The organism is Saprospiraceae bacterium (assembly GCA_026129545.1).
Lineage (GTDB): Bacteria > Bacteroidota > Bacteroidia > Chitinophagales > Saprospiraceae > M3007.
This window is the reverse complement of record JAHCHX010000002.1, coordinates 288,357-346,027: the sequence shown is the minus strand read 5'-3', so window position 1 is coordinate 346,027 and position 57,671 is coordinate 288,357. Positions and strand designations below refer to the sequence as shown.

Annotated in this window: 46 protein-coding genes (2 of these 46 cut by a window edge); 23 read left to right on the top strand and 23 right to left on the bottom strand. The window is 53.7% G+C overall.

Annotation, left to right across the window (positions count from 1 at the left end; genetic code table 11):
• The 3 genes from KIS77_15680 to mqnE all read right to left on the bottom strand — a co-directional run.
• On the bottom strand, window positions 1–553 hold the 5' portion of the coding sequence (locus KIS77_15680) for a menaquinone biosynthesis protein (protein ID MCW5923786.1). 230 nt of this gene lie to the left of the window's left edge; the window shows 553 of its 783 coding nt (coding positions 1–553); its start codon is at window positions 551–553; the stop codon falls past the left edge of the window.
• Window positions 554–854: 301 nt separating this feature from the next.
• A complete protein-coding gene (locus KIS77_15675) occupies window positions 855–1,469 on the bottom strand; it encodes a histidine phosphatase family protein (protein ID MCW5923785.1) in 615 nt (204 codons plus the stop codon).
• Window positions 1,470–1,941: 472 nt separating this feature from the next.
• Window positions 1,942–3,150 (bottom strand): aminofutalosine synthase MqnE, encoded by a 1,209-nt coding sequence (gene mqnE / locus KIS77_15670; GenBank protein ID MCW5923784.1) that lies wholly within the window; start codon window positions 3,148–3,150, stop codon window positions 1,942–1,944.
• 476 nt (window positions 3,151–3,626) lie between these two features.
• On the opposite strand from mqnE, the gene KIS77_15665 reads away from it, so the two are divergent.
• From KIS77_15665 to KIS77_15655, 3 genes are all read left to right on the top strand, one after another.
• Window positions 3,627–3,878, top strand: a complete 252-nt coding sequence (locus KIS77_15665; protein ID MCW5923783.1) for a hypothetical protein — start codon at window positions 3,627–3,629, stop codon at window positions 3,876–3,878.
• Window positions 3,875–4,249 (top strand): hypothetical protein, encoded by a 375-nt coding sequence (locus tag KIS77_15660; protein MCW5923782.1) that lies wholly within the window; start codon window positions 3,875–3,877, stop codon window positions 4,247–4,249. Before KIS77_15665 ends, KIS77_15660 begins: the two co-directional genes overlap by 4 nt.
• A 119-nt stretch (window positions 4,250–4,368) precedes the next feature.
• A complete protein-coding gene (locus tag KIS77_15655; protein ID MCW5923781.1) occupies window positions 4,369–4,968 on the top strand; it encodes a hypothetical protein in 600 nt (199 codons plus the stop codon).
• Between the two features lie 11 nt (window positions 4,969–4,979).
• Here the strand turns inward: KIS77_15655 and KIS77_15650 are convergent, their stop codons facing one another.
• Both KIS77_15650 and KIS77_15645 read right to left on the bottom strand, forming a co-directional pair.
• Window positions 4,980–5,432: an FKBP-type peptidyl-prolyl cis-trans isomerase gene (locus tag KIS77_15650; protein MCW5923780.1), complete on the bottom strand. Its 453-nt coding sequence runs from the start codon at window positions 5,430–5,432 to the stop codon at window positions 4,980–4,982.
• Window positions 5,433–5,728: 296 nt separating this feature from the next.
• Entirely contained in the window at window positions 5,729–8,506 is a 2,778-nt protein-coding gene (locus KIS77_15645; protein ID MCW5923779.1) for an insulinase family protein, read from the bottom strand.
• 461 nt (window positions 8,507–8,967) lie between these two features.
• On the opposite strand from KIS77_15645, the gene KIS77_15640 reads away from it, so the two are divergent.
• From KIS77_15640 to KIS77_15630, 3 genes are all read left to right on the top strand, one after another.
• The gene (locus KIS77_15640; protein ID MCW5923778.1) at window positions 8,968–11,331 is read left to right on the top strand and encodes a TonB-dependent receptor; all 2,364 of its coding nucleotides are present in this window, start codon (window positions 8,968–8,970) and stop codon (window positions 11,329–11,331) included.
• Between the two features lie 5 nt (window positions 11,332–11,336).
• On the top strand, window positions 11,337–12,191 hold the full coding sequence (locus tag KIS77_15635; GenBank protein MCW5923777.1) for a DUF4249 domain-containing protein: 855 nt from the start codon (window positions 11,337–11,339) through the stop codon (window positions 12,189–12,191).
• 248 nt (window positions 12,192–12,439) lie between these two features.
• Window positions 12,440–12,871 carry a nuclear transport factor 2 family protein gene (locus KIS77_15630; GenBank protein MCW5923776.1) on the top strand — a complete coding sequence of 144 codons (432 nt, stop codon included), beginning with the start codon at window positions 12,440–12,442 and terminating at the stop codon, window positions 12,869–12,871.
• Window positions 12,872–12,877: 6 nt separating this feature from the next.
• Here the strand turns inward: KIS77_15630 and KIS77_15625 are convergent, their stop codons facing one another.
• The 3 genes from KIS77_15625 to KIS77_15615 form a co-directional block, all read right to left on the bottom strand.
• On the bottom strand, window positions 12,878–15,064 hold the full coding sequence (locus tag KIS77_15625) for a hypothetical protein (GenBank protein MCW5923775.1): 2,187 nt from the start codon (window positions 15,062–15,064) through the stop codon (window positions 12,878–12,880).
• A 517-nt stretch (window positions 15,065–15,581) separates the two neighbouring features.
• Window positions 15,582–16,691, bottom strand: a complete 1,110-nt coding sequence (locus tag KIS77_15620; GenBank protein MCW5923774.1) for an acyloxyacyl hydrolase — start codon at window positions 16,689–16,691, stop codon at window positions 15,582–15,584.
• A 183-nt stretch (window positions 16,692–16,874) separates the two neighbouring features.
• Window positions 16,875–18,182, bottom strand: coding sequence for an aspartate kinase (locus KIS77_15615; protein MCW5923773.1), 1,308 nt, complete (start codon window positions 18,180–18,182; stop codon window positions 16,875–16,877).
• A gap of 563 nt (window positions 18,183–18,745) precedes the next feature.
• On the opposite strand from KIS77_15615, the gene KIS77_15610 reads away from it, so the two are divergent.
• Together KIS77_15610 and KIS77_15605 are read left to right on the top strand one after the other, a co-directional pair.
• The gene (locus KIS77_15610; GenBank protein MCW5923772.1) at window positions 18,746–20,896 is read left to right on the top strand and encodes a T9SS type A sorting domain-containing protein; all 2,151 of its coding nucleotides are present in this window, start codon (window positions 18,746–18,748) and stop codon (window positions 20,894–20,896) included.
• Complete coding sequence (locus KIS77_15605) at window positions 20,862–21,671, top strand: methyltransferase (GenBank protein MCW5923771.1); 810 nt, start codon at window positions 20,862–20,864, stop codon at window positions 21,669–21,671. The genes KIS77_15610 and KIS77_15605 overlap by 35 nt, the downstream gene beginning before the upstream one ends.
• Window positions 21,672–21,814: 143 nt before the next feature.
• Here the strand turns inward: KIS77_15605 and KIS77_15600 are convergent, their stop codons facing one another.
• On the bottom strand, window positions 21,815–22,081 hold the full coding sequence (locus KIS77_15600) for a DNA-binding protein (protein ID MCW5923770.1): 267 nt from the start codon (window positions 22,079–22,081) through the stop codon (window positions 21,815–21,817).
• 322 nt (window positions 22,082–22,403) lie between these two features.
• Here KIS77_15600 and KIS77_15595 point away from each other — a divergent pair, with 322 nt between their 5' ends.
• The 3 genes from KIS77_15595 to KIS77_15585 all read left to right on the top strand — a co-directional run bounded on the left by KIS77_15595 (window position 22,404) and on the right by KIS77_15585 (window position 26,301).
• Window positions 22,404–23,375, top strand: a complete 972-nt coding sequence (locus KIS77_15595) for a sugar phosphate isomerase/epimerase (protein ID MCW5923769.1) — start codon at window positions 22,404–22,406, stop codon at window positions 23,373–23,375.
• A 709-nt stretch (window positions 23,376–24,084) separates the two neighbouring features.
• Window positions 24,085–25,251: a glycosyltransferase gene (locus KIS77_15590; protein ID MCW5923768.1), complete on the top strand. Its 1,167-nt coding sequence runs from the start codon at window positions 24,085–24,087 to the stop codon at window positions 25,249–25,251.
• A 714-nt stretch (window positions 25,252–25,965) separates the two neighbouring features.
• Window positions 25,966–26,301, top strand: a complete 336-nt coding sequence (locus KIS77_15585) for a hypothetical protein (protein ID MCW5923767.1) — start codon at window positions 25,966–25,968, stop codon at window positions 26,299–26,301.
• Window positions 26,302–26,397: 96 nt separating this feature from the next.
• Here the strand turns inward: KIS77_15585 and recN are convergent, their stop codons facing one another.
• The 5 genes from recN to KIS77_15560 all read right to left on the bottom strand — a co-directional run bounded on the left by recN (window position 26,398) and on the right by KIS77_15560 (window position 31,130).
• Window positions 26,398–28,053, bottom strand: a complete 1,656-nt coding sequence (gene recN, locus KIS77_15580; GenBank protein ID MCW5923766.1) for a DNA repair protein RecN — start codon at window positions 28,051–28,053, stop codon at window positions 26,398–26,400.
• Between the two features lie 385 nt (window positions 28,054–28,438).
• Window positions 28,439–28,978 carry a hypothetical protein gene (locus tag KIS77_15575; GenBank protein MCW5923765.1) on the bottom strand — a complete coding sequence of 180 codons (540 nt, stop codon included), beginning with the start codon at window positions 28,976–28,978 and terminating at the stop codon, window positions 28,439–28,441.
• 185 nt (window positions 28,979–29,163) lie between these two features.
• Complete coding sequence (locus KIS77_15570; protein MCW5923764.1) at window positions 29,164–30,072, bottom strand: tyrosine-type recombinase/integrase; 909 nt, start codon at window positions 30,070–30,072, stop codon at window positions 29,164–29,166.
• Window positions 30,073–30,163: 91 nt separating this feature from the next.
• A complete protein-coding gene (gene rpsU / locus KIS77_15565) occupies window positions 30,164–30,358 on the bottom strand; it encodes a 30S ribosomal protein S21 (GenBank protein ID MCW5923763.1) in 195 nt (64 codons plus the stop codon).
• Between the two features lie 241 nt (window positions 30,359–30,599).
• A complete protein-coding gene (locus KIS77_15560) occupies window positions 30,600–31,130 on the bottom strand; it encodes a DinB family protein (protein MCW5923762.1) in 531 nt (176 codons plus the stop codon).
• A 170-nt stretch (window positions 31,131–31,300) separates the two neighbouring features.
• Between KIS77_15560 and KIS77_15555 the strand changes: the two genes are divergently transcribed.
• The 3 genes from KIS77_15555 (at window position 31,301) to KIS77_15545 (ending at window position 34,966) form a co-directional block, all read left to right on the top strand.
• Window positions 31,301–32,560, top strand: a complete 1,260-nt coding sequence (locus KIS77_15555) for an N-acetylmuramoyl-L-alanine amidase (GenBank protein MCW5923761.1) — start codon at window positions 31,301–31,303, stop codon at window positions 32,558–32,560.
• Window positions 32,561–32,585: 25 nt separating this feature from the next.
• Window positions 32,586–33,362: a DUF2520 domain-containing protein gene (locus tag KIS77_15550; protein ID MCW5923760.1), complete on the top strand. Its 777-nt coding sequence runs from the start codon at window positions 32,586–32,588 to the stop codon at window positions 33,360–33,362.
• 635 nt (window positions 33,363–33,997) lie between these two features.
• Window positions 33,998–34,966 (top strand): ketoacyl-ACP synthase III, encoded by a 969-nt coding sequence (locus tag KIS77_15545; GenBank protein MCW5923759.1) that lies wholly within the window; start codon window positions 33,998–34,000, stop codon window positions 34,964–34,966.
• A gap of 137 nt (window positions 34,967–35,103) precedes the next feature.
• On the opposite strand, the gene KIS77_15540 is transcribed toward KIS77_15545, so the two are convergent.
• The 3 genes from KIS77_15540 to KIS77_15530 all read right to left on the bottom strand — a co-directional run bounded on the left by KIS77_15540 (window position 35,104) and on the right by KIS77_15530 (window position 37,716).
• On the bottom strand, window positions 35,104–36,237 hold the full coding sequence (locus KIS77_15540; GenBank protein MCW5923758.1) for a glycosyltransferase: 1,134 nt from the start codon (window positions 36,235–36,237) through the stop codon (window positions 35,104–35,106).
• A gap of 158 nt (window positions 36,238–36,395) precedes the next feature.
• Window positions 36,396–36,932 carry a 16S rRNA processing protein RimM gene (gene rimM / locus KIS77_15535; protein ID MCW5923757.1) on the bottom strand — a complete coding sequence of 179 codons (537 nt, stop codon included), beginning with the start codon at window positions 36,930–36,932 and terminating at the stop codon, window positions 36,396–36,398.
• Window positions 36,933–36,945: 13 nt separating this feature from the next.
• The gene (locus KIS77_15530; GenBank protein MCW5923756.1) at window positions 36,946–37,716 is read right to left on the bottom strand and encodes a hypothetical protein; all 771 of its coding nucleotides are present in this window, start codon (window positions 37,714–37,716) and stop codon (window positions 36,946–36,948) included.
• Between the two features lie 509 nt (window positions 37,717–38,225).
• Here KIS77_15530 and msrA point away from each other — a divergent pair.
• The 3 genes from msrA to lpdA all read left to right on the top strand — a co-directional run bounded on the left by msrA (window position 38,226) and on the right by lpdA (window position 40,686).
• Complete coding sequence (gene msrA, locus KIS77_15525) at window positions 38,226–38,804, top strand: peptide-methionine (S)-S-oxide reductase MsrA (GenBank protein ID MCW5923755.1); 579 nt, start codon at window positions 38,226–38,228, stop codon at window positions 38,802–38,804.
• A 71-nt stretch (window positions 38,805–38,875) separates the two neighbouring features.
• Entirely contained in the window at window positions 38,876–39,121 is a 246-nt protein-coding gene (locus tag KIS77_15520) for a NifU family protein (GenBank protein MCW5923754.1), read from the top strand.
• A gap of 167 nt (window positions 39,122–39,288) precedes the next feature.
• Entirely contained in the window at window positions 39,289–40,686 is a 1,398-nt protein-coding gene (gene lpdA, locus KIS77_15515) for a dihydrolipoyl dehydrogenase (GenBank protein MCW5923753.1), read from the top strand.
• Window positions 40,687–41,175: 489 nt separating this feature from the next.
• On the opposite strand, the gene KIS77_15510 is transcribed toward lpdA, so the two are convergent.
• Entirely contained in the window at window positions 41,176–42,276 is a 1,101-nt protein-coding gene (locus KIS77_15510; GenBank protein MCW5923752.1) for an alkaline phosphatase, read from the bottom strand.
• A 64-nt stretch (window positions 42,277–42,340) separates the two neighbouring features.
• A complete protein-coding gene (locus KIS77_15505; GenBank protein MCW5923751.1) occupies window positions 42,341–42,994 on the bottom strand; it encodes an ABC transporter ATP-binding protein in 654 nt (217 codons plus the stop codon).
• Between the two features lie 105 nt (window positions 42,995–43,099).
• Between KIS77_15505 and KIS77_15500 the strand changes: the two genes are divergently transcribed.
• The 5 genes from KIS77_15500 (at window position 43,100) to KIS77_15480 (ending at window position 49,397) form a co-directional block, all read left to right on the top strand.
• The gene (locus KIS77_15500) at window positions 43,100–44,320 is read left to right on the top strand and encodes a glycosyltransferase (protein ID MCW5923750.1); all 1,221 of its coding nucleotides are present in this window, start codon (window positions 43,100–43,102) and stop codon (window positions 44,318–44,320) included.
• 60 nt (window positions 44,321–44,380) lie between these two features.
• On the top strand, window positions 44,381–46,186 hold the full coding sequence (locus KIS77_15495; protein MCW5923749.1) for a gliding motility-associated C-terminal domain-containing protein: 1,806 nt from the start codon (window positions 44,381–44,383) through the stop codon (window positions 46,184–46,186).
• 262 nt (window positions 46,187–46,448) lie between these two features.
• A complete protein-coding gene (locus tag KIS77_15490) occupies window positions 46,449–46,604 on the top strand; it encodes a hypothetical protein (protein MCW5923748.1) in 156 nt (51 codons plus the stop codon).
• Between the two features lie 289 nt (window positions 46,605–46,893).
• Window positions 46,894–47,715, top strand: a complete 822-nt coding sequence (locus KIS77_15485; GenBank protein ID MCW5923747.1) for a universal stress protein — start codon at window positions 46,894–46,896, stop codon at window positions 47,713–47,715.
• Window positions 47,712–49,397, top strand: a complete 1,686-nt coding sequence (locus KIS77_15480; GenBank protein MCW5923746.1) for a cation:proton antiporter — start codon at window positions 47,712–47,714, stop codon at window positions 49,395–49,397. The genes KIS77_15485 and KIS77_15480 overlap by 4 nt, the downstream gene beginning before the upstream one ends.
• Before the next feature lie 106 nt (window positions 49,398–49,503).
• Here KIS77_15480 and mgrA read toward each other — a convergent pair whose 3' ends face one another.
• The 4 genes from mgrA to rpsP form a co-directional block, all read right to left on the bottom strand.
• Window positions 49,504–50,496, bottom strand: a complete 993-nt coding sequence (gene mgrA / locus KIS77_15475; GenBank protein ID MCW5923745.1) for an L-glyceraldehyde 3-phosphate reductase — start codon at window positions 50,494–50,496, stop codon at window positions 49,504–49,506.
• Between the two features lie 44 nt (window positions 50,497–50,540).
• Window positions 50,541–52,118, bottom strand: coding sequence for a signal peptidase I (lepB, locus tag KIS77_15470; protein ID MCW5923744.1), 1,578 nt, complete (start codon window positions 52,116–52,118; stop codon window positions 50,541–50,543).
• Between the two features lie 293 nt (window positions 52,119–52,411).
• A complete protein-coding gene (locus KIS77_15465; protein ID MCW5923743.1) occupies window positions 52,412–53,803 on the bottom strand; it encodes a hypothetical protein in 1,392 nt (463 codons plus the stop codon).
• 203 nt (window positions 53,804–54,006) lie between these two features.
• The gene (gene rpsP / locus KIS77_15460) at window positions 54,007–54,633 is read right to left on the bottom strand and encodes a 30S ribosomal protein S16 (GenBank protein ID MCW5923742.1); all 627 of its coding nucleotides are present in this window, start codon (window positions 54,631–54,633) and stop codon (window positions 54,007–54,009) included.
• A gap of 187 nt (window positions 54,634–54,820) precedes the next feature.
• On the opposite strand from rpsP, the gene KIS77_15455 reads away from it, so the two are divergent.
• Window positions 54,821–57,671, top strand: partial view of a PKD domain-containing protein gene (locus KIS77_15455; protein ID MCW5923741.1) — the 5' portion only. It continues 224 nt past the right edge of the window; only the first 2,851 of its 3,075 coding nucleotides appear in the window; the start codon lies at window positions 54,821–54,823; its stop codon lies beyond the right edge, outside the window.

The following is a 57,671-nucleotide window of genomic DNA, read 5'->3' as shown; positions in this document are numbered from 1 at the left end:
GCAGGTCGGGATGCAAGGGTCTCACGCTCACCCAAGCCGCAAAGACGAAGGGCAACCCCGTCCAGTCCGTCCATGCTTCGCCGAGGTCATACACGAATGGGAAGCGTTCGTGCTGCCCGATGGCACGGTCGCCGATGATGAGGCCTGCCGTGTCGCCGCCGATTTTTTCCTCATAACCCGCTGTCGCTGCGAGAAATTCGGGTTGGATGTTCCAATATTTTTCACACAAAATCCGCGTCAAAGCCACCGACGTGCGCGAGTGAAAATCGAGATAAATCCGCTTGATTTCGGAAAGTGGTTTTTCGGAAAAAACACACACCGTCTTCACCGTGCCGACCGAGCCGATGCAGTAGTCGGACACGAGATGCGCTTCGGGCAATTCGGGAATAATGGCGACCGGCGTGAGCACTACGTCCGCTTCGCCCGTGAGCAGTTTTTGCGCACACACGGAGGGAATATCGAGGCTCAAATCAATTTCGCCCGCCAAATCGCTGCGGAAAAGGCCGTAGATGAAGGGTTTGGTGTTGAGGTATGAGACGGCTGAAAGGCGCATTATTCGTTGTTGGTTGCTGGTTGTTTGTTGTTCGTTCTCACGCAGATTTTTGTCATCCGCCGCAAGGCGGATCTGTCCGCGTCACGGTGCAATTTACGGTTGGTTTGCGCGCTATTTTTCCGTCGTAGAGTGCGGATTTTTATACCTTGATTCGCTAGGATTTGTTAGATGAACATGATTGATATTCTTGATTTTTAGCAGATTGCGATTGCAGCCATGCCCAAAACCTAACGGCGCGAAGTGTACAAAATGACAAACCAAGCAAGACGCAGATTCGACAATCCCGATTTTTTCGGGATTGTCAAATCTCTACTTCCGCTAAATGCCTCGTATCATTTTCCACTTCAAACACATACTCATCGTTCCGGCAATGAATTACATACAGCCCCGTGTTTGCGTGCGACACACCCTCCATGGCGGCAGGGCCAAGGCCTTTGAGCATGGCAACAAAGCAGCGCATGGTGCGGCCGTGCGTGGCAATGAGGATACGTTTTTCCGAGCGGGTTTTGAGCCATTCGAGGAAGCGCTCTACCCTTTGCATAAGTTGGCGGGCGGACTCGCCATTGGGCAATGAGGCATCCAAATTGCCCTGTTTCCAATGTTCGAGGGTTGCTCGGAAATCGGCAATGCGCTCCGGGGTGCTGGGTTTGCCCTCGTGGTCGCCCCAACTGATTTCGTTGAGGTCGGAGGTTTGAATCCACGGGATTTCTTTTTCCAAAAAATGGCGTACGGTCTGATGGGTGCGCCGCAGTTTGGAGGTGACGATGAGTTGAAAATCAACTTCCTGATACGTCTCAAAAAAAGTGCGGGCTTGTTCTCGACCCGTCTCGTTCAGGTCGGTGTCCACACCGCTGCCTTGCACGATGCCGAGGCGGTTGAAGTCGGTTTCGCCGTGGCGAAGGATGTAAAGAGTCATTAATAAAGTCATTAAAGGTTATTCGAGGGTCATTTGGAGAGTCATTAAAAGTCATTAAGGGTCATTTGGAGAGTCATTAAAAGTCATTAAGGGTTATTAGGGGGCATTGGGGGTTATTAAGAGTCATTAGGGGTCATTAGGGGTCATTAGGGGTTATTAGGGGTCATTAGGGTCATTAGGGGTCATTAGGGGTCATTAGGGGTTATTAGGGGTCATTAAGGGTCATTGAAAAAGTCATTCGGAGGGTTATTCGAGGGTCATTGAAAAAGTCATTCGGAGGGTTATTCGAGGGTCATTGAAAAAGTCATTCGGAGGGTTATTCGAGGGTCATTGAAAAAGTCATTCGGAGGGTTATTCGAGGGTCATTGAAAAAGTTATTCGGAGGGTTATTGAAAAATAGGGAAAATGACCCCTAATGACCCCTAATGACCCCTAATGACTCTTAATAACCCCCAATGACCCCTAATGACCCCTAATTACTCCCAATTACCGGCAACTCGATATACCCCCGATAAGCTTTGTCTTCCTCAAATTCCACGTCGGTGAAATCTTGGAGCACATTATACAAGGTGTCGCGCTCGATGGGGCGGCGGCCCACGCGGCGAATCATGTCCACGAGTTGCTGGGTGGAGAGGGCGGGGTGTTGTTCTTCGGAGCCGGCCATGGAGTAAATTTTCGTCGTGTCGTCAATGGTGCCGTCGAGGTCGTCCACGCCGAAAGCGAGGGCGAGTTGCGCGGTGGTGCGGCCAATCATGGGCCAATAGGTTTTGATGTGGTCGAAATTGTCGAGGTAGATGCGGCTGATGGCGTAGTTGCGCAGGTCTTCCACCGTCGTGCTTTCGGCGATGTGGCTCATTTGGTTGTCCTGATTGCGGAATTTGAGGGGGATGAAGGTCTGGAAACCGCCCGTTTTGTCTTGCAATTGGCGCAGCCGTTCGAGGTGGTCAACGCGGTGGTGCCACTGCTCGATGTGGCCGTAGAGCATGGTCGCGTTGGAGCGCATGCCGAGTTGGTGCCAGATTTCGTGGATGCGGAGCCATTGGTCGGCATCGCATTTGTCGGCGGCGATTTGCTCGCGGATTTCAGGGTGAAAAATCTCCGCGCCACCGCCGGGCATACTGTCCACGCCCGCGTCTTTGATGAGCTTCATGCCTTCTTCGTAACTGATTTTCGCCTTTTTGAAAATGTAGTGGTACTCCACCGGCGTGAGTGCTTTGACGTGGAGTTCGGGGCGGTGTTGTTTTATTTTTTGAAAAAATTCGAGGTAAAACGGCAAATCATATTGCGGCAAAACGCCCCCGACGATGTGCACTTCCGTCACGGGTTGGCCGTCGTAATTGCGGACGATGTCGAGCATTTCGTCCATCGAAAAAGCCCAGGCGTTCGGGTCGTTGCGCTGCTTGATGAGGCGCGAGTAGGAGCAGAACTTGCAGTCATAGACGCACAAATTTGTCGGCTCGATGTGGAAGTTGCGGTTGAAGAAAGTATTGTCGCCGTTTTTCTTTTCCCGAATAAAATTGGCGAGCGCGCCGACGTAGGGGAGGTCGCCATGCTCGAACAAAAAAACACCTTCGTCAAAGTCAATGCGTTGATTATCGGCGACTTTTTGGGCGATGTGGCGATGAGCGGCGCTGAGGTTTGAGTCGTTCAGAAGGAGGTCTAATTGTTCGATTCCGCGCATTTGCTTGTTTATTTTTCGACAAAAACCCCCGCAAGCGGGGCATTGTTCAGTATTTTCATTTTTTTTTGAAAGCATACCTTGATTCGCTAGGATTTGTTAGATGCACATGACTGATGTTCTTGATTTTTAGCAGATTGCGATTGCAGCCATGCCCAAAACCTAACGGCGCGAAGTGTAGCAATCAAATACTATACTTGTTGCGGTGGAGGGCTTTGAGTGAAGGGCAAGCCCTTAAAGCAGGTTCTGACAAGGTGGTTTTGAACGAACGGTGTTCGCAATCCTTTGAAAATCATACAAATCAATCAAGGGCATCTCTGCCTTGCCAACGGGCAGATTCAAATCCTCTTTAATCTGGGTATATCTCACAGGCACAAAGTAAGTCAAAATATCCAACCGTTCTGAAAAAAAGCTCCGCCATCACTTGCCCCTTCCGCCACACGAGCTACCTTGCAGCCACAAACCAACCCCCGCTGCTCATGGCACACCCTATCCGCCACAGCGTGCGGAACACCGAGGCTGCCATGCTGGACGAGATGGGCGCTCCTGCCAACCGGGGGCGCGTCGGGGATGCCCTGCAAAGCGCCCGCTCCCGCCTTTTTTCCACGGCACGGCGCTCCGTAGAGACAGAGCGGGCGGCTCCGCCTGCCGGGCTTGATTTTCACAACCTGAATCGCCACAACCTAAAACCACCACACACACACCTGCAACAACGACAAAAACAGATATGAAAAGCAAACTGCTGAACGCGACATTGGTGCTCACTTCTTTGTTCGGTTATTTGGAATGGGGAAAAGACAATAGCACCTTTCTGTTCCAGGGCGAGTATGAGATTTTGACCAAACTTTTCAACGACCCGCAATCCGTTATTCATCCCTTTATCCTGCTCCCACTTTTCGGGCAATTGCTGCTTTTGACAACACTGTTTCAAAAGAAACCCAACAAGACACTCACTTATGTGGGCATGGGCTGCATTGGCCTGCTGTTGGGGTTTATGTTCGTTATCGGGATATTGGGACGGAATTACAAGATATTGATTTCCACCTTGCCGTTCATAGCGACGGCCATTGTCGTCATTCGCAATTTCCGCAATGGCACATAATCGAATGGGTTGATTGAAAAGAGAGGCAGTTTTTACTCGTTTTTTATCATGGGTTTGTTGGCACTTAGCTGCCTCACGTTCAATTTTGCCTTATTCTTTCATTCAACTCATATTCCCTCATGCCAGCTCCAATCGTACCTGCCGCCCCGCCTCGCCTGACCGCAGCCGAGCTGTTTCAAAGACTTCAAGCCCGAGGGCTACACATCGAAAGGGAGCGTTTCCCGTTTTTCGTGGTGGGCATAAGAGGCTACTACAAAAGAACGATGGGCGACCCCGCTCAAAATGACAGGGGTATCTACGACGATGCTATTTTTCTCGTCTCTCCGACCGATTTCATCTCTTACAATGCCAACACTGACCCCAAAACCGTGCGCAAGGGCAGGGGGAAGGGCAGTGAAAAAGGCATGGCCCGCCTGAAGGCAGGGATTTATTTTGTGCATAAATTCGACAGGCACAATGGAAGATACGAGGCGCTTTGCCAGCGGCTCGGGCCCGTCACCGTCATCCGTGATGGCATTGAAGGTGACTACGAACATACAGGGAATTTTGGCATCAACATCCACCGGGGGGCATTGACGGAGACGGGCAGCGTGGGCTGTCAGACCATATACCCCACCCAATGGGATAGTTTTATCCGAACCGCAAAGATGCTCGCGCAGCGGTATTATCCCGACACTTGGCAAGAAGGCCCGATTCCGTATATCTTGATGGAGGAGTGATGATTTGCCCGCTAAAAGTCAATGAGTTCGATGTCGAAGATGAGCACTGTGTTGGGTGGGATGGGTCCTAGTCCACTGGGCCCATAAGCGAGATAGGAGGGCAACAAAAAGGTGCCTTTCCCGCCTTTTTGCAGGAGTGGGATAGCCTCTTGCCAGCCAGTGATGAGATTGGACAGAGGGAAAGTGGAGGTGTTCTCGTCGAACACGCCGCCATTCGTGAAATAGCCCTTGTACTTGACTTTCACGTTCGATTGAAGGGTGGGGTGCCCACCCGTGCCTGCTTCGGTGATGATGTGGTGAAGCCCGGAGGGGGTGGCCGTTGCGGTCAGGTTTTTGTCGGCCAGGTACTGCTGTATGATTCTTATGTCCTCCTGCAATTGTTCTTCTGGGGTGAGGGTTTTGTCCTTGTTGCAGGAGAAAAAGATGAATCCAACAAGAGCTAGCAAAAAAGTGAAGTAGCGCATTTGTGTAATTTTTTTGGGCAAATATATACTTGGTTCGCTAGGGTTTGTTAGATGAACATGATTGATGTTCTTGATTTTTAGCAGATTGCGATTGCAGCCATGCCCAAAACCTAACGGCGCGAAGTATAACAAGTTCGGTGAAGCACTGGCCAAAACGTGTTGGGGTGTGGCTGCCGTCCAAACCAATTTTTTCGGGCTTTTACGCAAAAGACTTCGGGCGCTTCGCCAAACAGCCGAGCGCCCGAAAAATGTCGCAATGACCCTTAATGACCTTAATGACCCTTAATGCCAGATAACTACGGCTTTGCCTTTTTGCTCACCACTTTTCCATCGGCATCAATCTGGATGACTTCGAGGCCGAGTTGTTGGAGGCCGGGCATCGTTTTTTCTGCGTCGGCGGCCATGAACCAGCCGAGGTTGTTGGGCTGCACGATGGCCTTCGCCACGGCTTGCACATCTTTCAAGGTCAGAGCCTGCACTTTGCTGCTGTATTTTTGCCAGTAGTCGTCGGCAAGGCCGTATTTCACCAAGTTGCGGGCGCTGGCATTGACGGCGTTGTTGGTCTCCCACATTCCCGCCATGCCGAGCACGGTGTTTTGCTTGGTCTTGTCGAATTCAGCCTGCGTCATCTGTTTGTCGCCGACAAAGGCATTGACCTCTTTGATGATTTCCTGCACACTTTCTTTGGTCTTGTCGGTCTGAACGGGTGCGAACACGAGGTATGGGCGTTGGCCGCGTGTGTTTTGCACGAAAGCGCCCGCGCCATAAGCCCAATGCTTGTCTTCGCGGAGGTTCATGTTGATGCGGCTTGTGAAGTCGCCTCCGAGCACATTGTTCATCTGCTCGATGGCTGCTTCATCCATCTGCCCGTAAGGCTTGGTGAGGTAGCCCGCCACTATCATGCTCTGCTGGCTTTCGGGGCGGTCAATCAAGTAGATTTTGTTGGCGCTGGCGGCAGGTTTCACTTCCGGGATGACCTTTTTGGGGGCATCGCCTTTTTGCCAAACACCAAAACGTTTTTCCAATTTTTCCACCAGTTCGGGCATGGTGATGTCGCCCGTGACGACGATGGTGGCGTTGTTGGGTTTGAGCCAGCGTTGATAGAAGCCCCGCACCTCGTCGAGCGTGAGCGATTTCACCGCATCTTCTTGGCCGGTGCCGGTCATGGGCATTCCGTAGGGGTGGTCTTTGCCGTAGAGCAGTTCGGGCATGACGCGCATGACCATGCCTTGCGGGCTTTTTTTCTCGTTGGCAATCTGGCTCAACTGTTGGTCGCGCAGGCGGGTGAAGTCGGCCTCCGGGAAGGAGGGGTTCAGCACTACGTCGGCCATGAGGTCGAGGCTGGGGTCGAGGCTTTGTTTGAGCGCGTTGAGGTTGACGTAGGAATGGTCGAGGTCGCTAAACGTGTTGATGCTTGCGCCAAGGAGTTGAAGCCGCTCGTTGATTTGCAGGGAGGTGAGCGACTTGGTGCCTTCGTCGAGCATATTCATGGCGAGTGCGGCGAGGCCGGGTTTGCCGCCAAATTTGTCGCTGCAATAGCCTGCGTCGAACATCATGCTGGCCACCACGGTGGGGCTTTCGGTGCGGCGCGTGAGCACCACTTTCATGCCGTTTTTGAGGGTGGCACGCTGGATGTCGGGGAAACGCGCGTTGACCTCTTTGCTGACCTCGGGTATCTTCGAGCGGTCAACGTCGGTACCGGTGACGCTGTATTCGGGGAAGGGGCTGCATATCAGGGTGAAGCGGCCTTCGCTCAGCCATTTTTTGGCGGCGGCGTGCACTTCTTTGGTAGTGGCTTCGTGATACCAGCGGAGCAGTTTTTTGTAATAATCGGGGCTGCCGCCATACACCTCGTGTTGGGCGAGGATGTCGCTTTTGCCGCCGAATCCGCCGATGCGCTCCAGCCCTTTAAGGTAGTTGGCGAAATAGGCGGCTTTCACGCGCTTGAGTTCCTCTTCCGTGGGGCCGTTTTTCAAAAACTCGTCAAGGATTTCGCTGATGGTGGCTTCCACCTCTTCCACCGACTTGCCTTTTTTCACGTTGGCTTGCAGATAGACGTTGCCCGCGATTTCGCCGGGGCCGGCAAATGCCCACGCGGAGGTGGCGATTTGTTTTTCGTAAATCAATTTTTTGAACAAACGGCTGTTTTTGCCGCTGGAAAGCACTTGCGCGGCAAGGTCGAGCAACACGGATTCGCGGTTGCCCCATTCGGGGGTGTTCCATACCATCGTGACTTGTTGCTCTGGCACGCGGTCTTGGTATTCGGCGCGGGTGTTGTCGGTGCGGCGCGCATAGTTGATGCCGGGGCGCGACACGGTGGGGCCTGCGGGGATATTGCCGAAGTACCTCAGCACCTTTTCGTAAGCGGCGTCGGGCGTGATATCGCCTGCGATGACGATGACGGCATTGGCAGCGCCGTAGTAAGCCTTGAACCACTCGTGCACATCGTCAAGGCTGGCGGCATCGAGGTCGGCCATTTCGCCGATGACGGTGTGGCCGTAGGGGTGGTGCGGGGGGTACATTTCTTTTTGGATGATGTCCCAGCCTTTGGCGTAGGGCTGATTTTCGCCTTGGCGCTTTTCGTTTTGCACCACGCCGCGTTGCTCGTCGAGTTTGGCTTGGTCAATGGCGCCGAGCAGATGACCCATGCGGTCGCTTTCGAGCCAGAGCACTTGGTCGAGCGCGCCGACAGGGACGTTTTGGAAATAGTTGGTGCGGTCTTCGTTGGTGGTGCCGTTGAGGTCGGTGGCACCGATGGCTTCGAGGGCTTGGAAATAGTCGGTGTTGAAGTTTTCGGAACCGTTGAACATGAGGTGCTCGAAGAGGTGGGCGAAGCCTGATTTGCCGGGTTTTTCATTTTTGGAGCCGACGTGGTACCACACGTTGACGGCCACGATGGGTGCTTTGTGGTCTTCGTGCACGATGAGGCGCAAGCCATTGGGCAGCGTGAATTTTTTGTAGGGAATATCAATCGAACTGGGGTCGTAGGTGGGGTAGTCTTGGGCGAGCAGGGAGAGCGGGGAGAGCGCAAGCCCCCCGAGCAATAGTAGGGCTACAAGAAGGAATCGTTTCATAATATCCTGTGTCAGTTTGGTAAAACAATGTTTGAGACAATCGTTGCGCCGAAAAGCGCGTGCGAAATTGCGAACCGTCGGCGGCAGCGATTAAAACTTTGGATGAACGATAGCATTGGAGGGGCGAATGGGGGAAATGAGGCCGTTCCTCTCCGAGAAAAGGGGAATTTTCTCGGTGGGCTTTCTCAGATTCGGTTTTTTTGGGCAGTCTCAGAGGGCAGTTGATAATTTGGTTTGAGGGCTTTTGGATATGGTTTTTCAAAATAAAAATCAAGTTTGTTAAAGAAATCAAGCTTGTGTTTTTCAAGAAAAAATCGAGGCAGGCAACCCTTTCGTCGAATCATGTTTCATCAAACGAGTATTTGAGGGAGGTTTGCGGAACAAAATTTTTTCGCGTCTGTTAACCCCGCGCCGCGCCCATCGTCTTTTGAAAAAACAATGCTTTCGCAAAACAAATAAACATGAAACACTTCCTTTTACCCGCCGTGGCGCGCCCCCTCCGTCATTTGACTCGGCTGGCTGGCTCCTTCATCCTATTATTGTCGCCCTTTTATCTTTTTTCCCAAAACACTGCCACGGTGAACGGCACGCTCCGCGACGCGCAGAACGGCGAGACGCTCATCGGAGCGACGGTGGAGGCCATTGGGCTTGGCAAGGGCAATGTGAGCAACGAGTATGGTTTTTTCTCCTTTTCGTTGCCTGAAGGGCAGGATTCGGTCACGCTGCGATTCAGCTATATCGGCTACGAGTCGGCGTTTCGAAGAATAAAGCCCGTCGGCACCATCCGACTCAACGTGTCGCTACGCCCCGAATCGGCTGTCATCGAGGAGGTGGTCATCAAGGCCAATGCGTTGGAGGAAAAGATGAAGAGCACTGAAATGTCGGTGACGACCATCGGCACCCGCGAGGCCAAGGCGCTGCCGGCGCTGCTCGGCGAGGTGGACCTCATCAAAATACTGCAACTCAAACCCGGCATCACGGCGGGGTCGGAGGGCACGACGGGCATCTTCGTGCGCGGCGGCGGCGCCGACCAGAACCTCATCGTGCTCGATGAGGCCATCGTGTACAACCCCAACCACCTGTTCGGATTTTTCAGCACGTTCAACTCGGACGCGGTGAAGGACTTGAAGGCTTATAAGGGCGGGTTCCCGGCGCAATACGGGGGCCGACTGTCGTCGGTCATTGACGTGCGGATGAAAGAGGGGAACAACCAAAAATTCAGCGGCGCGGGGGGCTTGGGATTGATTTCGAGCCGCCTGACGCTGGAGGGGCCGATTCAGCGAGACAAATCATCGTTCATCGTGAGCGGGCGGCGGACTTACGCGGACATCATCACCCGCGCCATCAACAAGGCCAACGAGGACAACCCGGATTACAACCAAATCCCTGACTACTATTTCTACGATTTGAACACAAAGGTCAATTTCACGCTCTCGGAAAAAGACCGCCTTTATTTGAGCGGCTATTTCGGGCGCGATGTGTTCAAGTTTAAAGACGCGAGCTTCAATTTCCTTTTTGACTGGGGCAACACCACTGGCACGGCGCGTTGGAACCACGTTTTCGGCCCGCGCTTGTTTTCCAACACCACGTTCACCTTCTCTGACTACCGCTACCGCATTCGCAACATCTTGCAGGGGTTTTCATTTCGACTTGGCTCCAATGTGAAGGATGCCAACACGAAAGTTGACTTTTACTACCAACCCAACAACCAGCACACGGTGCGCTTCGGCGCGAACGTCACTTACCACGATTTTATCGTGGCGCGCCTCAAAGCAGGTAGCGACGATGGTCAGGTGAATTTTGAGAGCGGACAGAATTTCGACGGCTTGGAATACGGCCTCTATGCCAACGACGAATGGGCTGTGACCGACCGACTAAAACTTAGCTACGGGTTGCGAGTGTCCGCTTGGCAAAACAACCCTGCGTTCTATGCGAACTTGGAGCCGCGTTTGGCTGCCAATTTCGCCGTGACGGACCGTTGGGCAGTGAAAGGCTCTTACTCTCGCATGAGCCAATACGTCCACCTGCTTGCCAGCAGTGGCCTTTCCTTGCCGACCGACATCTGGTATCCGAGCACGCGGGGCATCAAGCCGGAGCTAAGCGACCAAATAGCCATTGGCACCTCGTACCTATTCAATGACAATTTGCTCATCACTTGGGAGGCATGGTACAAATGGTTGCGCAACCAAGTGGATTTCATTGACGGCGCCGAATTGTTTGGCAACAACGACCTCGAAAACGAGCTCACCGTGGGGCGTGGGTTCGCATACAGCCCACTCGAACTCGAAATCGAGAAAAAAGAGGGGCGGCTCACTGGCTGGATTGGCTACACACTGGCATGGGTGCGTCGCGGCAGATTCCCGGACATCAACAATGGCAACTTTTTCCCGCCGCGCTTCGACACGCGCCACAACCTGAGCATCGTGGGGCTGTGGGCCATCAACAAACGCTGGCAAATCACCGCCACATGGGTCTATACCTCCGGCTACACGGCTTGGCTCCCGTCGGGACGGTTCACTTTCCAAGACATACCCGGCGCACCCTTGCAACCTTTGGTGCCCGTCTATGGCGACCGCAACACTTATCGCTACCCAGCCTATATGCGTGCCGACCTCGGCGTGGTGTGGAAATGGTGGACCCGCCGCATGGAAAACGACCTGACCTTAAGCGTGTACAACGCCACCGACCGCCGCAACCCTTATTTCATTTTTATTGACTTCGAATCGGTGGCAACGCCCATCGGCGACGCGCCCACGCGGATTTTTGCCAATCAAGTGTCGCTGTTCCCGATTTTGCCTTCTCTAACTTGGAACTTCAAATTTTAAGAACGATGAAAATCAGAATTTTGAAAAACATATTCCCCTTCGCGGTGCTGCTCCTCGTCGCCGCTTGCAACCTTTCAAAAGAGGTGGACATCGAATTGCCCGACTACGAAAGCCAACCAGTGGTGGAGTGCTACCTCGAACCCGGCAAACCCTTCCGCCTGCTGCTGACGCGGAGCTTTGGCTTTTTCGACCCTTTCGGCCTCGACTCCAATTTTTTTCAAAATGTGCTGATTCAAGGGGCTGTGGTCACGATTAGCTACAACAACCAAACCGACACGCTCTACAACACATTTTCTCTTGACCCCAGCCCACTCAAACTTTTCAACTACACGGGGCAGAACATCGTGCCTGCCACTGTCGGCGTGGAATACACGCTGAACATCGTGCTGCCAGACAACGGCGGAACCATCACGGGGCGCACCCCCATGTTGTCTCTGGTGCCGATTGACAGCAACGTGGTGGAGTTCCTGCCCCCCGCCGACACGATTGCCCGCATCCTGACATATGTGACGGACGACCCCAACACCGAAAACTATTACCGCCGCATCATCAACTATTACTCGCTCGATAGTGTGCCGGAGCAGGACTTTATCGCTTCCGACCGCTTCCTGACCACCCCTGTGCTGGCCTTCGGCACGGGATATACGCTCGGCGAGGGCGACACGGTGTACAACACGGTGTGCCACATCACACGGGACTACTACAATTTTATCGAAAGCGTGCAACTGGCGATTTTTGGCAACATCAATCCGTTCGCGCAACCTTCGCCCATCAAAAGCAACGTGACTGGCACCGCCAACCCCTTGGGCATATTTACTTGCCTCGTCTATGATAGGGACACGACCGTGATAGTGAAGTGAAAATGGTGTGCTAATTTGATACTCCCGATATTTCGGGATAGGTCGCGCTAATTGTCAATGAGATGCCAGCCATTCTCGGTTTGTAAAGAGGTGTCATCTTTTGAGGAACGAAAAAGGTGACATCTCGGCCTGTTTTTGAGATGTCACCCCTCCATTCTTCCGGGATGACACCTCAGAACCCGCCAAAGCGAGAATGGCTGATGAGATGCCACCCAACTTCTGAGACGGCCTCCAAGTACTTAAAAAATATGCGCCTTAATCTCGTCTGCCTATTGTTGCTATCGTTTCATGCGACACTCCTTGCTCAACCGAAAAAGGGTGAGCAATACATTCTCGACACCGAGCTGCGCCGCTTCGAGGCGATGACGCGCAAGGACACCGCGCTGCTTCGCCCCATGCTGGCCGACGAACTTATTTATATGCACTCCAACGCGCTGACCGAGCGCAAATCGGAGCATTTGGAAGCCATTGCGAGTGGGCGAATTGTGTATGAAAAAATGACGCGCGAACAGGCGCGAGTGCGACGCTACGGTAAGACGGCCATCGTCAACGGGGTGGCACAAGTGAGAGGAATGCTCAACCAGAACTCTTTTGAGCTGCGGCTGGGCTACACGGCGGTTTATCGCAAAAAACGCGGCGCGTGGCGTTTGGTGAACTGGCAAAGCACGCGCATACCCTGACATCCTTCAATGCCGCAGCACTACTTCCCCGGTCTCTGCATCCAGCAGCCATGTCGCTGCGCCCGACAAATCCATCTTTATCGTGCTACCATTGCGGAGCCTAACGGTGCGCTCGCCACCCGAAGCCGTGTGCAGCAGCAAGAGACTCCCATTAGCGTAGGTGAAATCGTTGTGCTCGCTGTACACATGGCACCCCGCCGCCCTCAATACTTCGCGCCAGACGTCAGTGCCATGCAAAGGCAAGGCTGCCAGCACGGAAGTGTGCGTCGGGAATCGCTTGCGGGCGATGATGGTGTGGCCCAAGCCGTCGAGCTTGCCGAGCATTTCCGCGTCGGAATCTTCGATAGCGACGAGCGGCTGCACGGCGGATTCGAACGTCCAAGTCGTGTCGGGTTTTGAAAAAAGTACTTTGGGCGCGGCGGGCGAGTCAAAGGCTCGAAGAACGAACCCCGATAGTTGTTCCACAAATTGCAGGTTGTTCTCGCGCCCGTCGGTGTAGCCGGGCAGGTAGTTCCAAATGAGGGTGCGGCCATTTTGAGCCACTTTTTCTTTGATAAACTTCCGCTCGTCGGCGCTCATCTTGTAGGCATTGACAAACACGATTGCTTTGTAACGAGCCAAGTCAACTTTCGGCAAATCAAACAAATAAACGTGCTCGCTAGCTGTGCCAGAGCGGAGCGCCTCTTCCACCATGAGGTCGGGCACATCCTCGCAAAGGGGCTGGCGTTGGTTTTTGAGATAGTAGAAATGCTCTTGGTCATACACATAAAGCACGTCGGCAACGGGACGGTGTGGCAAATGCAGCTGGCTATCGAACAGTGACTTGAGCTGGCGGATGCGAGCGAGGTAGAGCGGGTTGTCCCACCAGCCGCTGTTGAGGTGGCGGCCAAAATCGTAGTACCAAAATCCCGCGCCCCGGAGCAGGGGCAGCGCGACGCTGCGGCTGAGGACGGCGGCATACACCGTGTCGCCAATGGGGCGCGAATGCACAAAATCCATGTCGCGCCAGGTTTGCAGGTAGCCATTGTCAATCTCGTCGAGCCAGAGTTTTCCGTGCAGCAGGGCCGACTCCACGATGCCGCGCGAGTTGCCCGAACCGCCTGCTTTTCGCGTGATTTCCCAATAAGTCTGCGGCCCGCTGAGGTAGTCCACGTCGGGGCAATCCATGATACGTTCGATGAAAATATGGCCTCCGGCGGCTTGCCGGCAAAAGGTCATGTGGAAATAGCCGTAAAAAACGCCGACGATGAGCGGGCGCGGCCAAGCCTGCTTCACGATGCGGCAGAAATACTCGATGTCTTCGGCCACCACTTCTTGTTGGGCGATGAAGTAATCAATGACGCGCTGTTCACGGGCGGGTTCGCGGAATATGCCGTCGAGGCAGCGATTGCGTTCTGTGGTGTCGGGCACGGTGGCGTTGGCGAGGGTGAATTGGGGCGTTTGCCAAGCCTGTTGCAAGGCCGCGTCGGTGCCGTATTTTTTGCGCAGCCATTCGCGGAAATAGCGCGTCATGGCGGGGCCAGTGTCAGGCTCATGCTCGATGAAGCCCCAATAGTGCCATTCGCCGTACACGCCGCCCGCCACATGGATGCCCGCCATGCGTTGACCTTCGGGAGTGGCGGCCATGCGCTGGCAAAACTCACGCACCCGCTCTCCGGCTTCTTGCCGCCACCGCAGCGAGGCGAGGCTGGCGCGGAGGGGGCGGTCGGGGTCGCCATCCTCAAGGTTGCGTGGCGGCCCGTAGGTCTCTTGGTCAATGGGGCCGTCGGCGTATTCGGTACATTCCTCACGGTGAAGTTCGTTCCACCAGTAAGGCGCGTTGGTGTGCAGCCGCACGAATATCGCCGCGTCGGGGCAGGCATTCAGCACGCCGCGCACTTGTCGCAAGGCTTTTTCCAAATCAAGTTTTTCGACGTTTTTCGGCCAAATATCTTCCAGATACAAATCCACCTGAAAGAGTCGGATGCCGACCTCACAGAAATTGCGCAGGTTGCGCGCAGGTTTTTCCTCCCAGCTCCAGCGCCCGCCAAAAGCGTGTGTCAGAGCATATATCTGCGGGCTGTGAGGCTGGTCGTTGATGAAAATGGTGGGGCGACCTTGATAGGGAGCGACTTTGGCGCGGATTTGCGCGGTGGATTGAGTGGTTTGGAGGATGATGAGCGAGAGCGCGAAAACGATTCGGAGGGTACGCATAATTGATTGCCGATTGCCGATGGGGCGTATTTCAAATTGTCGCAGTAAATCGGAATGCTGTTCCGGCGTACAAAGGCGACAATTTGGGATACACCACACTACTGGACATTTCCAAATTTGCCACGAAGTCACAAAGCAAAATACTCATTGATTTGCCGCTTTTGTGGCCTTTGTGTCTTTGCAGCACAAAAATAATGTCCAGAAATGTGGAAATGCACCATTTACGGAACAATTGACGCGAATTGAGCGAGTGATGAGCCGGCTAAAATCTCAATGGGCTTTATTAACCCCCGAACTCACGTTAAACATCGTCAATCGGCATTCATGTAATCGGCATTCGTCAATCAAAATCTCAGCGATTCTGGCTTTGTCGGGTTCTGAGGTGTCATCCCGGAAGCATGGAGGGGTGACATCTCAAAAGCAGGCCGAGATGTCACCTTTTTCGTTCCTCAAAAGATGACACCTCTTACAAACCGAGAATGGCTGTCAAAATCTATAAGTCGGAAAAATACTCAGATTACTCAAATAAACCTACCCACCCCACGCGCACATCAAACACGTCCGCCACATGGCGATGCGCCTTGAGTGTGCTGCCGACCAATAGATTTTTTCCGAAACGATAGAAAATGCCGTAACGCTGATACACCGGGTCAATGTCGCCGGAAGGATTGAAGACGTAGGCACCGATGTGAATGGTGAATCGGATGCGATTGACCAGCAAGTCGTGGCCTGCCAATATGCTGCCTTTCCACGCACTTTTTTCAAGACCCTCGCGGCGCAGCATTTCTTGTGCGAAACCATCGTGCACCCACTCTGTGCCAACCGATAGACCGCTCATGCGACCGATGCGCCTGCCGATGATGGCTTGCCCTCCAAGTTGCCAGCGCATCTTGTTTTCAGGGAAAGCATCGTTGGCCGTGGCGGTTTTCAGGGTGCCGATGGCCAGCAAGTAGGCATAGTGGCGGGGCTGCGCTTTCCAATCGTCGTTTTTAGGGGGCCGGGTGATGCTGACAGGCTTGATGTAATAGTTGAATCCCGCATTCCAAGTGGGGAAATTCATGCCTTTGTTGGGCAGTTTCATGCCGCCATTCGAGATGTGATTGTAGTTGAATCCAGCGGAGATTTCCCAATGCGGACTGGCCTTGTAGTGAAGGTAGGCATTGGTCATGGCCAAGAAGCTGAGCGGAAAACTGAAAAACAGGTTGGTGGGGTTGGTTTCGGCATCATACACTTTGCTGAGGTAGGAGATGCCCAATCCCATCTGCACGGAGCCATAGAACCGTCCCCACGGGCGTATCATCGGCTCTACAAAACCCGCGAACGTGACGGATTGACCCAACACCTCTGGGTTGTCGAAGTTGATGTAGCTCAGCACGAAGCCTCGCTTGGCGATGACCCCCGAATTGCGGGTATATTTTTCCCGGTGCAATAGCCATTGGGCGCTGATTTCGATGCCGAACGGATTGGAGTTGGAGACGTTGATGATGTCGCGGGAATGAGGAATGATGAACCCACGATGGAGGCGGGCACCGAGGAGGAAGGGGTCGCGCCCGACGGGGGTATCCGGTTGGGATGAGAGGAGTAGGGGCAAAAAAACGAATGCAATTATATGAAGTCTGAGAGCCACTGTTTGCTTGTGTCAATTTAGTGGATGGCAAACTTATATGAAATTCCTCGAAACGACCTATACTCTGCGCCGCTAGGTTTTGGGCATGGCTGCAATCGCAATCTGCTAAAAATCAAAAACATCAATCATGTTCATCTAACAAATCCTAGCGAATCAAGGTATAAATTGGTCGAGCACCCACGCTCACGCCTTCGACCCCGCCACTTCCACCGCTTTTCGCTCGATGGGCGGCACGTTTTTCACCACCATGTGCATGGTGTTGCGGATGCGTTCCTCGAACAGGACGATTTTGCCTTTTTTCAAATTGTCAATCGTTTCCTGCGTATAGTGGCGGATGGTGATGAGTTCCAATCCCTCCTCCACTTTCACCTTGAACTCGTCGGAGATGTCCTTGATGAATCGCTCCACGCGGTCTGGCACATTGGTGACGCAGATGGTAAAGCTGATGGCGCCGTTTTGCATCATGTTGACGAAGATGCGCAGGTCGGCGGCTTTGGCAAATAGCCGAGCCATGTGGTGCTCGGCCACGAAAGAATAGTCGAGTGTGCTGATATGCAACAGGGCTTGGTTTTTCTCCACCACCACGATGGGGGGGTAGGTGTCGTCGGTGTCGCTGCTGATTTCGGTGCCCGGCGCGTCGGGGTTGAGAAACGACTTGACGTAGAGCGGGATGTTCTTGTTTTGCAGCGGTTTGATGGTTTTGGGGTGGATGACCTGCGCGCCGTAGTAGGTCATTTCGATGGCTTCTTTGTAGGAAAGGCGGTCGAGTTTGATGGTGTTGTCGAAAATGCGCGGGTCGGCATTCAGCACCCCCGGCACGTCTTTCCAGATGCTCATGCTCTCGGCATCGAGACAGAAAGAGAATATGGCCGCCGTGTAGTCGGAACCTTCGCGGCCCAGCGTGGTGGTGAAATTTTCGGAGGTGGAACCAATGAAGCCTTGCGTGAGGACAAAGCCTCCTTGCTCCAAGAGCGGTGTCACCACTTTCTGCGCGTTGGCTTTGGTTTTGTCCCATATCACCCAGCCCTCGCGCCAAGTGTTGTCCGTGGCGATTATGTCGCGGGCATCGAGCCAGTGGGTTTTCAAGCCGATTTTGTTCAGATAAGCCGCCACGATTTTGGTGGAGACGAGCTCGCCGACGCACACGATTTGGTCATACATATAGTCGTAGTTATCGGCAGGCTTGTCGTCCAATACCCATTCGCCTTCCACAAAAACATCATTCACCGCCGCAAAAACCTCGTCGGTTTCGTCGAACAACTCGCGCATGAGCGCATAATGGCGCTCTTTGAGGGCATCGTAGAGTAGTTGGGCCTGACCGTTTTGCTTGGCGTGGGCAGCCACTACTTCTTCCAGCGCGTTGGTGGTCTTGCCCATAGCAGACACGACGATGACCAGCGGCTCACTTTTAAAACGCTGCAAGATGGAGGCTACGTTCTGTACGCCTGCCGCGTCCTTCACGCTGGCGCCACCGAATTTGAAAACTTTCACTTTGTGATGATGGATTTGTGGATAAGATGATTGGGTTTGTGTTGGCTATTGTCCTTGTCCGCATGATTGGCGCGAAGCCAGTCATATGCTTCGCATTGTCAAGTTTTCGGTATGTGTGAAGTCCTGATTCATTCAAAATCACGGACATCAATCACGGGCATCCGATAAATCTCGGCGAATCAAGGTGTAAAAGCGCGACAAAGGTAGAAAGGTGGAAATAAATGTGCTAATGCGCCGAGGGTTCAATTCTGAACACGACGACCTGAGAAAATCTAACCCAGTATCTTCGCGCCATTATGAATAATATCAAATTGCTTTTTCGCCTTCGATATGCCTCGCCTGGTCCCCAAACGCCCATCGTCAGCGCCACCTCATTTTGGCAAAGTTGGTCAGCGATAGACTTGTTGCGGTGGAGGGCTTTGAGTGAAGGGGATTGTCATTTTTTCGACTGGCAAGGCAAATTTTGCAGTCGAAATCGGGCATGTTCGGCGAAAAATTTAACGAAGCCAGTCGGAAAAAGGGCTTTCCTTTCGCCAAAGGCCTTCACCGCAACAAGTCTAATAATGCTCCTAATCGCGCTCTTTGCCCCCTTTGCTCTTTTCGCCCAATCCATACCTATTGCCCAGGCCCGTTCCCTTCCGGTCGGCTCCACCGTCACGGTGCGGGGCATCGTCACCAACGGCGGCGAACTGGGCATCATTCGCTACCTGCAAGATGGCACGGGGGGCATCGCGGCTTTTCCCGGCTCAGGCTCTGCGCCGGGGTTCAACGCGACGGTAAAGTTGGGCGACAGCATAGAGGTGAGCGGCACGCTTATCCTGTTTCGCGGCTTGTTGGAAATCAGCCCCATCACGGCGTGGCAAGTCATAGCGTCGGGGATGCCCTTGCCAGTCCCCAAAGCCATCCAATTGGCCAATGTTTCCGGCGATTTGGAAAGCCAATTGGTCAGTATTCCATGCGTCACGTTTAGCGACGCGGGCGGCGTTTTTGCGAATGCTGCTACCTACGACATTGTGGACACAGAAGGCGGTTCCGCAAAAATTTACTTGCGCAGCGGACATCCTTTGCAGTTCTCCTCCGTGCCGACAGAACCTGTGCAACTCACGGGTATTTTATCAATATTCGATGATTTTCAATTGCTTCCGCGCACGGCAAGCGATTTGACACCCGCCTCGTGTTTTTATTTTTTAAACAAACCCGAGCAATCGGATATCCAGACCACGGGGTTCAAACTGAATTGGAAAACCAACTGGCTCTCTTCAACCAAACTGCGCTACGGCACTTCGCCTGCGTTGGGCAGCGAAATCACATTGCCCATGCAATCGCTCAACCATGCCCACAACCTGTCGGGTCTTCAGCCCGGCGCTGTCTATTGGGTGCAAATAGAAGCGACACACAACGGCAGCACCATCCGCTCTCCCATCCGCCCCTACGCCACGCGCTCGCTTTCATCGGGGCAAATCAAGGTGTATTTCAATTTCCCAATTGACGAATCCAGCGCGGGCGGCTTGGTGCCCGATGGTCAAAGTTTCGACGAGGTGCTGGCCGAGACACTCGCCCGCATCAACGCCGCCGAACAAACCCTCGACGTGGCCATGTACAACAACAATCGCACGGATATCACCAACGCCCTGAAGGCGGCTCATGCGCGGGGCGTGCAGGTGCGCTATGTGGCCGCGCTTGATGCAAGCAACCCTGCCCTCCAGCCCCAGCCCCCTTTTCCCGTGCTGTACGGCAACAACTCGGCGCTGATGCACAACAAGTTCATGATTGTGGATGCCAACTCGACCGACAAATGCTGGGTCATGTCTGGCTCGCTCAACTGGACGACGCTCAACATGACCAAGGACTACAACAACACGCTGTTCATTCAAGACCAATCGCTGGCGCAGGCTTACAAAATCGAATTCGAGGAAATGTGGGGCGGTAGCGGTGCCCAGCCCAACCCTGCCGCCGCGCGATTCGCTGGCACAAAAAAGGACAACACGCCTCATCAATTCATCATCGGCAACATCGCCGTCGAGTCCTATTTTTCTCCTTCCGACCAGACGACCAGCCGCATCGTCAGCACCATCGGCACGGCGGATTCGGAGGCTCTGTTTGCGCTTTTTTCTTTCACCAAAGACGAACCTGCCGTGGCCCTCGCGGATGCCTACTGGAACGGTGTGCAGGTGCGCGGCATGATAGAAAACATCAACGACCAAGGAGCGGAATACGCCTACCTGCTCTCGCAAGGGGTGCCGGTGCGCCACCACAGCGCTTCCGGCGACCTGCATCACAAATACGCCGTGCTCGATGCCGATGCGCCCCAATATGGCCCCGCGGTACTCACTGGTTCGCACAACTGGAGCAATGCCGCCGAGACTTCCAACGACGAAAACACGCTGATTATCCACGATGCTAACCTTGCCCGACTTTACAAGGCTGAATTTGAGCGGCGATGGGCAGAGGTTTCGGTATCCACGACGATGCCCACACTCCGCCCGCCCACCGCTTTCCCCAATCCTGTGTCGGAAATGCTGACCTTGCAATATGAGGCGCCTGCCAACGGCATCATTTCGGTGAGGAATATTCTGGGGGAAATACTATTTCAAACCACTGCCGACGCTTCCGGCACGTCTCGCCTGAATGTCGGCGGCCTTCCATCTGGATTTTACCTTGCTTCCGTAGAAACCCGTCATGGCATCGCAACCATTTCGTTTCAAAAAATTTAGCGTTGAGCAGGAAGGCGCGGCGCACCCCGTTGGCACCGATGGGGTGTTGCTCGGCGCTTGGGCGGATGTGGAAAATTGTCTGAACATACTCGACATCGGTGCCGGCACGGGCTTGGTGGCGCTGATGCTGGCGCAGCGCAGCCCCACCCCCGCACCCCCCTCCACCGGGAGAGTACCTGCGCCATACGGCGCGGTACGCAGCGACGCTCCCCTCCCGCCTGCTGGCGGGGAGGGGTCGGGGGTGGGGCATATCACCGCCGTCGAAATCCATCCGCCTTCCGCTGCCCTCGCCCGCCGCAATTTTGCCAATTCACCATGGGCAGGTCGTTTGGAACTCGTCGAGTCCTCGATTCAGGATTTTGCCCAAAAGACCGACAGGCGATTTGACTTGATTGTGAGCAACCCGCCGTTTTTCTCCGAAACGGTAGTCTCACCCGATGCTTCGCGCCGCTTGGGTCGGCACACGGCTTCGCTTTCGCCGGGAGAGTTATTGGCTGTTTCTAAAAAATTATTGACTGAAAACGGGCGGTTGTGCGTGATTTTGCCTGTGCAGGAAGGGCGGCGTTTGTGCGAATTGGCGGTGTCGCAGGGCCTCTATTGCACGGAAGAAGTGGAAGTGTTTTCCCGCCCGGAAAAGCCGGTGGAGCGGCTGTTGTTGCGGTTTGAGCGGGACCCGTGTCGGTTTGAACGGAAGAGACTGCGCATTTTCGACGGGGCGATTGGGCAGGGTTATTCGGCTGAATTTCAAAAACTTACGGAGCGTTTTTATTTGTGAAGGCGAACTTTGAGAAATGAAAAACTCGCCTTTCATGTGACTGTGACGGGCAAAAGAAAAAGGGAAACCGTGTCGCTCAAACCGGTTTCCCTTTTATCGTGCGGCCGTTTGTTGCGGCGCGCGGAAAGTGATGTTTTGTTTCGTCACTGCATGGCGACGCGCTGCTCCTCGATAATCTGAAGTGCGCGGTCGAGTATGGTGGTGTCTTCCAAATGAACGATGCCGCCGCCCGGCCCCGGCTCCAGATGCCACTCAACCACTTGGCCGTCGGTGTAATTATGTGCGCCAAAATAGTTGCGCACGGTCTGCTCGTCCATGTTGAGCTCTTTGGCGATACGGTGGATGCTGCCAGTGGGCAGGGAGTGCTTGATGCGGCGCAGCTCCTCGAAAGTGATATTCATAAGCCTCAGTTTTGGTGAACGATATAATTGTTGGAAAGACAATTGGGCAAGCCCAAAAAAGTTTCTCTAAGGTATGTGCGTTGCCAAAGAATAAACAAGCGAACGGAAAAAAATTTTTTCAGCAAACGGAAAATAACATCCAAGAAGCGGGATTTGGTCGTGGGTTGACAAATCCCTGCCTTTTGAATGAAAGATGGCAACGAGAAGGCAATAACCTGTGAAATGCTGAAAATCAGGTGGTTTGACGCTGAAATGGTCTCTGCAAATCTTTTCAAAAGAAAAACGCGCTACATTTGCCATGTCCCAATCCTTCACGATAAAATTTTTGCTCATGCTACGTCGTCAGTTTATGAAAGACACCGCACTCGCCGCTTCGGGCAGTTTGCTCGTGCCACAAATGCTCGCTTCTTGCACGAATTCGAAGAATGTTTTTGGTGCAGTTGACCCCGCTACTGGAAAGCGTCTCTTCTTTGAGGTCTCGCTGGCCGAATGGTCGCTTCATCGCGCTCTTTTCGCTGGCCAGATGACCAATCTCGATTTCCCCCTCGTCGCCAAAAAAGACTATGGCATCACAGCAGTGGAATATGTCAACCAATTTTTCAAGGACAAAGCAAAAGACACGAAATACCTCGCCGACCTGAAGATGCGCTGTGACGACAACGGCGTCAAGTCCGTGCTCATCATGTGCGATGGCGAGGGCTATCTGGGCGACGCGGACGCTGCCAAACGCACGCAAGCCATCGAGAATCATTACAAATGGGTGGAAGCGGCCAAATATCTCGGCTGTTTTTGCATCCGCGTCAACGCGGGCGGGCAAGGCACTGCCGAACAGGTCGCGGACAACGCGGCGGATGGCCTGAGGCGGCTCACCACTTTCGCCAAAACGCACGGCATCAGCGTCATCGTCGAGAATCACGGCGGCTACTCCTCCAATGGGAAATGGCTCGTTGGCGTGATGCAAAAGGTGAACATGAAAGAGTGCGGCATCCTGCCAGACTTCGGAAACTTCTGCATCAAGCGTTCGGAAGGTGAATGGCAGGGTAAATGCTTGGAAGAGTACGACCGCTACCTCGGAACAAAGGAATTCATGCCTTTTGCCAAAGACGTGAGCGCCAAAACGTATGACTTTGATGAGCAAGGCAACTGCATCGAAACTGATTACCGCCGCATGCTCAAAATCGTGAAAGACGCTGGCTATCGGGGGCACATCGGCATCGAATACGAAGGCGACAAGCTCTCCGAACCCGACGGTATAAAGGCGACCCTTGCACTGCTTTACAAAGTTGGAGCGGAACTGTCGTGATTGGGGTAATTAAGGGTCATTGGGGGTAATTAAGGGGTCATTGGGGGTAATTAAGGGTCATTGGGGGTAATTAAGGGTCATTGGGGGTAATTAGGAGTCATTGGGGGTAATTAAGGGTCATTGGGGGTAATTAAGGGTCATTGGGGGTAATTAAGGGTCATTGGGGGTAATTAAGGGGTCATTGGGGGTAATTAAGGGTCATTAGGGGGCATTGGAGTAATTTAGGAGTAATGAGCCCCCCACACTACTTGACATTGTTTTTGTGCTGCAAAGATGCAGAGGCACAAAATGTGGCAAATAAATGCGTATTTTGCTTTGCGTCTTTGTGACTTCGTGGCAAATTTGAAAATATCCAGTAGTGTGAATGCCTCCCAATAACCCCTAATGCCCCCTAATGCCCCTTAATTACCCCTAATTACCCCCAATGACCCCTAATTACCCTTAATTACCCCCAATGACCCCTTAATTACCCCCAATGACCCCTTAATTACCCCTAATTACCCCCAATGACCCCTTAATTACCCTTAATTACCCCCAATGACCCTTAATTACCCCTAATTACCCTTATTACCCTTCTTAATGCCCCCCAATGACCCCTAATTACCCGTAATTACCCCTAATTACCCTTAATTACCCTTAATTACCCTTAATTACCCCTAATGACCCTTAATAACCCTTAATGACTCCTAATTACCCCATTTTTTTACTTTTGCGCATCAAAAGCCTCACGCATTACCCCTCCGTCTGTATGTATCTGCACATCGTTTCTTTCGATATTCCCTACCCTGCAAACTATGGTGGCGTTATCCTGATTTTCAACCAAATCAAGGCGCTCCACGCACAAGGCGTGAAGGTCATCCTGCATTGCTTCCAATATGGGGGCCGCACCCCCCAGCAGGAACTGGAAAAGTATTGTCACGAAGTCCACTACTACAAGCGCAGCCGCTCGCTGTTTTACCAACTGAGTTTTTTGCCTTTCATCATGCGTACTCGCCAAAATGGGTCGCTGCTGAAGCGCCTGAAAAGAGACGGGTACCCCATCCTGTTCGAGGGGATGCACACCGCCGCTTGGCTGTGGCGCAAGCGGTTGCGCGGTCGCCAGAAACTGGTTCGGATGCACAACGTGGAATGGCAGTATTACGAGGGGCTTTCTCGCTCCACTGCCCCAACGGAGGTGCTGGAAAAAATCTACTACTTCATCGAAAGCATCAAACTCCAGCGCATCGAGCCGAAAGTGGTGCTCCACGCCGACGAAATCCTGACCGTCTCCACCACCGACCAAGCCTACTACCGGGAGATGAAGGCCAACACGCACTATATCCCCGCGTTTCACCCGAACGAACAGGTAGAGAGCCAGTTGGGTCGGGGTGAATACGTCCTTTTTCACGGAAAACTGAGTGTGCCGGACAATGAGCAGTCCGCTATGTGGCTCATCGAAAACATTTTTTCAAAAATTGACATACCCTTCGTGGTGGCGGGCATGGCACCCTCATGGCGGCTCAAGGAACTTGTGCAGCGACACGAGCACATCACCCTCATCGAAAACCCGGATGACCGACGCATGAACGAACTCATCGCCAAGGCCCACATTAACTTGCTCGTGTCGTTCCAGTCGTCGGGTATCAAACTAAAACTCATCAACGCACTTTTCCGTGGGCGCTTTTGTATCGTCAACGAGGAAATGGTGAGCGGCACCGGGCTGGCCAAACTGTGCTATGTCCGCAATTCCGCCGCCGCTATCAGCCAGACCATCGAGGCGCTTATCAACGCCCCATTCGAGCAGGGAAAAATCGAGGAGCGGCGGGCGGTGCTCGAAAAAGAGTTCTCCAACACCGAGAATGCGAAGAAATTGTTGGCGTTGATAAAATTCCATTAACGCCAACCTTCTGGTTGGCGAGCGCCCAGAAACGCCGACAAAAAAAATTGGCATACCACCCGCTGACTGCAGGTGGCGGGTAGGCTTGAATCCTTGATTTTTACTTCGGTTTCACAATTCTTGTGCGTACTGTACTCTTCCATTGGTGAATACAATAGTGTCGGGGTAATTTGGAGAATTGTTTGAAGAGCCATTCACAAGTGCTACCTGAAACTTCGCCCAGATTTGGTCGCCTTTTATTTTTGTGATTTTAATGTCAATCAATGGTTCGTGAAGAATTTGAATTGCATGGTCAATTGATAGCTATAATCACACTGCTGGACATTTCCAAATTTGCCACGAAGACACAAAGACGCAAAGCAAAATACGCATTGATTTGACGCATTACCTGTGTTTGTGTCTTTGCAGCACAAAAATAATGTCCAGCAGTGGGGGAGTGACATCTCAAAAAACAGGTCGAGGTGTCACCTTTTTCATTCTCACAAGATGACACCTCTTGCAAACCGAGAATCGCTGTATTTTTTCACAAAGTTGTTAAAAAAGTTGTCTCTTAAACAACTGTAAATAAAGTGCTTGCAAAAAACAATCGTTTTAAACGGTTGACTATCGGACAGGAAACCACTTTATCCGTCGCAACCGTTGTTGAACAAAAACGCATAGGTTTGTGCTGGTTTGCGCTGGTCTTCCACAACAGCAAACCAATAAGTCGAGCACATGAACAGACTGAAATGCCAGCAATGCGATGTCGAGTTCAAAGGCCGCTGCGACAAGCGTTTTTGCTCGGTGGCTTGCAAAAATGCTTGGCACGTCGAACACAGGCTGGCGACGCGCGATGCCGTGGCCGAGATAGACGGCTACCTGCACCGCACCCGCGAGATTTTGGTCACTTTGATGGGCAGCGCCCCGAAGGTCGAGTTGGACCGACTGGTGCTGACGCGCACCGGGTTCAAATATGAACACCACACAGGTACCTACCTCAACAAAGAGGGCAAGATGTATCGCATTGTCTATGAATATGCTTGGATGGATTTTCGGGCCAAAAAATCTTGATTGTGCGGAAAAAAATTAGATGGGAGGTACACGAACACATCGCACAAAATATTTTACCGACATTCTAATGGCGAGTTTGCTGCGCCCGCCCCGCGCTCACCCTCCCACCAACTCCCTCGCCGTCGCCACAGCCGCATCGCTGGGCGGGTTGCCGCTGAGCATGACGGCGATGGAGCGCACGCGCTCGTCCGCGTTGAGCAGGCGGATTTTGGTCACGGTGCGGTTGTCGGCCACATTTTTATACACGAAGTAGTGCGCGTCGGCACGCGCGGCGATTTGCGGGGTGTGCGTAATGCTGACGACTTGGTGGCGAGCGCTCAGTTCTTTCAGTATCAGGCCCATTTTCAAAGAGACATCGCCGCTGATGCCGGAGTCTATCTCATCGAAAATCAGCGTTGGCAGCGGGATGGCATCGGCCACGAGGCTCTTGGTGCAGAGCGTGAGGCGGGAAAGTTCGCCGCCGGAGGCCACGTCTTTGATGGGCAGGTAGCGCGAGCCGACGTTGCTGGCAAAGAGAAATTGCACATCGTCGGCGCCGGTGGGCGTGAGCGAGGGAGTGTCGCGGATATCCACGCGGAGGCGTGCGTGGGGCATGGAAAGTTGGGTGAGCATGGCATGGACGCGCTCTTCAAAGGCAGCGGGGATGGCGCGGCGGCGCTCGCTGAGGGTGGCCGCGATGGCGCGGAGTTGGCGTTCCTGCTCGGCGATGGATTGTTCGAGCCGGGTGATTTCGCCACCGAGGTCGGTGAAACTCGCCGTCTGTTTTTCTAAATTTTCCTGCAAAACGAGCAACTCGCCGATGGATGCCGCGCCGTGTTTTTTCTGCAATTTGTACATCACATTAAGGCGTTCCTGCACTTCGGCAATACGCGCCGGGTCGTGCTCGGTGGCTTCTGCGATGCGTTCGCAGTCTTTGGCAAGGTCTTGCAAGTCAACCACTAAAGCATCCAGCCGCTCGCTCAAGGTGGAAAGTTGGCCGGAGAGTTTGCGTGTGCCGCTCATGCTACGGGCGATTTCTTGGAGTTGACCGACGATGTTTTGTTCGGCCTCGGCGAGGTAGTTGTAGGCTGCTCCGTAAGTGCGTTTGATGTCCTCGGCGTTGGAGAGGCGGGCGAGTTCGGCTTCGAGGGTTTCCTGTTCGCCGTCAGAGAGTTCGGTTTGGCGGAGTTCGTCGAGTTGAAAGCGGAGAAATTCCATCTCCTTCGCACCGTTTTCGCTCAGGTTGACGAGTTCGGCGAGGCGTTTTTTATCGGCGGTATAACGGCGGTAACCTTGTTGATAATCTTTCAAGATCAGCGTGTTATCAGCCAATGCGTCAATCATCCGCAGTTGGAAATTGACGTTGTGAATGTCCAGCACGTCGAACTGCTGATGCAAGTCAACGAGCGCTTCGGTGAGGCGTTGCAGCACTTGGTTGTTCACAGGCGTGTCGTTCACGAAAGCGCGGCTTTTCCCGGCGGGCGATAGTTCGCGGCGGATGACGATTTCCGCGTCGTAGTCCAATTCGTTTTCCTCAAAAAATTCGCGCAGGTCATATTTTGCCACTTCGAAGCAAGCCTCCACGATGCATTTTTCCGTGTCGTTGTAAAACACTTTGGTGTCGGCGCGTTCGCCCATCACGAGGCCGAGCGCGCCGAGCAGGATGGATTTGCCCGCTCCGGTTTCGCCGGTGATGATGGTCAGACGGTCTGAAAAGTTGATTTCGAGTTCGTCTATGAGCGCGTAGTTGCGGATGTGGAGGCGTTTCAGCATTATTTCTCGCGGTAGAGGGTGGAAGGCAGAGGGTGGAAGATAAGAGCACGCCGGAACTACTCTTAACCCTTTGTCTTCCACCCTCTACCTTCTGCCATTTAGCTGCAAAAGTAACAAAAGCCCCTTTGAAAAAGCGAGATGAAATTTTTTGTTTGAAAACAAAGGCGCTGTAATGTGGAGGAGTTCCTGTCGTCGCCCGCTTGTTAGTGGCGGGACATCAACAACGTTAGAGGCATAAATTTCGACAAGATTGACCAGACTTACGGGGTTCGCGTTTTTGCTTTGGAAAAAACTTGTAAATCTTGTCAATGCCGTCAATAAATATCACCTTTAAAGCATCTTCGGCAGATGGAACCCCCATCTCCCCAAATCCGCATTAGCCTTGCTACTTCACCGTGCGGCCACCCACCGTGCGGCCTTCCACCGTGTTGCGGTATTCCTTTTTGAGATTCACCAAGAGGCGCGGTATGGCTTCCGAGTCGGTGAGGAATTTTTTGCCTGCGTAGGTGACTGTGCCAGTCCTGCGATTCCATTCGCTCGCTTGGAGCATATATTGTCCGTCGTAGCGCGGGTTGGGGCCAAAGGTGAGGTAGTGGGTATCACCCTGATTGTCAAAGCTGACGGCGAACTGCTCGTCTTTGGGGCGGAACAGGAACACGCCGGGGGTGCCTGCGGGGAAATGGATTTGCTCGGTCTTTCGACCATCCACGATTTTGATTTGCCCGGAGGAGATGGAGGTGGTGCCCTCTTCGTCGAGATAGCGATAGATGGTGAGCTCTTCCGAAAGAAAAAACTGGATGCGGCGCAGGTCGTCGTCCGTCCAGTTTTGGCTTTCGTAGAGCTTTTGGTCAAAAACGGACATCTGGGGGGAGCAAGCGGAAAAGAGGCCGAGGGCCATTAGTAAAAAGAGATGTGTACGTTGCATGGTTCAGTCAAATTTTTGAGGCGAAATTCGGCGACATGCAGCGAGGCAACGACGGCGGTGAGGTGGTTTAACGCAATTTTATCGCTGATTGCTAAGGAATTGTTTTGACATCCCATTGCGTAGGCGCGGCATGAACGCTTCGCGTGCATGGGCGGCCAACAATCCCTAAAAAGTCCATGTCATGCCTATTGAAGTTTCTCCTCGTCTTTCCCTTTTGGGTGAGCCTGCTCATACACCTTTATCAGGCGCTCGATACTATTGTGCATATACACTTGGGTGGCGGCGAGGTTGGAGTGGCCGAGCAGTTCCTTGATGGCGTTCAAATCGGCTCCGTGCTCGGAGAGGTGCGTGGCAAAAGAGTGGCGCAACACGTGAGGACTGCGTTGCTCTGCCGTCGTGACGGCGGAAAGGTGCTGGTGCACGATGTGGTAGATGCTGTCGGGGCTAAGGCGCTCGCCTTTCCGATTGAGCAACAGCCACGGCTCGGCGGAGGAGGGGAAGTTCGCGTTGCGAATCTCGATGAAGTTTTTCAAGAGCGAGCCGAGGTAGCGCGCAAAAGGCGCGAGCCGTTCTTTGTTGCCCTTGCCCGCGATGCGCAGCGTGGAACGCTCGAAGTCTATGTCGGCGATTTTCAGGTTGGAGGCCTCGCTGCGGCGGATGCCAGTGGCGTAGAGTATTTCCAACACGAGGCGGTGCAGTTGACCTTTGTAGTCGGTGCCAAAATCAATGTGGGTGAAAAGCGCGGCTATATGGTTTTCCTGCACAAAAACGGGAAGTCGTTTGCCTGTTTTTGGCGCCACCACTTTGCGCATGGGGTCCTTTTCGAGCAGGCCGCGTTGTTTCAGAAAGCGAAAATAGGTCTTGAGACACGACAGGCGGCGATTGATGCTGCGGGCGCTTTGTGCTTCTTGCATTTGGGCGACTATCCATGCCCGGATATGCAAATGCCTCACTTCGGCAACCGAGGTAAGGCATTGTTGCTCAGTGCAATGAGCGATAAAATTTTGCAAGTCGCCGCGATAGGCCGTCAACGTGTGTGGCGAGAAACGGCGTTCGAGCGACAAATATCCGTAAAATGACTCTTCGTGAAACACCGGTTTGATGCGCTAATTTTTCAATGTGCAAATGTGCTAATAAAAAATTGGAGCATTAGCACATTCTTCAATCGGCACATTGGCACATCCCTCAGTCGTTCTTGTTGCCGTACATTTCCTCTTTGTAAACGGCTTTCAGCACTTCCGCACGACGCTCGACCGATGGCTTGCTGAATGCCTTGCGGCGGCGCAGTTCTTTCAGAATGCCTGCGCGTTCGAATTTGCGTTTGTACTTTTTGAGCACTTTGTCAATGGCTTCGCCGTCTTTGACTTCAACGATGAGCATGAATTTCTCCTTGAATTTGGTGAAAAAATTTGTTGTTGAAAATTCGGGCTGCAAAGGTAAGCCAAGTTCTGGAAAAAAATCGGCCAGTTCTGAAATTTTCTGTTAATCATGCAAATCAGGGACTGGCAGCGATTCTCGCTTTGTAAATCTTGTCAATCCTGTCAACAGCTATCACTTGTGCGGCACCCTCAATGAGCGCCTGAAAATCAGAAATAGCGAAGGCCCGCCTCAAAGATTCATGTCAATCCCTAATCGCGCTGCGCATCTGTTTCAAGTGTCGCTTGAAGTGTGCCTCAAAAAAAACCATCATTTGCAGCCAGCCCATGCGCCCTGCGCGAGGGTGTTTGTAGAGCGCCTTGTCGGCGAGCGAGTCGGGCATCTGGGCAAAAAAATCGGTCCAGTCGGCGCGGGCTTTTTGCCAGCGGGCACGGGTCTCGGCTAGTGTGGACTGCGCGGGCAAATACTCCTTGCTCACAGCTTTGGGAGCCTCGAACTTCAACGGCACGTTCATGGACAACCACAACAGAAAGCCACGCCAGTGAGCACCCAAGCCCGCCCGCTCCAAGTCGGGCGAAAAGCTCAGTTTTTTCTTGACGTAGGCGTGGGACAGTTCCTCGCTTAGTATCAGGTGATGCATGGTTTGAAGCGCTGACCAGCCTCCTTTGGCAGGCTGGCGGTTGAGCACCGCGTCGGTGTGCGCCTCCATCTCCGTGAACAAGTTGTTTATCAACTGGTTGTATCGTTCGTTTCGGCGTTTCAATACTTCTTTCATAGGGGCAAGGTATGAAAAAGCCAAAACCCTTGTTCGGCCTATCCTTTGTCTTCTAAGGCTTTTTCCCCATTTTTGCCCTCAACTAAAGAGCAAGGGTGTCTCATAGGTCATTGTTAGGAGACACCCTTGCTCCCAAATACCTCCCGACCGAGATGCTATTTACCCGAACCATGATTTGCCTGCTTGTTTGCCTTGCCTCTGATGCCCAAAGCCAGAAGCCTTCGGTAGCGGCCAAGCCATCTGCCGACAAGCCAGCGGCGGCGGATGCCAAATCGTATGTCACGGCGGTGGCGAAGACCGGCGACGATGTGGCGGCGCTCCTGACGCGCTATGGCCTGTTCGACTTTGAATGCAACGTGGCGAAGTTTCTCAAACTGAACAACCTGAAAACAGGCAGTGTCATCAAGGCAGCAGCCACTTACAAGCTACCAGTGGAAGTGGTTGCCTACAACGGCAAAAGCATTCGCACCACGCTTGATATTTCCGACTGGCGCGTGGCCAAGCGCATCGAGCTGTTCAACCATTCTGCCTTGGAAGCGGGGCTGCGCACCGACAATTTTATTCAGACCAAACGCTTGTGGGTGCCGTGGCACGAGCTTAATTGCCCACCGAGCATCGAGACGGCAAGCATCACTCCGCTCGCCAAAGAGCGTGTGGTAGCCTCAGCCAACACAGGCGAAAAAAGCGTGGGCGGCAACTCGCGCAATTTTGCCATTTTTGGAAAAAAACATCAGCACACCCCGCTGATTAGCAACAAGTTGAAAGGAAAAGTTTTCTACATCGTCAGCGGGCATGGCGGCCCCGACTCCGGCGCGCAAGGCCAACGAGCAGGCCACACACTTTGCGAAGACGAATATGCCTACGATGTGTCGCTGCGCCTCCTGAAACTCCTCCTCAGTCATAACGCAACGGCTTACATGATTGTGCGAGACCCCAACGATGGCATCCGCGACGAGGAGTATCTCAATTGTGACAAGGACGAGGTGGTCTGGGGCGACAAACCCATCCCGCTCGACCAAAAAGAACGGCTCCAACAACGCTGCGACATCATCAACGAGTTCACTAAGCAGCACACCAAGGCGGGCATCAAAGACCAGACGCTCATTGAGATTCATGTGGACTCGCGCTCTCACGACCACAAAACCGATGTCTTTTTCTATTATCGCCCGGGCAGCGAACCCAGCCACAAATTGGCTTTGCATATACAGCAGGTGTTTCTCACGAAATACTTAAAAAAGCGCAACCAACGTGGCTATACTGGCACCGTGACTCCCCGCAATCTTTATATGCTCAAGGAAACCATCACGCCCAAGACGGTTTACATCGAATTGGCCAATATCCGCAACAGCTGGGACCAACAGCGCCTCGTGCTGAAAAACAACCGCCAAGCCCTCGCCAATTGGATTTGCGAGGCACTCCTGACGCACTGACCCCTCACCCACACTCGACCAATCTATGCCGAAAATCGTAATCGTGGGCACCGGACGCATCGCATGGCACTTGGGCCGCCGCCTGAAAGCCAAAGGCTTGCCCATCGCGCAAGTGGTGAGCCGCACTGCCGAACACGCTCAAGCATTGGCCGACACGCTCCATGCCCGATGGACGAACGAGTGGGCGGATGTGTTGCCCGATGCGGATTGGCTGCTCATCGCCGTGCGCGACGACGCGATAGCGGAAGTGGGGGCAGCTTTGGCGCCCCATGCCCCCGACGCACTGGCCACGCATACTTCTGGGGCGACACCGGGCGCGGTGTTGCAACCCCATTTCCGACGCTTTGGGGTGTTTTATCCCTTGCAATCGTTTTCCTACGAACATTCGCCAGTATGGTCAAAAATTCCCTTTTGCGTGGACGCTTCGACCAATGAGGATGTGTTGTTTTTGAAAAAAATCGCCAAGACCATCGGCAACCTCGTCTATAGAGTGGACGACGGGCAACGTGCTTTTCTCCATGTGGCAGCGGTTTTTGCCAACAATTTCGCCAACCACTGCTTCACCATCGCGGAAAAAATACTCGAAGAGAAAGACCTGACCTTTGAAATGCTGCACCCGTTGATGGAAGAGACCCTTGTCAAAGCTATCCGCGACTCTCCAGCCCGAATGCAGACAGGGCCTGCCATTCGGGGCGATGCGGACACAGTGCAGCGGCACTTGGCACTGCTGCGCAGTCACCCTGACTGGCAGGAACTTTATCAAAAATTGACGATGGATATCAACCCTGAGCTGCCTTTTTGAATCAGCGAGCGAAATTTACATAGCACGAAGACAGAACAAAGTTGCCAGATTCGCCTCAAAAACACTCAATAATCCTGCTTTTGAAGTCGAAACCCTCATTTTCCCTCGTATTTGTCGGGAGCGTGAAATAAAAACAACAACAAGCGACTTCGTCTCTACATTTGTCGCGCCTTATCCGAGCTGTCGCGACCGTATTTCCTCCCTATGAAAACAACGCGCGAAAACGCCTTGATAGGTAAAACCGATTTTCAGGGATGTCGAACGGATATTTTCCAATAATCACTTCCCGTCGGATATTCCTTCCCGACTTGATGATTTTTTCTTGACTCAAACAACATTTAACTACTCCAAGGCAGGGCATCACGCGGACCAACCAACAAACAGCGCCCCAAAGAAAGGCAAAACGCTCAATCGAACCCCGTCCGCTGCGCATGGCCGGGCAGGCCCGTCCAAACGACTTAACCAGTTGGATAATCGTAAATCATAAATCCCCAATCGTAAATCGTAAATCGTAAATCCCCAATCGTAAATCGTAAATCCCCAATCGTAAATCGCAAATCCCCAATCGTAAATCGTAAATCCCCAATCGTAAATCGCAAATCCCCAATCGTAAATCGCAAATCACCTTTCCCACTATGACAAACGCCCGACTCACCGCCATTGGCATGGCCATTCCAGAGAATAAGATTGACAACCATTATTTTGAAAACATCATCGAAACGACCGACGAGTGGATAATGTCGCGCACGGGCATCCGTACACGCTATCACACAAGGCCAGACGAATTCACCAGCGACTTGTGCGTGAAAGCGGCACAAGACCTGTCGGCCAAATACAACACTTCTCTCGACGATGTGGACATGATTTTGGTGGCTACCACCTCTCCCGACCAACCGATGCCCAGCATGGCGTGTCGGGTGCAGTATCGCCTGAGTATGCTCAACGCGGGCGCCTTGGACATCTATGCCGCTTGCGCGGGATTCAGCTATGGCGTGGTGATGGCAAGAGGGCTGATAGCAGGCGGGATGCACCGGAAAATACTGGTCATCGGCGCAGAAACGCTCTCAAAAGTAACCGACTTCACGGACCGCAGTTCCTGTTTCCTTTTCGGCGACGGTGCGGGCGCGGTGTTGGTGGAAGCTAGCCCAACCCCTCACATCGGTGCCTGCATCACTGGCGCGAGCGGCGAGGGAGGCGCGGATTTATATATTTCTGGCTTTGCGCCTTCCATTGATGGTCAAGAACTTAAGATGAATCGCTGCATCGTGCAGAATGGCCGTAAGGTGTTCAAATGGGCCGTCACGAAAATGGCTGAACAAATGAAGGTGCTGGCTGAAAAAAACAGTCTGACGCTCGACCAGATTGACTGGTTCGTGCCGCACAGCGCCAACCTGCGCATCATCGAGGCGATTTGCAACGAAACGGGTTTCCCCCTCGAAAAGACCTTGGAGAGCATTGTTGATTTTGGCAACACATCTTCCGCTTCCATTCCCATCGCGCTCTACGACGGCATCCAGTCAGGCAAGGTGAAACGCGGCGACCGCATCATGTTGCTGGGTTTTGGTGGTGGCTTGGCGTATGCGGGGACGATTGTTGAGTGGTGAGGGGGGGAGCAAGACAAGGTATACCTTGATTCGCTAGGATTTGTTAGATGAACATGATTGATGTTCTTGATTTTTAGCAGATTGCGATTGCGGCCATGCCCAAAACCTAACGGCGCGAAGTATAAAAATGAACCATCTCAAGCAAACACCTTTTCCCAGAACTTCAGCAAATGCTGCTCTTCCGCTTCCCAACTCCAAGCGTCTCGTGCGGTGAGGCAGTTGTGTTGCAAATGCCGATACATCGCTTCATCATGGAGCAGCTTTTTCACGGCGTCGGCTACCGCTTGGGGCGACAGCGTGTCCAGCAAGAAGGCTACTTCGTGTTGTTCGTTGAGCACCCTGTATTCCGGGAAATCCATGTTCAACACAGGCACTCCCGCCTGCACATAGTGGAAAAATTTATTGGCCAAAGAATAATAGTAGCTCAAACCCCGGTTTTCAAACAAGTTCAACCCCAGCCAAGCATTGGCGACCAGCGCATGGGTTTCTTCCGGATTTACATAGCCAAGAAAAGTCACCCTATCGTTCGCGCCCAACTCGGCAGTTCGATGCCTCAGCGCATCGGAAAGGTCGCCTTCGCCTGCCAGCCAAAGATGCGCGTCCGTCGGGAGCAGGGTCATGGCTTCCAAAAGGGTCTCTATGCCTCTGCCCTCATTGAGCGCGCCGAGGTAGAGCAAGTGGCCCGGCTTTTTGGAAGGAAAGGAAGCGCCATCATGGGGTGGCCGCGGAGCGACGAGGGGCTTTGCCTGCGACGCACGGCGCGCGACATTTCGCACCACATCAAACCGCAACCCATACCGCTCCTCAAAAATTTTCGCCAACGCAGGCCCCACCGTGTAGGCGTGCTGGTAGAAAGGCAAGCACGCCCGCGCCACGAGCTCCCAGCATTTTTTCACGAAAGGCCGCCCGACGACTTCCGGCACTTCGGTGAAATACTCGTGTGCGTCGAACACCCGCTTTTTTCGGCGCAACAAGGTAGCGCAACATCCGGCCAGCAAAGTGTCGAGGTCAATGGAGCATACCGCGTCGTAGCGTGAAAAGAGCAGGAAAAAGAAAAGACGGATATTGTATTCGGCGTAAAACAGAAAGCCTTTCTGAAACCAGCAACGCAGCCTCTTTTGGGAAAACGGCCTGTCAACCAAGTGGATAGAGTGGGACAGCGAGCGCCCTACAAGCATCACCGAATAGCCATGCGCGGCCAATGTGCCGCAGATGCGGTGCATTCGTTGGTCGTAGGTCAAGTCGTTGGTGACGGTGAATAGGATGGTCATTTATACCTTGATTCGCTAGGATTTGTCGGATGAGCATGATTGATGCCCCTGATTTTGAGCAGATTGCGATTGCAGCCATGCCCAAAACCTGGCGGCGCGAGGTATAGGAGGGGGTGAATTGTTTGAATGCTTGCCTGGCCAAGCGGGGCGGATGGGGTTTATGGTTCGAGCAGGCCCTCTGGCAAATCCACATAGACCTTCTCGGTTTTTTCGTCAACGGAGGTGATGAACTGCGGGTTGAGCGGGATGAGGACTTCGCGGCCCTTGTGCTTCAAAAAGGCCATCTCTTGCTGCGGCATTTCGAAGACTTCTTCGATGTGGCCGATGTCGCCCAAGTATTTGTCAATCAGCAGAAAACCCACCAAATGCTCATATTCCAAGGCCTGCTCCTCCTCTGTTTCCAGCTCGCGCTGCTCGTCGGGGATGAGGTCTTGCTCGCGGAGAAACACCTCGCGCGATTGCAAGGCAAAGGCTGAGTCGCGATTGTCCACTTCTTCGAGTTGGAGTATCATCTCGCCCTTGCCGCGCACATTGGCCACGAAATAGGGTACTTTGGCTCCTTTCACATCGAGAAAGATGCGCTCGTTTTTCAGGAAATCCTCCAAAAAACGCTCTTCAATGACGAGTTTGAGCTCGCCCTTGAGGCCGTGCATTTTCTTGGTGTAGCCGATATTGATGTATTGGTTTTCAGCCATTTTATTCCTAACATCAATTGAATTCCAAAATTTCTTGTCTCAGGATATACCCCTTTTCCGCCTTCAGTTCCCACGGGCGTGTCTCACAGTCGGCGGGTGGCGGCACTTGGTTGCAGTACTGCGAATCGAGTATCCACTGTTCGCGCCACACCATGCCCACGTTTTTGGCATAGCGGACCCGCGACAGGCGCCGTTCGATGATGTTGGTGTCGTCGGCCTCCGTCACGAGTAGCGTGGAGTCGAAAACGAATGGCCCCGCCATGGCCTGTACGTCAATGGAATCCACCTCGTAGCGCCAATTGATGAACGGTCGCATCCGCTCGCCCGCGATTTCGATTTCGCGGTTTTTGTCAATCCAGATATTGCCATCCCAGACGCTGCGACGGCTGAGCGGGAACACGAGTTTCAGAAAGCGAAAATTATCCTCCGTTCGGATGGCCTGCGTGGCAGTGCGGGCTGCCGTGTTGATGCTTTTCAACCTCCACGGCTCGGCATCGCTCATTCTTTCATGGCGCTCGATGGTGAATAGCAACTGCCCCGTCTGGTCGCGCAGCGTGTCGCTGACAACTTCCCTGACGAGGGTCCGGGTGGAATCGCGGGTGATGCCGCCGGGCGCAAAATCGTAGATGATGCTGTCCACTTGATAGACGATATATTTGCCTATCTCAAGTGGGAAATAGGCGTATTGCTCGGCGGCAAGCGGTTCGCGTTCTTCCGTTTGTCGCTCTCTGCAAGCATTGATGAACAATGAAAAAAATAAAAGCAAAGCGATTATCCGCAGCATCGGTCGGGCGATTTTGGGCAAAGGTAAGGAGGCGGGCATACTTCCTTGTTCGTGAATTTTTTTCGGGTGTTGGGCAGCGAAAAAAGACGGAGACAATGGCTTAGGACAGCCTCTCTTAATGCCCCCATAATGACCTCCAATAATGACCCATAATGACCTCCAATAATGACCTCCAATAATGACCCTTAATGACCTCCAATAATGACCCTTAATGCCCTCCAATAATGACCTCCAATAATGACCCTTAATGCCCTCCAATAATGACCCTTAATGCCCTCCAATAATGACCTCCAATAATGACCCATAATGCCCCCTAATGCCCCCCAAGTGTAGCGGCTGCGACATTTGCACACTCACTTTTGCACTAGCAAAACCAAACTTCCGACCCACCCGTTTGTTTCCCCAACATAAATTTTGCAAAAAAAATGAAGCAAGCATTTCTATTGCTCGCGCTGCTAAGCACGGGCTGCCACTCGGCACAAAATGTCACGCCAAAAAAGGACTCGACCATGACCACATCCATCGCAACACCCGACACAAACACCACGACACTTCCCGGACAGACCGAAGTCGCCACCCTCGGCGGTGGCTGCTTTTGGTGCGTGGAAGCCATTTATCAAGATTTGAAAGGCGTTGTGAAAGTGGAGAGCGGCTACTCGGGCGGCCACGTTGACAACCCCACCTATCGGGAGATTTGCACGGGGCTGACTGGCCATGCGGAGGTCATCAACGTCACCTTCGACCCCTCCGTCCTCTCTTACAGGGAGATTTTGGAAATCTTTTTCACCGTCCACGACCCCACCACGCTCAACCGTCAAGGGGCCGACACAGGGCCGCAATATCGCTCGGCCATCTTCTTCCATTCACCGGGGCAAAAAATCATCGCGGAAGAGGTGAAGCAATCCATGCAGGCGATTTGGGACGACCCGATTGTGACCGAAATCACGCCATTCGACAAGTTTTACAAGGCCGAAGATTATCACCAGAATTATTTCAAGGACAATCCCAACCAGCCATATTGCTCCATCGTGATTGCGCCCAAAGTGAAAAAATTTCGGCAGCAGTATCAAAACAAACTGAAGCAGTAAAAGCATACCGGATTCATGTCCAAGAACAAATCCCCGGCTTTCTGGTTATCTTTGCACGAAATTTCTGAAGGATGACCGACAACAAGCAAGAATTGCTCGACCGAATTGAAGACGCACTCAGCACCGTGCGACCCCACCTTCATGTGGATGGTGGCGACGTGGAGGTGGTGGAGCTCACCGACGATATGCACGTCAAAGTACGCTGGGTAGGGATGTGCCAATCATGTTCCATGTCAGCCATGACCCTCCGCGCAGGCATTCAAGAGGCCATTCGGGGGAAAATACCAGAGATAATAGGGGTCGAAGCCATCAACTAAGTCGGTGGCTTTGTATGTATGCAGCCCCCTTTTGGAAATGTCCTTTCCAGGAGGGGGTTGTTTTTTGTATGCTCAGGTCGGTGCTTGAAAAATTATCGAATCTCCCATGCCGCTTTTTACCTTTGCCCGCCTAAACCAAGTTTTTTCCTCCAAACAAAATTCTCAGCATGAATTTCGATTTGATTGTCATAGGCAGCGGCCCCGGCGGGTATGTGGCTGCCATTCGCGCATCGCAATTGGGCATGAACGTCGCCATCGTCGAGCGCGAAAGCCTCGGCGGCATCTGCCTCAATTGGGGCTGCATCCCTACAAAAGCATTGCTCAAAAGCGCCCAAGTGTTTGAATATCTCAATCATGCGGAAGACTTCGGCATCAAAGTCGGCAAGGCTTCGGCAGACTTCGGCGCTATGATAAAGCGCAGCCGCGACGTGGCCGACAGCAACAGCAAAGGCGTGCAGTTTTTGATGAAGAAAAACAAAATCACGGTCATCATGGGCACGGCCAAACTCGCCAAAGGCCCCAAAGTAGTGGTGAACGACACCGAAGGCAAAACGACCGAATACACCGCCAAGCACATCATCATTGCCACTGGCGGGCGCGCGAAAGAGCTACCCAATTTGAAAATTGACGGCAAAAAAATCATCGAGTACCGCAAGGCCATGAGCCTCGATAGCCAACCCAAGCGCATGGTAGTGGTGGGAGCGGGAGCTATCGGGGTCGAATTCGGCTACTTTTATCACACACTCGGCACCGAGGTGAGCATCGTGGAGTTTTTGGAGCAAGGGCTGGTGCCCCGCGAGGATGCGGACGTCTCCAAAGAACTGGGCCGCGTGTTCACCAAAAAAGGCATGAAAGTGTACGCTGGCTGGGCGGTCGAGACGGTGGACACAAGCGGCAAGGAAATCAAAGTGAACATGAAAAACCGCAAGGACGGCAAAACCGAAACCCTCACCTGCGACGTGGTGCTCAGTGCCGCAGGCGTGTCGCCCAACACAGAAAACATCGGTCTGGAAGAACTCGGCATCGCTACCGACCGCGGATACATCAAAGTGGACGACTATTATCAGACCAACGTGCCGGGCATCTATGCCATCGGCGACGTGCTGGCCACCCAAGCATTGGCACACGTCGCCAGTGCCGAAGGCATCACCTGCGTGGAAAAAATCGCGGGGCATCACCCCGAACCGATTGATTACAACAACATCCCCGGTTGCACCTACTGCATCCCCGAGGTAGCCTCGGTCGGCTACACGGAAGCACAGGCAAAAGAGGCTGGCTACGAAGTGCTGGTGGGCAAATTCCCCTATTCCGCCAGCGGCAAGGCCAAGGCTGCCGGCCACACGGAAGGGTTTGTGAAAGTGATTTTCGACAAAAAATACGGCGAGTGGCTGGGCGCCCATTTAATCGGCTACAACGTGACCGAGCTCATTGCCGAGGTCGTGGTGGCTCGCAAATTGGAGACCACCGGCCACGAAATCATCAAATCCATCCACCCGCATCCCACCATGAGCGAAGCCATCATGGAAGCGGCGGCAGCCGCCTACGGCGAGGTGATACACCTATAAGTCGAAGTGGAGTGAGGCAGCCATTGTCGCTCCCGTTCGGATTTTTTCCGGGCGGGAGCGACTTGTTTTTCTGAACAACCTGCGTCCAATCCGATTGTCCACTCCCCAAAAAAGAGAGTGTTCAGAAAAGTGTGTCAAACCATACCGGGTGTTTTCTTTTTACGCGATACACGCCGTGCTTAAAGGAATGTAAATTATTGAAAACCAAAACTCTGTGCCCTTCGTGCCTCTGTGTTTTCTTATCGTCTCCATTGGGATGACACAGTTTTCTGAACACTCTCCCTTTTCGCTCCTCAAAAGATGATACTTCTCACAAACCGAGAATGGCTGTGTTCAGCATAATTATACCTCGCGCTGCTAGGTTTTGTGCATGGTCTAACCGAAAATACGTTTACTAAACTTTCAAAGTTTAGTAAATGTCGCCACGCGAATGCACAAAACCTGACGGCGCGCGAGGTATATCACATTCCCCGATTAGCACATTATCACCTACTCTATCCCCAACGCCGCCCGCATTTTTCCATAAATGTCAGTGTTGTCGTAAAGCCCCGTGAAAAGCCCGGCCTTGGGGCCATAGGCAAACACTGGCACCAAAGCGGCGGTATGCAAGCGGCAGGAGAAAACGGGCTGAAAGTCGCTTTTTATAGGGCCTTCCGTCAGTGCCAGCCCGCCACATTCGTGGTCGCCGGTGACGATGACAAGCGTCTCGCCATTCGAGGCAGCAAATTCGAGCGCCTGTTTGATGGTTTTGTCAAAATCCATCATTTCGGCGCGAAGCCAGTTGGCATCGTTGGCATGGCAAGCCCAATCTATCTGGCTTCCCTCCACCATCAGGAAAAAACCCTTATCGCTTCTTTTTTGCAAAAATTGGGCAGCCACGCGGGTCGCTTCGGGCAGATAGCGCCGCCCGGCAGAAGCCGTCATGGGTTCGCGGTCGGCAGTGAAGAGCATGAACGGCGCCGACCCATCAAGCGGCAATCTGCCGAAGGTAGTGCCGCGCCGGATGACATAGCCGCGCTGTCTCAGCGAGTCCTCCAAGTTCAGGCGGTCGGGGCGGTTGTTGAAAAAATGCTCGCCTCCCCCGATAAAACAGTCGAACGGAGTTTTCAGATAATCCAGCGCGATATCCTCCGTAAAAGCGCGAATCTCGCGGTGGGCAATGAAGGAAGCGGGCGTGGCGTGTGGCGCCGAACAGGTGACTACCATGCCGGTCGCGTGGCCTCTGGCGCTCAGGTCTTCGAGGATGGTGGTGCAGGGGCGATTGTCAGGCGGCAGCACCGCGATGGCGTTGTTGGTCGTTTTCTGACCACAAGAAAATGCCGTGGCCCCTGCCGCGGAGTCCGTCACATAGTCGTCGCAAGAATGGCTTTTGTGAAACCCCACATAGGGGAACTGCTCGAAAGCCGATTTGCCCACGCCAGCCCAATAAATGCCCGCCGACACCTGTGCCAGCGCCATGCCATCGCCGATGAGCAAGATGATGTTTTTAGGCCGTTCGGCAAATTTAACGGGTTGTATCTCAACAGATTGTTTGACGGACGAAGCACATCCGGCAAAAACTAAAGCGAGAAGCAGCAGAATGAGGCGCATAAACGTTGTGTGCGAGTTGGTTGGATTGAAGGGGCTGTCCGCTTCGCTTGGCCGGACAACTCCTTCAAACCAACAACCCATCTTTCATTTCCAGACACCTGTCTGAAAGGTCGGCAAGTTCTTTATTATGCGTGACAATGACAAATGCCTGTCCGTAATCGTCGCGGAGCTGGCGTAGCAGGCGGTGCAAATCTTGCGAGGCCATGCTGTCGAGATTGCCCGTTGGTTCGTCGGCAAAAATAATGTCGGGTTGGTTGACCAATGCGCGAGCGACCGCCACGCGCTGTTGTTCACCACCGCTCATTTCAGTGGGCTTGTGCGTGAGGCGTTCGGCGAGACCCAAGTAGCGGAGCAATTCCTCGGCGCGTTTTTTCACCTCGCTGGTTGCTCTTTTCTGAATAAAACCCGGGATGCACACGTTTTCCACCGCCGTGAATTCTGGCAACAAATGGTGAAACTGAAAGACAAAACCAATGTGACGATTGCGAAAAGCCGCCAACTGTTTGGCGCTCAACGAGCGAATGGGCATGTCTCGAATGAGGAGTTCCCCGCGGTCGGCAGCGTCGAGCGTGCCAAGTATGTGAAGCAACGTACTTTTGCCCGCCCCCGACTTGCCGACGATGCTGACGATTTCGCCGCGCCGCACCTCGAGGTTCACCCCTTTTAGGATTTCCAGCGTGCCGTAGGATTTGTGGATGTTATTTGCTTTGAGAACCATTTTTGCGGTGAAAGGTAGAAGGTGGAGGGCTAGCTGTCACGCGCAAAGGTCGGAAAATATGCCAAGATGAAAATGATTTGAGACGAAACCTTGAAACCTGCTTTTATGCGAATCCTGCAACTCTGCAACAAATTCCCATGGCCCCTGAAAGACGGGGCGGCCATTGCCAGCACTTATCTGGCCAAGGCTTTCGATGAATTGGGCAGCGAAGTCACCTTGCTGTCCATGAACACGAGCAAGCATTGGTTCGACACGGGCGAATTGCCTCACGACTTCGACCACTACACGGCCATCCATACCGTTTTTGTCAACAACCATATCCGCCCGCTGCCAGCGCTGCTCAATCTGTTCACCGACAAATCCTATCATGTGGAGCGGTTCGACAACGCCGATTTTGCCAACAAACTAAAGGCGTTGTTGAAAAGCAACACATTCGACGTGGTACAACTCGAATCACTATATCTCACCCCCTACATCCCGGTCATTCGGGAACATTCATCCGCCTTGATTGCGCTCCGCGCCCACAACGTGGAGCATGAGATATGGGAGCGCGTGGCCGCGAATTCCAACCCGCTGAAACGTTGGTACCTGCAACGAATCACACCGCGCCTGCGCCAATATGAGCTCGAGCACCTGAACGACTACGACCTCGTGGTAGGCATCAGCGAGCGCGACGTGGAGCAGTTTCGAGCCTTGGGGCTGCGCCAACCCGCCACCATCGCGCCCATCGGGCTGGACTGCCGCGACTATCAGGCCGACTACACGAGTTACAGCCGCCCGCTTAGTCTTTCGTTTATTGGCTCTTTGGACTGGATGCCCAATCAAGAAGGGCTAAAGTGGTTTCTCAACGAAGTGTGGGCACCTGTGCTCGCGACCGCGTTCCCTGCATTGACTTTCCACATCGCGGGCCGCACGGCACCGCATTGGCTGCGCCACCTCGACATGGAGCGCGTCAGGTTTCACGGCGAAGTGCCGAGCGCGCCCGATTTTTTGAACCAACATTCGGTGATGGTGGTGCCGTTGCTCTCCGGCGGCGGCATGCGGGCAAAAATCCTCGAAGGTATGGCCGTCGGTAAAGTGGTGTTGTCCACCCGCGTGGGCATGGAAGGTATCGAGGCGCGGCATCGGCAAGAGTGCCTACTCGCCGACACGCCTGACGATTTCCTCAAAGCCTTGGCTTGGTGCCACCTTCAAGGCGAGCGGTTGGCTGAGATGGGGCGCAAGGCAAAGCGCTTCTGTCATGTTCACTACGACAATCTTGAACTGGGGCGCCAGCTCTTGGAGCATTACGGGAGCTTGGCGTCGCGCCCCACGACGATGGTTTGAGGCGATTGTGTGCCGGGATGAGTCACAAGCGGCTTATTTTTGTCCAAAAACATCCCAACAATGACACAATTACGTCTGCTACTTGCCTTGTTCGCTTTTTTATTTTTTGGAAAAGGCCTCCATGCTCAAGATTATTTTCAAAAAACACTCGACCGCAATTTTAGAGACGTGGGTCGTAGCGTGGCCGTTTTGCCCAATGGCGACATCATGCTGGCTGGCGCGACGGGGCCCGTCGGCAGCGAGCAAATGTGGCTCCACCGCCTCAATCAAAAAGGTGAGCCGTTGTGGTCGAAAATCTATCAAGGCAACGGTGCCGAAATCGCCGTTGACATCCATCGGGCGCAGGGCGGCGATGGTTTCTGGGCGATTTTCAATTCGAACGGAGCGGGCGGGTGGATGAAAATCTCGGACTCGGGCGACGTGTTGCTGGCGCAAAGAGCCTCTATGCCCTCCACGTTCGGCAGGCTGTTGCCTTTGGCCGACGGCGGCATCCTGATAAGCGGACGTGCCGACGTAAACCCGTTTTCGAGGGCGCTCGTTCTGAAAATCAATTCGAGTGGCAACGTGGTGTGGCAAAACGTCTTTGGAGGCCAGGGCAACGACGCGCTCGAACACTGCTGGGAGGATGTGGAAGGCTTCCTCCACTGCGTGGGGTACTCGGCCAATTTCGACGGCCACCGCGACGGCCTGTTGGCACGGCTTTCCCCGACGGGCGCAGTGCTGTGGACGCGGCGCTATGGCTCTTCCGGCACCGACCAATTCACGAGTATTGCTCCTTTCGTCAACGACAGCAGTCTCCTCTTGGCAGGCTACTCGAACGGTTTTGGCGGCCTCAACGAAGTGTGGCTCATGAAAACAACCCGAACGGGTGCGGTGCGCTGGTCGCGCACTTATACCGCGCCCAACCTGAATCTGGGCGCTATGCACTTGCAGGGGTTGATGGGCAATCAATTTATCGTGTCCGCCGCCGACCCTCAGTATCAGGTGGGCAGCCCGGCGGTGCTGTTCAAAATTTCGGAAGACGGCGATTTGCTCTGGGAATATGAATACAAATCTGGTGGCGAACGTGCCGCTTTGAGAGAAGTGGTTCCGACGATGGGTGGTTTTGCGGCGGTGGGCTCGGCCACCGTCAATGGCAATGAGGAATTCTATTTGGTCAAAATCGCGGCTGATGGGCTGCTCCCAAGCGCCGATTGCTGCCCCGTGTCGGCTAAATTGGTGGTGAAAGACGCGATGCCCAACACGCAGCCTTATGTCCCAATCTCTGCTGTCGGGTTCAACACCATTGGTCAGCAAGTGTCTGGCACGACTGCGGAAGCAACGGTGACGGACCTTTGCGTGCCGATAGACCTCGATTTTGCCGTTTCCGATTCGAGCATTTGCCCGGGCGAGTGTGTGGAAATCACAGTCGTCGGCAACACGCCCGGCGTGACCTACACCTTTTCAACTCCCGGCGGCGTGCCCGACCCTGACAACCCTCTGCGGGTGTGTTATCCGAACGACGGCTTTTTTTTGATTGACAGAAAAGGGCAGAGCAGCGTGTGTTCCAAAAATCGGACAGTACGCATAGAGGTCGGCAATCGCCCCGACGCATTCCCAAACGCTTTCACGCCTAATGGCGACAACGTGAACGACACGTTCAAGCCGCTGTTTTTCTGCCCAGTCACCACCACGCTTTTCAGGGTTTACAATCGTTGGGGGCTGATGGTCTTCGAAACAAACGACCCCGCCGCCGCATGGGATGGTCGGGTGGATGGCAAGGATGCGCCTTCCGATGTGTATGTTTGGTGGGTGGAGTACGAGGTGCTGCGCGACGGTCAGCGGCAGCGCGTGGCGCGAAAAGGCGAGGTGGCATTGCTGCGGTGAAATTGGCGTGAGGGCAGCATCCGGACGCGGCCAAAAGGTTATGTTTTCTGGGAAACTACAAAGAGGCCGCCTCACAAGTTTAAATTTCGACACGGATTCGACCCAGAAGGCAGCCGCCTCCCGGAATGTTTAAATTTCGACAGGATTAACAAGATTTACAGGTTTTTTTTACCCGAAAAAGGGCGCGAATCTTGTCAATCCTGTCAAACAAACATCCATCATGAGACATCCTCTAATTTTTTTCTGCAAAAAGTTATGCTGTATGCTGTCTCGCAAAATTTTTCCTGCACCTGAGGAACACTTAAATCAGCATTACATCACCGTCATTACTGGCATGAGGCGGGACGGGAAATCGGCGGCGTTGAAGTACTTATTGGACAAAGTGCCCACGCTACATGACATTTTTCCCAACCGCTGAGACGCATAGGATTTCTAAAAGTTTGATTTTCAAAAAATAAAAACGTTGCGTCTCCGCGTCTCCGCGGTGAATTGGAAAATGTCAGGCCGTTGCTTACCTTTGCTTATCACCCACCCATCTGACCGTCGCTACAAGCCAATTTTCAGGGTATAGGGGGTAGAAGGTAGAGGGTGGACGTAGGCTCCACTAAACCTTCCACCCTCCGCCAATTATTTTCTGCACGTTCGGCATATCGGGATTGGCCTATGAACTTGCAAGGCGATGGTCGGACACACTGATGTTGATGCACATGAAGACAAGGCTCATCGTACTCATTGATTTTTCCCCATATTCCGAAACACTCCTGCACCTTGCCAACGAATGGGGCAAGCTGCTGCACGCCCAGCTTTTGGTGATGCATCAGGTGCCGGGGCTGGTACCTGCCTTGGCTGACCGGGAAAGCCGGCGGCACATCATTGAAGTAGAAAAGGAAAAAGCCACTGCGAGGCTCACCGATTTGGTGCACAAGCACGTTTCCGACGCGCTCAAGGTGACCTACCACGTCTCGGAGAAAAGCCTGCTGGTCTCGCTGTCTAAAATATTGAAACAGCGGCACGAGGATATGCTCTTGATGGGGCTGAAAGGCACGAGCACGCTGAAGAGAATCCTGATAGGCAGCACGGTGACAAAGGTGGTGGAATACCTCAACCATGTCACGGTGGCCGTGCCGGTCCATGTCGGCCATTTCATCCCGGAAAAATTGATTGTGGCCGTGAGCGAACAATATCCGCTCAATGAGGAGGCTTTCGGCCAAGTGGTGCATTCGTTCAAGGGGCGCATCGTGCACATCGAGTTTGTCGCCGTGGTCGCGCCGGAAGAGGATGCGGAGCGTTCGTCGGGTTATTTGGGACACCTGTGCGCGCGTTACCAATCGGAAGCGCCTTCCTCTTTCAAGATTTTCAAGGCTGAAAGCGCCTTCAAGGAAATCAAGGCATATTTGCAGCAAGAGGATTGCAGTATGCTGGTGGTGCAAAAAGGCTCGCGTTCCTTCTCCGACCAATTGTTCAGAAAGTTTCTCATCAATGAGCTGGTGCATGATGGCTCCATGCCGCTAATCATCATTCCGCTATGAGTTGGTTTTCCTCCATATCCTTGAATCCATTTTACGAGTTTGCGATTATCCTGTCGTTTGCGGCTTTGTTGGGTGGCATCGGGCAGTTGTTGCGGCAACCGCTCATAGTCATGTTCATTGCGTTGGGGGTGCTTGTCGGGCCGTCGGTGTTGGACATCGTGAAATCAAAGGACAACATTCACTTGCTCGCGGACATGGGCATTGCCATACTGCTGTTCATCGTGGGGCTAAAGCTCGACTTGCGCATCATTAAGTCCATCGGCAAAATCGCGTTGCTCACCGGGTTGGGGCAAGTTGTGTTCACCTCGTTGATAGGTTATTTTATCGGGATTGGTTTGGGTTTTTCCAGCCTGCACAGTTTCTACATCGCGGTGGCGCTGACTTTTTCGAGCACCATCATCATCGTGAAGTTGTTGTCCGATAAAAAAGAGATAGACTCGTTGCACGGTCAGATTGCCATTGGTTTTCTGATTGTGCAGGATATAGTGGTCATTTTGGTGATGATAGTGCTTTCGGCCATGCGGCAGCAGGACGACGCCACGCTCTTGCAGGATTTTGGGAAATCCCTGTTGTCAGGCTCTATCTTGCTGTTGGTCACGCTAATAGTGATGCGGTGGGTGATTCCGAGGGTAAGTTATTTTCTGGCCAAGTCGCAGGAGTTGCTGACGCTGTTCGCCATCGCATGGTCGGTTGCGTTGGCATCGGCGGGCGATTTAATGGATTTCAGCCGAGAGGTGGGGGCGTTTCTGGCAGGGGTGAGTTTGGCTTCCTCGCAGTTCAAGGATGTCATCAGTAGCCGATTGGTGAGTCTTCGTGATTTTCTGTTGCTCTTCTTTTTTGTCAATTTGGGAGCCAATCTCAATTTGGCCATCATCGGTAGCCAAGTGCCGGCGGCCCTTGTATTTTCCCTGTTTGTGCTTGTGGGCAATCCGCTCATTGTGCTCATCATCATGGGTTTCATGGGCTATCGCAAAAGGACATCCTTTTTGGCGGGCTTGACCGTGGCGCAAATCAGTGAGTTCTCCCTCATTTTTGCCGGCTTGGGCCTCACGGTCGGGCACATCACCGAAGAGACGGTGGGCCTCATCACCTTGGTGGGTCTCATCACGATTGGTCTTTCCACCTATCTCATCCTTTACTCTCACCAGATTTATGAAGTCATCGCGCCGTTGCTCAGTATTTTTCAAAGAAAAAACCCCTATCGGGAAACAGATGTCAAAGCAGGCGAACAACCTCCCTACGACTTGGTCATTTTTGGTCTTGGCCGATTTGGCAGCAGGCTCGCGGAAATGCTTGAAGGACATCAGGAGGTGCGATACTTGGGCATTGACTTCGACCCCATCATCGTCAAGTCATGGCAAGAGCGTGGCAAGGACATCGTCTATGGGGACATCACTGACCCGGAGATTCTGGAACAAATCCCGTTCAAGCACACCAAGTGCGTCGTGAGCACGGTATCCGACAGGGAAGCCTCCGTCCACCTCTTCGAGACCTTGAAACGAAATGGCTACGAGGGCAAAATTTATCTCACCGCGCTCAACGACAAAGACTACGAGTTGCTGAGCGCTTGCGGCGCCGACGAGGTGCTGTTGCCCCACCAAATGGCGGCGACCAATTTCTACAACTCGTTCCTATCGAATTTGCTTGAAAAGGGCAAGCGTCCAAAGGAAGAAAGTGTGTGATAGGCTCTTCGTCAGTCAAAAGTGGCCTTTCGCCATGCGCGGCAAAACCGCCTTAAATTTTAAGCGGAATGGGTGCTCCGAGGTCAGTTGTTTTCTCCTGTCTGCCTCACCGTTTCAACACCGCTTCTATCTGCCCCAATTCCTCGGGGGAAAACGCAAGACGGTCGAGGCATCGCAGCGAATCGGCTAATTGTTCCGGTCGGCTGGCCCCAACGAGCACAGAGGTGATGCGTGCGTCTTTCAGGAGCCACGACAGGGCCATTTGTGCGAGCGTTTGGCCGCGTTGTTGGGCGATGTGGTGGAGTGTTCGGATTTGGCGTAGGCGCTCGTCGGTGATGGCGGTTTCTTTCAAAAAGCCGTGCGGCTTGGCAGCCCTCGAATCCGTCGGGATGCCGCTCAGATATTTGTCGGTCAGCAGCCCTTGCGCCAGTGGGGAGAAGGGTATGCAGCCCACGCCCTCGTGCTCCAAGATGTCGAGCAAGCCGCCTTCTACCCAACGCTCGAACATGGAATACTTGGGCTGGTGAATGAGGCAGGGCGTGCCGAGTTCTTTCAAAATGCGGATAGCCTCTTGCGCTTCTTTGTTCTGATAGTTTGAAATGCCCACATAGAGCGCCTTGCCTTGCCGCACGATGAGGTCGAGCGCCGACATGGTTTCCTCCAAGGGGGTGTCCGGGTCGGGACGGTGGCTGTAAAAAATGTCCACGTAGTCCAGCCCCATGCGTTGGAGGCTTTGGTCGAGACTGGCGATGAGGTATTTCTTGCTGCCCCATTCTCCATAGGGGCCTTCCCACATGTGATAGCCAGCCTTCGACGAGATAATCATCTCGTCGCGGTAGCCTTTGAAATCTTGTCGCAGGATGCGGCCAAAATTTTCCTCCGCCGAGCCGGGTGGTGGGCCGTAGTTGTTGGCAAGGTCGAAATGCGTGATGCCCGCGTCGAAGGCGAGGTGCAGGATGGCGCGGTAGTTTTCGTACACGTCCACATGGCCGAAATTGTGCCACAAGCCGAGCGAGACCGCCGGGAGTTTCAGACCGCTGCGACCACAGCGGCGATATTGCATGGAGTCATAGCGGTGGGCAGCAGGAAGATACGGCATCATGGTTCAGCATTTTTGCCGCAAGGTAGTCGTTGACGACATTTTTACATCGAGCTGGCCGATTTGAAAATGCGGTTCCAGTTGATGCCCTCGCGCATATTTCCGTTTTTAGTGGAAAACCAGATGAAAAGTGGCTTGCCCACGATGTGGTCTTCTGGCACATAGCCCCAAATCCGCGAATCTTCCGAGTTGTGGCGATTGTCGCCCATCATCCAGAAATAGTCCTGTTTGAAGGTGTAGGAGTTGGCTTCTTGGCCATTGATGAAAATTTTGCCCTCGCGCACTTCCAGTTTGTTGCCCTCATACACGGTGATGATTCGGCGGTAGAAAGACACATTGTTGGTGTCTAGGGGCGTGGTCGCGCCTTTTTTCGGAATCCAGATGGGGCCGTAGTCGTCCACCGTCCAGCCGCCGGCGTGGCGGGCATCGTTGGGAAACACATAGCCCGGCTCGCGGTCTTGCGGCACGCGCTCCACCTGAATGTTGTTGCCAAGCGATTTGACTTTCTTGACTTGGTCGTCGTCGAAGAAGAAAGCGCCTTGGCTGGCCAACTGGCGGTCTTGGGGGCTGCTGAGCGACACGCCCCACTCCTCCAATTTTTTCAGGCTGATATTCTGCGGCTTCACCTGATAGAGGAATTGGCGGTGTTTCGGGTTTTGGGCCAATTCGCCGTTGATGTAAATCTGCCCCTTGCGAATCTCGAGGCTATCGCCTGGCAGCCCGACGCACCGCTTGATGTAATGGTCTTTTTTGTCAATGGGGTGCGTCACGACTTTCAGGCCGGGCGGCAGCAACCCACCCGTTTGCTGGCGTATCTGGTCAATGCTGTAGCTTCGTTCGGGGGTAATCACCACGCTATCGCCCGCAGGCCAGTTGAACACCACTGGCTCGTTGCGGTCTATTTTTTCCAGCGCGGGAAGGCGGTAGTAAGGCAACGAGGGCTTTTCGGTGTATGATTTGCCCAAGCCAAAGGGCATCTGGTTGTGCATCAGGGGGAATTGCACCACCGTCATTGGTGTGCGAATACCGTAGTGCGCTTTGCTGACAAACAAGAAGTCGCCCACTTTGAGCGTGCCTTCCATCGAAGGCGTGGGAATCACATAGGCCTCGATGAGGAACATCCGAATGAACGCCGCGGCGAACACGGCAAAAATGACCGCTTCGGCCCATTCGCGGAGTTGCGATTTGCGGAGGTACGCATAGTCGGTCTCAACCCTTTTCAGCGCCAGTTTGTCCTGCTTCTCTTGCGCGGCGTGGTGCAGTCGGTGATATTCGCGCTCGCGTTCCAAAATCGGCCCTTGGTATTGGTCCTTTTTATTGGCTCCGATGAGGAAAAATGGAATTGGCGCGTAAATCACCGCCAATGCGGCCTGCCAAAAGCTGTGCTTGCCAAACGAGCGCACCATGTCAATCACCATGCCCGCGTATATGAAAATGTTGACGATGGGGAAAAGCAGCCACAAGGCATAGCGCGGTTTGCGGCCAATCATCTTGCACCATTCGACTGCCGCCAAGCCCGGCACCAATGCCTTCCAGCCGGGGATGCCCGCCTTTTCAAACAGTTTCATCATGCTCACGCCGAGCAAGATATAGAGAACAATCAGGAAAATCAAAACTGACATAGCGAGGGAGTGTGAAAAATGTGGTCAATGAGTGGGCATATCTAAAGAAAGCGCGGGTGAAGGTATTTTTTTCAAAAACAACTTTCACCCGCGCTTCGACTATTTGGCTGAAACCAACAAACAACAAACAACGAACAACAAACAACGAACAACGAACAACGAACAACAAACAACAAACAACGAACAACGAACAACAAACAACAAACAACGAACAACAAACAACGAACAACAAACAACGAACAACAAACAACAAACAACAAACAACGAACAACAAACAACAAACAACAAACAACCTACCCCTCCGATGCCTTGCGCCGTTTGCGTCGCGTCTTGAACAGCTCCACCACTTCCTTGTCGTCCAAAAAGCCGAAGTCCACAAATTGGGCGGAGACAAAACGCTTCACATCCTGATAGTCCTTCGCGCGTTTGTCGGTGAATTTTGTCAAGAGTTTTCGGATGTATTCCATCGAGTGTTTTTCCACCGCTTGGTTGAACTGCTGGTTGCCAAAAATCTTCATATACACCCCGAAAATCTTGTTCAACTCAAAGTAGTCGGCGTATTCGCGCTCGGTCAAGCCATTGATGAGCCGGGCAAAATAAGTCAGCACCAACTGGCGCAGGCACTCGCTTTCCACCGAAAGTCCTTTGTGTGTGTTGTAAAAATCCTGCACGGCCTCGATGGCATCGGGATGGACATAGCCGAGGCTATGGATTTTGTCGGCAATGCGGTAGTAATCGCTGATTTTGTCTTTCCAAGTTTTGTCCACGGCGGCGCTCATGCGCTCGTCGTTGGCAGCGGTGATGCCGGGCGATGTGTAGAGCGACAACAGGAACCGCAGGTAGCGCGTGTCGAATTCGGGGAAAGAGCGCCGCTCGCGCTCGAAATGGGTGGCAAAGGCCAGCCGTTCTGCTGGGTCGAGCTCGGTGTAGTTGCCATACATGGCCAACATTTCGAGATACTCCTCCGTGCCCTGAAAGTTCTTGTTGTCCAAAAAGCCCTTCATCTGCTCCTTGAGGCTGTCGTTCACACCGCCCACCTCAAAACGTTTGAGCAAAAACTGGCGCAACGCCGAGAAATTGGCTTTCATCTCACCCAAAGAAGTGGGGAAATCCGCCGAGTAGTACAGTTCGTTGCGGAACTGATTGGAATAACGTCGATAGAGGTCGGCACGCGCCTTCACGTCGCGGTATTGGTCGCTTTTTAATTGTTGGAGGAAGTAGCGGATACGCTTGTTTTCCACCTGCGTCATCAGATTGGTTATCCAGATATCGCTGCTGAGCGCAAACCCCACCGATATGCTTTGCCCGATGCGTTTTTTCAGCTGCTCGAAATGCACGCTCTGGCAAATCGCCAGCAGGATGTCCTTGAAGTGGTCGTTGGGGCGGACGTATTTGTATTGGTCGGTGATTTCGCCGCGCAACACCGCGTAGCCCAACACACGCGGCAGGTACAAGCCTTCAAAAGGCGGCTCCAACAGGTATTTTTCAAAAGTCACCAATTGCAACGGCGCTTCTGCCGCCACTTGGTGGTGCAGTTCGGAGAGCATCGGCTCGAACTCCGTGCGCAAGGCGTTGTAGTACTCATCCTCCTCCTCTTCGAGGTAAAGCGCCAGATTGGGGAATTCCTGAATGGCCACCGCGATTTCGTTCAGGCGGTCGTAGTATTTTTCGTCTAATGGTTGCATGACAAACGCTAAGTTGGATAATTAGAAACTAATGGGCGATGATCGAAAGATGGGGCCACCCGCGAAACCAAACACCCGAAAATCGGCCAATTGGGGGGATATTTTGAAAAAAAACCCGGTAAAGCCGCACAGGACTTTACCAGGTTTTTATTTCACCATCAAAATCTGAGGGCAAACATAAGGATATGCCCGGAAGATTTTGGTTATGCGTCTCCAGATTTTTCTTCTTCCGAAGCAGGCGCAGCGTCCTCGGCAGGCTCGGTCGCTTCGGGAGCTTCCGCGACGGCCTCCACCACTGGCTCGGCTGCTGCTTCGACGGGTGATGTCTCGACGGCTTCCACAACCTCAGCAGTGGCCTCGACGGCTTCCGCTGCCGGCTCAGCCACTTCTTCCACAGGCTGGGCGGGCTTTGGCTTTGCTTTCGCGACGCCATCCACCGCTGCGACAAATTGGCGCTTGCCCTCAGCGCTGGCCTCGCGGCGGGCAGCGATACGGGCTTCTTTCTGGTCTATCCAAGCATTTAATTTCTCTTCTGCTTGTTCGGGGGTCAATGCACCTTTTTTCACCCCGCGGTCCAAGTGTTTTTTGAGCAAAACACCTTTGAAACGAAGAATGGAACGCACTGTATCGGTCGGCTGAGCGCCTTTTTTCAGCCAGTCGTAAGCGCGGTCGCGGTCCAATTCGATGGTGGCCGGAACCGTGAGGGGGTTGTAAGTACCGAGTTTCTCGATGAAACGGCCATCGCGCGGGGAGCGGGCGTCAGCGACTACGATGTGATAAAAAGGCGCGCCTTTGCGACCTTTGCGTTGCAGACGAAGTTTGACTGCCATGTTCTGAAATTTGAAAATTTAAGTGAGAAAATACTCGCCCGGTTCCTTGTCTGAAACAACGCCGGGCTTTTCGAGGGCGCAAATGTACGAATGGCTTTGCCGAAAAACCAAATGAGATTTGTTTTTGTGCGTTAAAAAGCAGCCTCGTCCGTGAAAAATTTTGCTAATCACCATAAATCGGTTCCGCATGAACATACTTCGGCTATGCTCGCTAATCTTTTTCTTTTTCAAGCTCCAAACATCAGACGCTCAAGCCGTACAAATCTCTGGCACAATCAACCATTACGCTGCCGTCACTGCCATTGACAGCTGCTCTGGCAAATTGACGGTGAGCGACACTACGGGGTTTCGCGCGGGTGCGCCCGTCTTGCTCATTCAGATGCAAGGCACCGAAATTGTGTCGGGCAACAACTTTCTCTATGGCCTGATTCAAAACATGAACTTCGCGGGGCGCTACGAACGCGCTGTGATTGATTCGGTGAGTGAAAACGCGCTTTTTGTGCAAAAAAAGCTCGTTTACGCCTACTCGCTGCCGGGCAAATTGCAGGCGGTGACCATCCCGCAATACACCAACGCCCTTGTGACCGACACCCTACGCTGCCAGCCGTGGAACGGTGCCACGGGCGGCGTGCTGGCACTCGAAGTGGCTGGCACACTGACCATAGACGCGCCCATTGTCGCCGATGGCGCGGGCTTTCGCGGCGGCGCGGCATATGTCGGTGCAGGCAACAACTGCAATTTTCTTTTTCCCGAACTCAATTATTTCTACCCCTTCCCCAATTGGCGCGGCGGCTACAAAGGCGAAGGCATCGCGCTGCCCGAGCCGGGCAAGGAACTCGGTCGCGGCCCCCAAGCCAACGGCGGCGGTGGCGGCAATGACCACAACTCCGGCGGCGGTGGCGGCGCGAACATCACCGACGGCGGCAACGGCGGCGACAACGACGAACCGAGCGCCCTCGGCTGCGACGGCTACTATCCCGGCATCCGAGGCTATGCGCCGCCTTTCACCACCAACCGGATGTTTCTCGGCGGGGGCGGCGGGGCTGGCCACTCCAACAACACGCTGTTCAGTGCGGGGGCCAACGGCGGCGGCATCATCTTGATAGAAGCAGGCGACATCGTTGGGGCCAACCCCCTTATCTCGGCCAATGGGCTGAGCGCCGCACTCGCTCAAGGCGACGGGGCCGGCGGCGGCGGCGCAGGCGGCACAATATGGCTAAAAACAAATGCCGCTCCCGCAAACCTCGTCGTGCGTGCCAACGGCGGCAACGGCGGCAACACTTTCAACAACAACTCCAACCGTTGCTTTGGACCCGGCGGAGGCGGCTCCGGGGGGCGCATCCTGGCCAACTTGCCCGGTTTGAGCGCCCCGACGGGCGGGCAAGCGGGCATCGTGGCGGCCTCCACCAATGGCTGCAACGGCACCACACGGGGCGCTTCGGCAGGCGAAGCGGGCTTGGTGGAAAACCTCCCCGCCATGCCCGCAGGCACGGCGAACCACACGTTGCCCCAAGTGCTGGCATCACCCGCGCCCGACTCGGTTTGCCCCGGCGACGTGGCGACATTCGTGGTGGAAGCCAACAACGGCAATTGGGCGTTCCAATGGCAGGTGAACGACGGCACGGGTTGGCAGGACATCGCCGATGCCGCTCAATACGCGGGTTTTCAGACACCCTCACTCGCGGTGTTGAGTGTGGTCGCCGGGCAAAATGGCTGGCAGTTCAGGTGCCGTGTGTTGCGTGCAGGGTGCTACGAAGTCGTTTCATCGGAAGCCAATTTGTGGGTCAATCCAGTGCCGAACGCAGATTTTTCCTTTTCCCAAAATGGCGCTACGATTGATTTTTCAAACCAGTCAAGCGCCACGAGTTTTTTCTGGAAATTTGGCGACGGCAACACCAGCCAACAAGAAGATCCTCAACACACCTACGCCTCGGAAGGCACCTACACCGTCACGCTCTACGCCATCACGGATTGCGACACCGCGACCGCCACCCAGACGTTGGACGTGCTGCTCCCCCCCATCGCCGATTTCACGTTTCCGCTCTCGACCACTGGCTGCGGCGCGGCGACCGTGCCATTCAGCAATGCTTCCTCCGCGAATGTGACCGCGTTGCTTTGGTCATTTCCCGGCGGCACCCCGGCCAGCTCCACCCTGCCCAACCCGTTCGTTAGCTACACGACCACAGGCGTTTACACCGCAACGTTGATTGTCTCGAATGCTGCCGGGCAAGACACTTTGACACAGTTGGTGGTCGTCACCGTCAATCCCTTACCCATCGCCGATTTTGTCTTTTTTGTGCAACCCGATGGCTCGGTGCAATTCGCAGACCAGAGCCAATATGCCGCAAACCGATTGTGGGATTTTGGTGACAACACCATCTCCAGCCAGCAAAACCCCGCTCACGCATACACCACCGAAGGCACCTATACCGTCACCCTGACCGTCTGGAATGTGTGCGACACTGTCGCCATGCAGCAGACGCTTACCGTGGCGCTTCCCCCGGTGGCGGGCTTTTGGGTGCAAGACACCACGCTCGGTTGCCTGACGGCCGCCGTGGATTTTGAAAACACCTCATCGGCCAACGTCGCCAACTTTGTCTGGGAGTTTCCGGGCGGCAACCCAGCCGCTTCCACCGCCCCCAACCCCACGGTGGAGTACTTGACTTCCGGCTCCTACACTGCCCGACTCATCGCCTCTAACGGCGTGGGGGCCGACACGGCTGAACAAACTTTCGCCGTGCAGGTGTTTGGCTTCCCGACCGCCAATTTTTCCTACACTTTTCTGCCGGGCGGGGTGGTACGATTCACCAACCTGAGCCAAAGCGCCGCCACCTACACTTGGGATTTTGGCGATGGCTCGCCGTTCGTCAATGGAACCAACATTGACCACGCATACGCCGCGAGCGGTGTCTATACCGTGACGCTGATTGCTACCAGCCCTTGCGGGGTATCGCTCCTGCAACAGACCATCGAGGTCGTGGTGTCGGGCGTGGCCGTGAGCACGCCCCAAGGTTTGGGCAGCATACGCCTCTACCCCA

Coding starts and splice junctions, on each gene's coding strand:
- KIS77_15485 (MCW5923747.1), top strand. CDS start 46,894: ATGAAGACAAGGCTCATCGTACTCATTGATTTTTCCCCATATTCCGAA.
- KIS77_15480 (MCW5923746.1), top strand. CDS start 47,712: ATGAGTTGGTTTTCCTCCATATCCTTGAATCCATTTTACGAGTTTGCG.
- KIS77_15635 (MCW5923777.1), top strand. CDS start 11,337: ATGAAAATCAGAATTTTGAAAAACATATTCCCCTTCGCGGTGCTGCTC.
- mgrA (MCW5923745.1), bottom strand. CDS start 50,496: ATGCCGTATCTTCCTGCTGCCCACCGCTATGACTCCATGCAATATCGC.
- KIS77_15650 (MCW5923780.1), bottom strand. CDS start 5,432: ATGCGCTACTTCACTTTTTTGCTAGCTCTTGTTGGATTCATCTTTTTC.
- KIS77_15550 (MCW5923760.1), top strand. CDS start 32,586: ATGCCGAAAATCGTAATCGTGGGCACCGGACGCATCGCATGGCACTTG.
- recN (MCW5923766.1), bottom strand. CDS start 28,053: ATGCTGAAACGCCTCCACATCCGCAACTACGCGCTCATAGACGAACTC.
- rimM (MCW5923757.1), bottom strand. CDS start 36,932: ATGGCTGAAAACCAATACATCAATATCGGCTACACCAAGAAAATGCAC.
- msrA (MCW5923755.1), top strand. CDS start 38,226: ATGACCACATCCATCGCAACACCCGACACAAACACCACGACACTTCCC.
- KIS77_15555 (MCW5923761.1), top strand. CDS start 31,301: ATGATTTGCCTGCTTGTTTGCCTTGCCTCTGATGCCCAAAGCCAGAAG.
- KIS77_15675 (MCW5923785.1), bottom strand. CDS start 1,469: ATGACTCTTTACATCCTTCGCCACGGCGAAACCGACTTCAACCGCCTC.
- KIS77_15465 (MCW5923743.1), bottom strand. CDS start 53,803: ATGCAACCATTAGACGAAAAATACTACGACCGCCTGAACGAAATCGCG.
- KIS77_15610 (MCW5923772.1), top strand. CDS start 18,746: ATGCTCCTAATCGCGCTCTTTGCCCCCTTTGCTCTTTTCGCCCAATCC.
- KIS77_15655 (MCW5923781.1), top strand. CDS start 4,369: ATGCCAGCTCCAATCGTACCTGCCGCCCCGCCTCGCCTGACCGCAGCC.
- KIS77_15585 (MCW5923767.1), top strand. CDS start 25,966: ATGAACAGACTGAAATGCCAGCAATGCGATGTCGAGTTCAAAGGCCGC.
- KIS77_15595 (MCW5923769.1), top strand. CDS start 22,404: ATGCTACGTCGTCAGTTTATGAAAGACACCGCACTCGCCGCTTCGGGC.
- KIS77_15490 (MCW5923748.1), top strand. CDS start 46,449: ATGCTGTCTCGCAAAATTTTTCCTGCACCTGAGGAACACTTAAATCAG.
- mqnE (MCW5923784.1), bottom strand. CDS start 3,150: ATGCGCGGAATCGAACAATTAGACCTCCTTCTGAACGACTCAAACCTC.
- KIS77_15630 (MCW5923776.1), top strand. CDS start 12,440: ATGCGCCTTAATCTCGTCTGCCTATTGTTGCTATCGTTTCATGCGACA.
- KIS77_15640 (MCW5923778.1), top strand. CDS start 8,968: ATGAAACACTTCCTTTTACCCGCCGTGGCGCGCCCCCTCCGTCATTTG.
- lepB (MCW5923744.1), bottom strand. CDS start 52,118: ATGTCAGTTTTGATTTTCCTGATTGTTCTCTATATCTTGCTCGGCGTG.
- KIS77_15495 (MCW5923749.1), top strand. CDS start 44,381: ATGACACAATTACGTCTGCTACTTGCCTTGTTCGCTTTTTTATTTTTT.
- KIS77_15540 (MCW5923758.1), bottom strand. CDS start 36,237: ATGACCATCCTATTCACCGTCACCAACGACTTGACCTACGACCAACGA.
- KIS77_15510 (MCW5923752.1), bottom strand. CDS start 42,276: ATGCGCCTCATTCTGCTGCTTCTCGCTTTAGTTTTTGCCGGATGTGCT.
- KIS77_15560 (MCW5923762.1), bottom strand. CDS start 31,130: ATGAAAGAAGTATTGAAACGCCGAAACGAACGATACAACCAGTTGATA.
- KIS77_15625 (MCW5923775.1), bottom strand. CDS start 15,064: ATGCGTACCCTCCGAATCGTTTTCGCGCTCTCGCTCATCATCCTCCAA.
- KIS77_15520 (MCW5923754.1), top strand. CDS start 38,876: ATGACCGACAACAAGCAAGAATTGCTCGACCGAATTGAAGACGCACTC.
- rpsP (MCW5923742.1), bottom strand. CDS start 54,633: ATGGCAGTCAAACTTCGTCTGCAACGCAAAGGTCGCAAAGGCGCGCCT.
- KIS77_15505 (MCW5923751.1), bottom strand. CDS start 42,994: ATGGTTCTCAAAGCAAATAACATCCACAAATCCTACGGCACGCTGGAA.
- rpsU (MCW5923763.1), bottom strand. CDS start 30,358: ATGCTCATCGTTGAAGTCAAAGACGGCGAAGCCATTGACAAAGTGCTC.
- KIS77_15605 (MCW5923771.1), top strand. CDS start 20,862: ATGGCATCGCAACCATTTCGTTTCAAAAAATTTAGCGTTGAGCAGGAA.
- KIS77_15530 (MCW5923756.1), bottom strand. CDS start 37,716: ATGCTGCGGATAATCGCTTTGCTTTTATTTTTTTCATTGTTCATCAAT.
- KIS77_15665 (MCW5923783.1), top strand. CDS start 3,627: ATGGCACACCCTATCCGCCACAGCGTGCGGAACACCGAGGCTGCCATG.
- KIS77_15545 (MCW5923759.1), top strand. CDS start 33,998: ATGACAAACGCCCGACTCACCGCCATTGGCATGGCCATTCCAGAGAAT.
- KIS77_15645 (MCW5923779.1), bottom strand. CDS start 8,506: ATGAAACGATTCCTTCTTGTAGCCCTACTATTGCTCGGGGGGCTTGCG.
- KIS77_15500 (MCW5923750.1), top strand. CDS start 43,100: ATGCGAATCCTGCAACTCTGCAACAAATTCCCATGGCCCCTGAAAGAC.
- lpdA (MCW5923753.1), top strand. CDS start 39,289: ATGAATTTCGATTTGATTGTCATAGGCAGCGGCCCCGGCGGGTATGTG.
- KIS77_15660 (MCW5923782.1), top strand. CDS start 3,875: ATGAAAAGCAAACTGCTGAACGCGACATTGGTGCTCACTTCTTTGTTC.
- KIS77_15575 (MCW5923765.1), bottom strand. CDS start 28,978: ATGCAACGTACACATCTCTTTTTACTAATGGCCCTCGGCCTCTTTTCC.